This window comes from Pedobacter kyungheensis (assembly GCF_000812965.1).
In the GTDB taxonomy this organism is placed as follows: domain Bacteria; phylum Bacteroidota; class Bacteroidia; order Sphingobacteriales; family Sphingobacteriaceae; genus Pedobacter; species Pedobacter kyungheensis.
The window spans coordinates 230,686-288,356 of the sequence record NZ_JSYN01000005.1; the positions used below are offsets into that span (position 1 = coordinate 230,686).

The following is a 57,671-nucleotide window of genomic DNA, read 5'->3' on the forward strand; positions in this document are numbered from 1 at the left end:
ATACCTCACCAATTACATCGATTTGCAGCTGCTGCGGTACGGCAATGAAGTAAACCTGAATATGTACATCAATGGCGATTTCGGTGCATACCAGATAGAACCCATGCTCTTGCTCCCTTTTGTCGAAAATGCTTTTAAACACGGCATAAGTATGATCGATCAACCGCTGATCGATATTTTCCTTACGATAAACGAGCGCGATGCAACCCTGCAGTTTGTGGTACTAAACAGCGTAAGCCCGGTAAGGGATATGGAAAAAAGTGATACCGGAATTGGGATTCAAAATATTAAAAGAAGGCTGGAGTTACTTTATCCCAACCGGCATGAGCTTAATTTAAACAATCAGAACGGACTCTTTAAAGCCGAAATTATAATCAAACTTGTCTGAAAAAATGAACTGTTTAATTGTCGACGATGAAAAACTGGCTATTGAGCTGATTGAAGATAATCTATCGCAAATTCCGTTTTTAAAACATTTGGCCTCTTGCCGGAATGCAGGTGAAGCCATTAAGGTAATTAAACAGCAGCAGGTAGATTTACTTTTTCTGGATATAAAAATGCCGGGAATTAACGGCCTGGATTTTATTTTAAGTATGGAAAATCCTCCGATTATTATTCTCATCACTGCGTTTGAACAATATGCAGTTGAAGCCTTTAAGTTAAATGTGATAGATTATTTACTTAAGCCTGTTGATTTTAACCGGTTTTTTGCTGCCGTAAGTAGAGCTTATGATCTTTTTAACCTGAAAAAAAGGCCGGCAGTGACTGAAAAAATAACTGAAAATTATTTTTTTGTGAATGCAGGTTATTCACTCATTAAAATCAGATTTTCCGAAATTGCCTACGTAGAAGGTTTAAAAGATTACGTTAAAATAAATCTACAGAATGGCAAAAATGTAATTACACGGATTAATCTGAAAGATTTAACTGGTAAGCTCCCATCCGAAGCATTTATGCGGATTCACCGTTCCTTTATCGTTTCGCTGGATAAAATAGAGGCTGTTCAGAAATATCAGGTGGTTGTTAACGAAACGGAAATCCCTATCGGCGAATCGTACCGCGATGGATTATTGGAGTATGTGAGTTTAAGGAATATTTAGCGCCAATAAATGCATTTGCACAACCCATAAAGAATGCCGATTTTTGTAATCAATATGGCATTCCTGTTTTTAAAACAATTTTCGTCTGCCTGATGTAATACCATCATGAAAATATTTTATACGATAATCTTCAGTTTATTCCTATTCAAAACATCCTTTGCACAAAAGGGAGAGGTTACCGTGATAAAAGATCCCTTAATTGATAGTTTAATTGCGAAACGACTTGAAGTATATAAAACGCCGGGCGAAGTAAAAACAGGCAAACCCATCGTTTCTGCCTACGGCTACCGGGTACAGATTTTTTACGGATCAGACCGGCGCGAGGTTTTTAACGAGCAGGCCAGGTTTAAAGGGCTTTACCCCAAGTTAAATACCTACCTCATTTATAAAGAACCTAATTATTATGTAAGGGTAGGCGATTTCAGAACCCGGCTCGAAGCCCAAAGGCTAATCAACGAACTGAGACCAAATTTCCCTACACTGTTTATTTTCAGGGAAAAAATCAATGCCCCAAATTTAGATACCAATACTACTGATGATCAAAAATAAAGTACAGGAACTGGCCGCAAACATCTTTAACGATGTGGTAGGCTATCGTCAACATATACACGCCAACCCCGAACTATCTTTTAAAGAATTTGAAACTTCTTTGTTTGTTAAGGATAAATTAAAAAAATGGGGAATCGAATATACCGATTGCGCCAATACCGGCGTAGTAGGTTTAATTAAAGGTAACCTGCCATCTGATAAAGTAATTGCTTTACGTGCAGATATGGATGCCTTACCCATTCACGAAGCTAATGATAAGCCCTACGCGTCGAAAAACCCGGGTGTAATGCATGCCTGTGGACACGATGTGCATACATCTTCACTTTTAGGAACGGCTTATATTTTAAACCAGCTGAAAGATGAGTTCGGCGGAACAATTAAATTGATTTTCCAACCGGCAGAAGAATTGCTGCCAGGTGGTGCCAGCATCATGATTAAAGAAGGTGTACTCGAAAATCCGAAACCGAATCATATCGTTGGTCAGCATGTGATGCCGCTAATCGATGCCGGTAAAGTAGGTTTCCGTTCGGGTATTTACATGGCTTCGACTGATGAATTGTATGTTACCGTAACCGGAAAGGGTGGCCATGGCGCACAGCCACACCAGAATATCGATCCGGTGGTAATTGCTTCGCACATTATTATTGCATTGCAGCAGATTGTGAGTCGTAATGCCGATCCACGTATTCCTTCGGTTTTATCGTTTGGTAAAGTAACCGCAAGCGGAGCAACCAATATTATCCCAAATGAGGTTAAAATTGAGGGCACATTCAGAACGCTTGATGAAGAATGGAGAGCAGAAGCACACAAACGCATGAAAAAAATGGCCGAAGGCATTGCCGAAAGCATGGGCGGAAGCTGCGATTTCGATATTAATAAAGGCTATCCTTTTTTAATTAACGAAGAAAAATTAACGGCCAATGCAAGGGCCTTTGCCGAAGATTTCTTAGGTAAAGAAAATGTGCTGGATTTGGATATCTGGATGGCTGCTGAAGATTTTTCTTTCTACTCGCAGGTAACAGATGCTTGTTTTTATCGTTTAGGAACAGGGAATGCTGCTAAAGATACCCAGTACTCGGTACATACGCCGCGATTCGATATTGACGAAGATGCGCTAAAAATCTCAACCGGTTTAATGGCCTACATTGCTTTAAAGCAACTGGGCAACTAGAAGAGATGTAAGATGGAAAATGTAAATGGGTAATGTAGGCTATTCCATCTTACCTTTAACATTTTCCATTTTAAACAGGCATCGTTTTTGCCACTACCATAAAATATGAAGAGAATATTTCTAGTTCTGATACTCAGCTCGCTTTTTTATACCGGTTTTACCCAGGAAATTCAACGGTTTAATCCCGATACCATTAAAACCATTACACTCGATTCGACTGTAAACATCAAGGCAGAAAAGCTGAATATCGAAACTTTCATCAATAAAGTAATAAACGATACTTCCTTTTATCAATCGTTCAGGGATATGAAACGTTACAGTTTTATTGCCGAGAACCGGATTTACAGTTACGATAAAAAGAATAAGGTTGATGGCAAAATTTATCGTAAAATAAAGCATAACAACAGCGGTCCGTACAAAATGGAATACCTGGTAAAACAGGATACCGGAAAAATTTATAAGAAAAACGGCAAATACCAGTTGTATACCGTAGAAATGTTCGATTACATTTTTATGAATGCCTATAGTACCGATTTTGTACCCAATGCACCAAAACCTGATGGAAAGGGTGGAACCAACGAAAGTTATAAGGATAAACTGAAAACGCTGATTTTTAATCCAGGCAGACCAGTTAAAGTGCCTTTTATCGGCAGCAAAACCGAAATTTTTACGGCCAACATGCGCCAGTATTACGATTATACTTTTACAAGTGGTACTTATTTAGATTCTATTCCCGTTTACCGCTTTAAGGTAGCAGTTAAGCCTGATTTAAGCAGCTGGACAAAGGATGGCGTGATGATAAAAGAACTGGTTACCATTTTCGATAAACGAAATTTCAATATTTTAGGCCGTTATGTGGATATGAAATACAGCAATATGCTTTTTGATTTCGATGTGCAGATGAATATTGAAATGGGTTATTTCGGCGATGATAAATTACCGACTAAAATTACCTATCAGGGCAATTGGGATTATCCTTTCAAAAAAGAAGAACGGGCAAGTTTTTTAATTGTACATAAAGACTACAAACTCGAAAAGGGCAAGTAAGGATAGATAATCGCCTGAAAGATTTATTATCTTTAAGCGATTAATTTAAATCCCTATCCATGCAATTATTCTCGCGTACCAAACTGGTACTGTTTTTATTTTTGTTTGTGGTTAGCCAGCTCAATGCACAGGTTTTAACTTCCAAACAGATCGACAGCATTTCTGAAAAAACATTAACTGCTTTTAATGTTCCGGGTTTAGCCGTTGCTGTAGTTAAAGATGGTAAGGTAATTCATGCTAAAGGTTATGGTGTGGCCTCTTTAAAAACCAGGCAGAAGGTAGATGAAAATACCTTATTTGCCATTGCTTCCAACTCAAAAGCATTTACATCTGCTGCTTTAGCCATATTAATTGATGAAGGCAAAATCTCCTGGGATACGAAGGTAACGGATGTTATTCCGGAGTTTAAAATGTACGATGCTTATGTTACTGCCGAATTTACCATCCGCGATTTACTTTCGCACAGGAGTGGTTTAGGCTTAGGCGCCGGCGATTTAATGATCTGGCCCGATTCTTCAACCGTAAGCAAGAAACAGATTATCCATAATTTAAGATACTTAAAACCGGTTTCCAGTTTCAGGACTAAATGGGATTACGATAACCTGCTGTACATTGTTGCCGGAGAGGTAATTGCACGGGTTTCGGGCAAAACCTACGAAGAATTTGTAGAAAGCCGGATTATGCAACCCCTGGGGATGAGCAGAAGTGCTACTTCATTCAATCGCTTAAAAGATAAAACGAACAGTATTGATGCCCATGCGCCTGTAAATGGCATAATTACGGCTATTCCGAAAGATTTTTCGGAAAACAGTAATGCCGCCGGAGGCATTAATACCAGTATAAACGATTTAAGCAAATGGATAATTACCCAGCTTAATGGTGGCAAGTATGGCGAAAAGCTCGAAAAAACCTTGTTTAGCAGGCAGGCTCAAAACCAAATGTGGACCATGCACAGCATTATTCCGGCTGGTAAAGGTGCTTACAACAGGCATTTCTTTGGTTATGGCCTGGGTTGGTTTTTAAGCGATGAAAAAGGATCGCTGGTAGCCGAGCATACGGGCGGTTTGGCCGGCATGGTGAGCGAGGTAACTTTAATCCCGGATCTCAAATTAGGCATTATCGTATTAACCAATCAGCAATCGGGAGGGGCTTTTTACGCCATTACCCAATCCATTAAAGATGGTTATTTCGGCATTACCGGAAAAGACTGGATTAAAGACAATGCTGCTGATGAGCAAAATGAAAGAGACGAAGCTAAAAAGGTAACCGATAAAATAAGCGCTGATATTGCGGCAGCCCAAAAAAGTGCGGTAAATAAACCCGACGAAAAAAAATATCTGGGTACTTATAGCGATATTTGGTTTGGCGATATAATCATTAGCAGCCTCAATGGTAAAATGCATTTTCAAGCCAAAAACTCACCCAAACTAAAAGGCGATATGGTATTTTATAAAGGCAATACTTTTATTGTGAAATGGTACGACAGAAGTCTGGATGCCGATGCTTTTGTAAACTTTAGCCTCGATAATGAAGGAAATGCGGTTGCTATTAAAATGGAACCCATTTCGCCACTAACTGATTTTAGTTATGATTTTCAAGACCTCGACTTAAAAAAGAAACCATAATTTAACGAATTAAAATATATGAAAACCTTGTTCAGAACCACTGTTTTACTTAGTATTTGCTTAATTGCTTTAACTTCAATGACATTTAAACCTAAACGCATTATCTTTTTTGGCGATTCTATTACCCAGCAAGGCGTATCTAAAAATGGCTATGTAACCTTAATTAAAAAATCGCTCGATTCTACTAAATATGATATTATTGGTGCCGGAATTGGCGGAAATAAAGTGTATGATTTGTACCTGCGTTTAGAAGACGATGTATTGAATAAAAAGCCCGATCTGGTCGTTATTTATGTGGGTATTAACGATGTATGGCACAAACAATCGTCTCATACCGGAACCGATTACGATAAATATTTAAAATTTTATCAGGCTTTAATCAATAAAATTCAGGGCGTAGGCAGTAAAGTGGTATTGGTTACCCCTTCAGTTGTAGGCGAGAAAAAAGACGGCACCAACGAATTAGATGCCGACTTAAACAAATACGCTGCAGGAATCAGGGCCCTGGCAGCTAAAAACAATTTACCTGTATGCGATTTAAGAAAGGTTTTTGCCGATTACGAAGCACAAAATAATCCGGAAGATAAGGAAAAAGGTATTTTAACCGTTGATAGGGTGCACCTGAACGAAACCGGTAATAAGCTGGTTGCCGATCAGTTATTGCCTTTGGTTAAATAAGTTTTTTTAACCGCAAAGTTCGCAAAGTATTTCGCAAAGCACACAAAGAAATTTTCTCTGTGTGCTTTGTGTTTTTTCTCTGTTATCTTTGTGGTTAAAGAAGAGGAAAGAGCAGAGCGTATATGATCAACCGCGAAACGATAGATAAGATAATGGATACCGCCCGTATTGAGGAGGTAGTTGGGGATTTTGTGCACTTAAAAAAACGCGGAACCAGTTTAATTGGTAATTGCCCTTTCCATGGCGAAAAAACACCTTCCTTTCACGTTTCTGTAACCAAAGGGATTTACAAATGCTTTGGCTGCGGTAAAGGGGGCGATTCTGTGCGCTTCATTATGGATCATGAAAAATATTCATATCCCGAAGCACTTAAGTTTTTAGCCAATAAATACAACATTGAAGTAGCCGAAACCGAACTTTCGCCCGAAGCTGCCGAAGCCCAGAGCGCTAAAGAAAGCCTTTACATCGTATCTCAATATGCCAGTGCTTTTTTTGTAAAGCAGCTTTGGGATACCGAAGAAGGTCGGGGCATTGGCTTAAGCTATTTTAAAGAACGTGGCTTTCGGGAAGATATCCTTAAAAAGTTCGAAGTGGGTTACTCGCCCGATGTTTGGGATGCATTGACACAAAGTGCTACCAATGCAGGGCATAAGCTCGAGTTTTTAGAGTCGACAGGCTTATCCATTAAAAACGATAGCGGCAAAATTTACGACCGTTTCCGTGGCCGGGTAATGTTCCCGATCCACAATTTTACCGGTCGGATTATTGGCTTTGGTGGCCGTACTTTAAAAACCGACAAAAATGTTCCGAAATATGTAAACTCGCCCGAAAGCGAAATTTACCATAAATCGAATGTGCTTTATGGTTTGTTCCACGCCAAAAAAGCTATTCGCGATTTAGATAACTGCTACCTGGCCGAGGGTTACGCCGATGTACTGTCTGTGCACCAGGCAGGCATTGAAAACGTAGTAGCTTCATCCGGAACTTCGCTTACTGTAGAGCAGATTAAGCTCATCGGTCGTTTTACGCAAAACATTACCATTTTATTTGATGGCGATGCGGCGGGGATTAAAGCATCACTGCGCGGTTTGGATATGATTCTGGAAGAAGGTTTAAACGTAAAAATCGTTTCCTTCCCTGATGGGCATGATCCCGATTCGTACATGCACCATGTTGGAGCAGGTGCTTTTAAAACCTATTTAGAGCAAAACCGTAAAGATTTTATTCTTTACAAGGCCAATGTATTGCTTAAAGATGCAGGCAACGACCCGATAAAACGGGCGGGGATTATTCGCGATATTGTAGAAAGTATTGCTAAAATACCTGATCAGATTAAAGCTTCGGTTTTTATTCGTGAGTGTAGCAGCCTGCTCGAGATAAGTGAGCAGGTATTATCTGGCGAGCTGACTAAAATGCGTTCAGCGAAGCTTAAAAAGAGTTTTGACGGTAACCAAAGAAGCAATCAGTCAGCAGCTCCAAAACAATCGTTCTCTTCTTTTTCTTCTGGTCCGCCAGAACCGCTGGGCCCACCCGATGATTTGTGGGACGATAGTGTTGGCCCTATGGGCTACGAACCACAGGAGCCGGCTAAAGAAGAAGAATATCAGGAAAAGGAAATTGTACGTTTATTACTGGCATACGGACACGAATTTGTAAACTGGGATAAGATAGACGACATGTATATTGGCCCCTTTATTATGCAGAACCTGGCCGATGTGGAGTTCGATGATCCGCTTTGTAAAAAAATTATTGACTATTATAAATCGGAGATCGATAACGGCCGATTGCCTACAGCCAATCATTTTATTACACATAAAGAACGCGAAATTGCCGATTTAGCCATTACTTTATCGAGTTCAGAACACGCTTTAAGTGAAAATTGGCTGAATAAACATCTGATTTATGTTAAGGATGAATCGATGAACTTAAAAGCGACAATTTTGGGTGGAATTTTTCACCTCAAAAAGCGTAAAGTAGAAAATATATTGATGAGCCTGTTAAAAGAAATTAAAGAGGAGAAAGATGCCGATAACCAGATGATTTTGATGCAACGTTATGGGGTGATTAAAGGAGTAGAACGCGAAATTTCAAAATTTTTAGGTTCGGTTATTGTTAAGTAAAAATTGAATGCATTACGATTGAATGTATTTGTTAGCAATATGCTTAAATTCACTCGTTCAAAACGCACACATTCAATGACTAAAGTATGGCGCTCCATAATGATTTAGGCCGTTTAGGCGAAAGCATTGCCAGGCAATACCTGGAAAGCAAAGGTTATGAGCTGTTGGATGAAAACTGGACTTATGGCAAAGCAGAAGTCGACCTGATTGTTTATAAAGACGGTGTCATGATCTTTGTCGAAGTAAAATCGCGCAGTTCGGTTGCTTTTGGCGAACCCGAAGATTTTGTGGGTAAGGCCAAGCAGATACAAATGGAACTTGCGGCCAATGCCTATATTGAAATCATGAACCATCAAAATGATATCCGTTTTGATATTATTGCAATTACATTTACTAAAAATAAAGATTATACATTAAACCATATTGAAGATGCATTTTGGCCTGAAGATTAACCACATTAAAAAAATGATATTCGTCAGTTTAGCTTGCGCTGTTGTTAGCGCTTGTAAAAACGATGCAAGTACAACCTACCGTAGTTTTCTGTCGCCAATGATTGGTGTTAATGTGCCCTTAGGTAAAGAGGTAGAGGTAAAAGTGCAGTTTGGCAGCGGAACGCCTGTAGATTCTGTGATTTATTTGATCGATACCCTTAAAGTAGTCGCTAAAACAGATACCGGTGCCATTAAGCTTAAAACTGAAGGACTTAAACTGGGTAATCACCTGCTTACTGCCAAAATTTTCGGTGCTGGCAAATCAGAAGATATTACTTCTAATATTAATGTACTGGCTGCTAAGGCCCCTGTTGCATACAGTTACAAAGTTATTAAAACCTTACCGCACGATACGGCTTCGTATGTAGAAGGCCTGGAATATCACGATGGCTTTTTTTACGAAAGTGCCGGCGATTACGGCCATTCGAGTTTGCGTAAAGTAGAGCCTTCAACAGGTAAAATTCTACAGAAAACCGATTTGGATAAGCAATACTTTGGCGAAGGGATTACTGTTGTGGGCGATAAGATTATTCAGCTTACTTACCGCGAAAAGGTTGGTTTTGTGTACGATAAAAATACCTTTAAAAAATTATCGGAATTTGCCTATACCACAGGTAGAGAGGGTTGGGGGCTTGCTTTTGGCGGCGAAAAAATCCTGAATACCGATGGTTCAAACACCATCTTTTTCCTGAATAAGGATACCTATCAAAAAGTTGGCTCTATTGATGTGTTTGACGATAAGGGCGCAATTCAAAACCTGAATGAACTTGAGTATATTGATGGCAAAATATACGCTAATGTTTACACCACCAATAATATCCTCATTATTGATCCCCAAACAGGTGTTGTAGAAAGCAGCATAGATTTATCGGGGCTATTACCGGCCGATTATTTTAAGGGAGAAGATGAAAAAGCCAATAATGTATTGAATGGGATTGCTTACGACAAGGCCGGAAAAAGACTTTTTGTAACGGGCAAAAAATGGCCACACATTTTTCAGATAGAACTGATTAAGAAATAATCAAAAAGGCCTGATTTTAATTAATCAGGCCTTTTGCTTTTAATCTTTTTTCTTCGGCTCATCCAGGTAGCCGTTAAAAAGAATGGGTTGCTTGTTTACGCTGGTGGCTGTTAAAGAAGCATAACCATTGGTCGAAATATTAATGGTAAACCGATAATTTTCCCTGCTTACATCCTTAGTGTTAATCTGTATGGTGTAGGCACCTCTTTTGTTTTTAGTTTCTGTGTAGCTAAAATCTTTCGAAGTAAATTTTATTCCACCCTGTGTTGGGTCCATCGGGGCTGAAAATGCTCTGCCATAATACGGCAGGTAAGCCACAACACTGTCTTTGGTTACCTTAACATCGTATTGCGAACCCGAAAGGTTAATGCTCGAACCGCCTTGCCCGCCCGGCATCATCATTAATACTTTATTAATGTCGTTATTGGCCATTGGGATAGCTGTATTGGCCACAAATATATAGTTCTTATCGCCAACAATCCGGCTAGTGGTTTCTTTGTTTGTTTGGGCAAACAACTGAGTGGCGAAGGAAATAAAGGCCAGGCTCAATATTAAATTTAAACGTTTCATAATGTGTGTTTTTAAATGTTTAACAATTTAAAGATGCACCAGTACGGATTATTCCATAACAGTGCCAAGAATGAAATGCTTAGTAAATTTAACGATTTTAGTTCTTATATAATGGATTTACACTTGCAGAATGACTTGATTTATACAATGGATTATTTTTTTCTGCTGCTGTTGCAGCAAGCGCTGTAAATTTATAGGCGCCGGGTGCCAGATTGTTTAACTCTATGGTACCGCTTTCATCAGTAATCACGGTAATCAGGTTGCCACCAGGGTTTTTGCCTCCCTTTACTACAATGCCACCAATCGGCGAGCCTGCAACCCTCGATTTTGGGTTGCTTGCCGGTACAGAAATAACCAGTTTATAGTTACCGGTTGCCGGATTGTTAAATTCTATTTCTCCTTTTTCGTTAGTAGTAAGGTTAATGCTGTTATCGCCCGGGTTTTTGCCTCCTTTCACCACAATGCCGCCAATAGGCTGACCCTCAATAAAACTAATTTCACCTGTGGTGACATTGAGTTTTCCCTTTATCGATTTCATGATACAAGGAAAATGCGATTCCGGGTAATTGAGTTTGCAATAATCGCAATAGTGCCCTTCCGGAGCAGCAGTTTTTAATTGCTGCGGAGCGGTCTCTTTTATGGTGGATGTAGTGGTGGCAGTTCTTTGTACTTGTGCAAAAACAGCAAATGAAATAGATAGCAGAAATACCGCTATTGCAGCACATTTTTTCATAATATTTGATTAGAAGGCTAAAATTAATCAAAAAATATGGCTCCTGCTACTTTTTGCGCTGTGGGTAACTGAAATGAAACACTATGATCGTTTAGTTTTTTTCGATGCTTTAGCAAATGGATTAAATGCCAGTGCCAGGTTAATCCAGTAATCGAGTTCATCATTCCGGTTTAATACATCTGCCGATACGAGTAGATAACCCTTCATTGGACGGCCACCCATTACCATTTGCTCCCAGCCATCTTTATCAGTCAGGCTATCTAGAGTATTTGGATCGAGGCGTACCATCATGTCATTTCTGGAAATACCCAGACACATTTTACCGTTAACCATAAAAACCAAACCGCTAAACATCACTTTTTCTTCTACATCGGGCAGGTGTTGCAAACGTTCTGCTATGCGCAGGACGAGGGCTTCGTTGTATGTTCTCATTGTTCATTTTTATATTCTTCCGACACAAATTTAATTCCATTTGAGGTAAAGAAATCTTTAAGCTTGCCAAATTTTTCTGTGCAATTTTCACCAAAATGAATGTTTTTTGAACTAACTCTTGTACCTTGACAATCGAAACAAATTTCGATAAAAGCTATTACCTTTCTTTTTTTATTAAAGAACAAAATGGCATTATGTGGATCATAGCATCTCATTCTGGTCACTATAACTCCATATTTTTTAGACGTATAACCTGTGTTGTAAAATAAATCGGTTAGTTTATCAATGTCTTTTAACGAAAGTTTTACTTCTTCTTTTACCATGCCTGTATCTAAAACCCCACCTTTAACCGGTAAACGACTTGAAAACTCGGAAATGGTATCTTGAAAAGAAATTAACGAAACAAATTCTGTTTGGTTAAAAGGATAAAACTGTTTCCTTTGTGCAGCATTATATTTATTGGTATGTAAGCAACGAGAGTTTTGCTCCATCAATAAATCCTGTTCTTCTATCGATAGTTCTTTTGATTTTTTTACTTGTGCAAATAAGGCACTACTGATGCATATCAAACAAATAATATTTAAGATTCTTAACATATTAGAAACTTGTAGTGTTCAAAACTAAATTACATCTTTATTAACCATTTTTCAATAAACTACCGTTATTCTTTAAATTTGCAACATGTTATTAAACTGCTATCAGGAAGAGTTATTAGAAGCTGGATGCGATGAAGCCGGAAGGGGCTGTTTGGCTGGGCCTGTATTTGCTGCCGCCGTAATTTTACCCAAAGGTTTTGTGTTGGAAGGCTTGAACGATTCGAAGCAGTTATCGCACGAGCAACGCGATTTGTTAAGGCCCGTTATCGAAAAAGAAGCTTTGGCCTGGGCTGTAGCCTCTTGCGATCATGAAGAGATAGACCGCATCAACATCCTCAATGCTTCTTTTCTGGCCATGCACCGTGCCATCGAAAAGCTTAAGTCACAGCCAGGTTATCTGGTTATTGATGGTAACCGCTTTAAGGCATATCCGAATATTCCACACAGTTGCATAGTAAAAGGCGATGGTAAATATTTAAACATTGCTGCGGCTTCTATTCTGGCCAAAACGCACCGCGATGAATACATGACCAACCTGCATGTAGATTACCCGCATTATAACTGGCAAAAAAACAAAGGCTACCCCACCATTGCACACCGTAAAGCGGTGCTCGAAATTGGTTTATCGCCCTTTCACCGCAAAACTTTTAATGTAAGCGATCCTCAGCTTGAGCTGTTTTCAAAAAACGCTTAAAATTTCGTATTTTCACGGCACGTGAAGATTCTGTTAATTACTAAGCGGGTTCCCTTTCCGCCAAATAGTGGTTATCCGATTGTGGTTTACAATACCATAAAAGGCCTGCTGCAACTTGGTGCAGATATTACTTTGTTTAGTCTTAACCCCAGCAAGGGTAGGGTTGATATTGATGATATTTACGACCCGATTTTTGAGCAGATTAAATACCATACCTGCGATCTGGATACTGACGTCAATATCTGGTCGGCCTTTTTTAATATTTTTACCAACGAATCTTACAACGTTTCCAGGTATTACAGCGAGGATGCTGCCAAACAGCTCGAAAGCCTGCTGCGCGAAAATGCATTCGACATTATCCAGTTTGAAGGACTTTTTGTGGTACCTTATTTGGATGTAGTTAAGGCCAACAGTAATGCCAAACTGATTTACCGGGCACATAATATCGAATTTACCATGTGGGAGCGCCTTTCCCACTCCGAAAAGTTCCTCATTCGCCGTAAATACCTCGCTTTTCTGGCACAGCGTTTAAAAGCTTACGAAACTGATCAGATTAACCGTTTCCACAAGATTTTTGCCATTAGTGAGCCCGACAGGCAAAGTATATTGCGGTTTGGCTGCGAAGTGCCGATGTCGGTTTTTCCCGTAGCCATAGATCTGGAAAAATATAAGGTAGATAAAAGTAAAACCAGTTTCCCTACATTGTTCCATTTGGGAGCTATGGATTGGAGGCCAAACCAGGAAGGTTTAGAATGGTTTTTAGATGATATTTGGCCGGATATAGAAAAACTGAATAAAGACCTGCGCTTTTACATTGCCGGTAAAAACATGCAGAAGCATTTTTTTGAATACGATTCTGAAAACCTGATTGTAGAAGGAGAAGTTTTTGATGCGATAGAGTTTATGAATTCGAAGGCGATTATGATTGTTCCTTTAATTTCGGGTACAGGCATGCGGGTAAAAATTATTGAGGGGATGGCCATGAAAAAATGTATTATTGCCACCGCCACTGCTGCCGAAGGAATAAACTGCAGGCATGGTCACGATATCTTAATCGCTGATTCGGCCGATGAGTTTTACCGCTCTATATTACAATGTATTATTAACCCCAAACGTTGGATGGAAATTGGCGAAAATGCCCGTAAAACAGTAGAGAATGATCACGGTGTGCATTTAATATCTTCTAAAATGCTCAAAATTTACGAAGAACTAATTGGGCTATAGCAGGAAACAAGCCTGGGATAGGTTTACAGACCTTGGTTTTTAAACCCGATCCGATAGCTATCGGATAAAGCGGGCATGAAATAAAGCGTAAAGCGGGGCTGCGGCTGCGATGAAATGCTTGCTTTCATTTTCAAAAAAGCAGCTTAAATCTCCTGAATTTTTAGCCTTAAACATTGTCATTTTCTTAGTACTTTTGCCGCAACTAAAAAATTAGCATGAAAAATACCGCATTAACAGAAAAACACATCGCTTTAGGCGCTAAAATGGTTCCATTTGCTGGCTATAATATGCCGGTTACTTACGAAGGTATAAACGCAGAACATGCAACTGTTCGTAATGGGGTTGGTGTTTTTGATGTTAGCCACATGGGCGAGTTTATTTTAAAAGGTGAAAATGCATTGGATCTTATTCAGCGTGTAACCAGCAACGATGCCTCGAAGTTACACGATGGTAAAGTACAATACTCTTGCCTGCCTAATAAAGACGGTGGTATTGTTGATGATTTATTGGTTTACCGCATCGACGAGAAAACTTATATGCTCGTTGTAAATGCATCGAACATTGAAAAAGACTGGAACTGGATTGAGCAGTTTAACACCAATGGCGTTGAAATGCATAATATTTCTGATCAGACTTCACTTTTAGCTATTCAGGGGCCGAAAGCTGCCGATGCTTTACAAAGCTTAACAGATGTAAATCTGGCCGCGATGGAGTATTATACCTTTGTTAAAGGTACTTTTGCTGGCATTGAAAATGTAGTAATCTCGGCAACAGGTTATACCGGAGCAGGTGGTTTTGAGATTTATTTCGAAAACCAGTATGCTAACCAGATTTGGGATGCCATTTTTGAAGCCGGACAAGCACAAAACATTAAACCAATTGGTTTGGGTGCCCGTGATACACTACGCTTAGAAATGGGTTTCTGTTTATATGGAAATGATATTGACGATACTACTTCGCCAATTGAAGCAGGTTTAGGCTGGATTACTAAATTTTCGAAGCCATTTACTAATTCTGAAGCCTTGCAAGCTCAAAAAGAAGCTGGAATTCAGAAAAAACTGGTTGGTTTCGAAATGATTGATCGTGGTATTCCGCGTCATGACTATGAAATTGTTGATGCAGAAGGAAATGTAATTGGCAGGGTAACTTCGGGTACACAGGCTCCTTCATTGCAAAAAGCGATCGGTATGGGCTATGTAGCTAAAGATTTTGCTAAAGAAGGAACTGAAGTTTTCATCAGCATCCGAAATACACCGATTAAAGCAAAAGTGGTTAAATTCCCTTTTTATAAATAAGGATATTTAAAGCAGCAATATTTTTGAACTGATGAAACCAGAAGAAAATAAATACAATGAGCTGCTTTATCAAATAGGATCTACTTTACAAACAGCCAAACAAAATGCCATCAAGGCAATTAATGTTGAGCTGATTATTGCCAATTGGAAAATTGGAAGATATATTGTTGATTTTGAACAGCATGGTAAGCTCAGGGCTGCATATGGGAAAGAGCTGTTGGTAACCCTTTCAGCAGATCTGAAGTTAAAGTACGGCAAAGGATTTAGCCGTTCGAGCTTGCAGTTGATGCGTTCGTTTTATATCAATTATCCAAAATTTCAGCCTTTTGCTGATGAAGATTTAATTCGCCAGACGGTGTCTGGCGAATTCTCAAAACGCCAGACACCGTCTGGCATTTTTCTAAGTTGGAGTCATTATGCCGAGCTTTTGACTATTTCTGATGAGCTTGCAAGAAGCTTTTATGAAGTACAAGCCATAAAAGAAAATTGGAGTTTTAGAGAAATGAAGCGTCAGATTGATTCTGCTCTATTTCAAAGACTAGCGCTCAGCAAAGACAAAAGTGGTGTTTTGGCTTTAGCTGAAAAGGGGCAGGTAATTGATAGGTCTGAAGACTTAGTTAAAGATCCTTATGTTTTTGAATTTTTAAACCTACCTGCCGGAAGTATCATTAAAGAGTCTGGCTTAGAAAAAAGACTCATTGATAATTTACAGAAATTTCTTTTAGAGCTTGGTAAAGGTTTTTCTTTTGTAGCCAGGCAGTTTAAAATTACGGTTGATAATGAGCACATGTTTGTTGATATCGTATTTTATCATCGAATATTAAGATGTTTCGTGCTAATTGACTTAAAAACAAAAAAGGTTAAACATCAGGATATTGGTCAGATGAATTTTTATCTCAACTATTTTAAAGATGAAGAAAATGTTGAGGGGGATAATGATCCAATCGGGATTATTATTGCGGCTGATAAAAATGAATTTTTGGTTAAATATGCAACCGGAGGGCTTTCAAATAAAATATTTGTGTCTAAATATCAACTTTATTTACCAGATCAAAAGCTTTTGGAAGAAAAGGTAAAAGAAATTATAAATGAATAGAATATCCGATATGTCAAAAAAAATAGAAGTTTGCTTAACACCCGCTTTGATCGATTTATATGATATAGAGCAAAGCATTGTGGTGGTTATTGATATTTTAAGGGCTACATCATCCATAACTTATGGAATCGATAATGGCGCTGAAGCTATTATTCCGGTTGCTCATGTAGAGGATTGTCTGAAATACAGTGATAGTGGATTTTTATTGGCCGCCGAAAGGAATGGTGAAGTAGTGGCTGGTTACGATTTCGGAAATTCGCCTTTTTCTTATACCCCAGAAAAAGTTGGCGGAAAAACAGTGGTACTAACTACTACCAACGGTACAAAGGCATTACATCTGGCGCAAAAAAGAGCACATCAGGTGGTTATAGGCTCCTTTCTCAATTTAGATACGCTTTGCGATTATTTAAAAAGCCAGGATAAGCATGTGTTGTTATTGTGTGCTGGTTGGAAAGATCAGTTCAATTTAGAAGATACCTTGTTTGCCGGAGCTGTAGTGAATCAACTGCGTCAAAGCTTTGAGCATTTCGACGATTCTAGTGTTGCTGCTGAAGATTTATATTTGTTGGCGAAAGATGATTTAAGAGCCTACCTGCGCAAATCATCACACAGTCACCGTTTGGCTCAGCTGAATATCGAAGAAGATGTTGTATTTTGTTTGCAGTTAAATATTTGTAAGGCTATTCCCGTTTTAAACGGCGAAAGTTTAGTGGCTTTAAAACACTAGAAAGTAAAGTTCAGGCCTAAGGCAATTGTATTTGCCCTGAATTTAGCACCGTTAAATTGTGTTTCTTCTGTTTTGCGGTTATTGTAGTAGGCACGGTCTACACCTGTATAGGTATTAATGTTATTGATTTTATAATCGAGTTCCAGTTGAAGCATTTTGTTTAACGGAACAGTCAGGTTGACATTTCCATTAAGTGCAAAAGAATTTGCAGCATGGGTAAAACTCACCGGTTTTTGAAAATCGGGGATTAAATTCCAGTTGGCCTTTGCCGAATATTTATAAAAGCCGCCTAAAATACCTGCACTTATGCGGAATAATTTGGCTTTAAAAGTTCCCTCAAGCCCAAAATCAAAACCTTTATACCTGCTTTGGTAGGTAGAATTTAAACCCGCACTATTGGGGTTGCTGGCGCTTTCTAATAAATAAAATTTTTGCTCGTTGTAAGATAAACCAATAAGCGGGCTGAATGCAAATTGTTCTGAATTGAATACCTGATAACTGAGCTGCAGGCTGGTGTTAAAAAGATAACCTTTATTGGCGTTAAGCAAATCGTAGTAAAAAGCACTTTGGCGGTTATCATCTGCGTAATCGGTATCTTCTGCCTCGCCTTTGGTAGTCTTACTGTATTGATTACTGGTTTTTACCGTTAACCGATCTGTAATGTGGTATTTCACATCCAATCCGAATGCAGGTCCTTTTAAATTTTTCCAGATGAGTTCTGATAAGATGTTGGGGGTTGTACCCGAAGCATTGCCGGCAATAGACCAATCGAATTTTGATTGTTGGATGCCTATGGAAGGCTTAATTTCCCATTTTTTTGATGGGCTTTGTGCAAATGCAGCTGTATAAAAGAGGACTAAGGTTAAACAAATTAGTAATCGGTTAAGCGTACGCAAAAAAATAAGCTGCATATTTTATTTCTGTTTTAAACTACAAAATACACATAGTGGCCAAGTATATGCCACTATGTGTAAATTAATTTTTAGAATGGATACACTGAAGCAATAAATGATTTATCGGTAGGAGATAAAACGGTATTCCATCCCACTTCAAAATCGCCGATTGTTAGTTCATTAGGAACCGCATAATGCATAATCGAAAATTTATCGTATGCGCTGTAATTGGTCTGCGTAGTGCTGTATTTAGCAAAGATGTTATTATCTGTTGTTGCTTCATCCCAATAATTTGGAGCCGCTGCATAATAAGCATAAACAGCTGGCTTGTCCCACGGAATAGATACCAAAGGATGTTGGTGTTCGTGAATCATTCCCAATGCATGGCCAAATTCGTGTATTACCACGCGGCTATATTCCGAATCTGCAGTATTATCGGTCAGCCAGCCATAATTCATGGTTGCACCAGTGCTTGGTGTCGATTTTCCAATGTACGACCATGATCCTCCGCTGGCAAAAGTTACCCTGATTTTAGCGGTATTATCGTTGGTTACAAAATTGAATTTAATGTTGGCATATTGTTCCCATTGTTTGGCAAACTGGATTACTTTAGCCCTAACGGTTGAAGTACCTCCATTTAGACTTACTTTAATGGTAGAGCCATTTGGCCATTTGGTTGAAGTGATTACTGCGCCTCTGGGCGTAGTGCCGTCAAGTGTTCTTTCCGTACAGATTTTGATATCGCTCATTTGGTTGACACTTAAACTTTCAGGGCGATCTAAGGTTTCGGTTTCAGTTGGTTTTTCTTTTTTACAAGAATATAAAGACAAAGTTAGGGCTAAGGCAATAAGTGCTGCCTTGTTTAATTTTAAAAAATTCATGTTTTAGGTTGTTTAGGTAAAAATTAATGATCTGTGTTATTTGACTGAAAAATCGAGTTAGAAAATAGTAAACACAGGGATTCTCCGCTTCTGCTGAAGCATGGTCTGGTTAAAAAACATAGGTAAGACGTTTAGGTTAAATACCATGCATTTTGCAAAGTATAATCCTAAAGTAAAATATTATTATATAACAAGCAAGAGAAATGTAATATTTTTATTTCAATTGTGTAATTATTACACTATATTTTTATTGCATATAAATATTCTTTACTGTAGTTTTAATTCTACTTTAATAGATTGTAAACTATTATTTCGTGATGAGTTCAGAAATTGTGGGACTATTTTTGATGGTAATCAAGGCTTCTTCGTGCGCCAGCCAGTAAATATCTTCTGCACGTTTCATATCAAAGGTACTAATGGCGCCAAGGCCTTTAGGTTCAATTAATACATTACAGAATTTTGCTTTTCTTTCCATGTCATGATTGATCGACATGATTCCGGCGCGCCCCATTAAATTGGTAATCCCTGTTATTTTATCAACTGGCTTGAGGTGATTGCAGGAAGAGCCAATAATAAAATCGCAGTCTTCCATCAGGGGTTCAACCGGAAAATTATTTAGAATTCCTCCGTCAACATACATCTGCCCGTCAATCATAATTGGTTTAAAAATGCCTGGTATGCAGCTCGAAGCGTGTATGGCTCTGATTAATGGTCCTTTAGTAAAATACACCAGCCGGCCCTCACTAAAATTTACAGCAGCTATGGTTAGCGGGATTTTTAGCTTCTCAATGGTATCTTCCGGGAAGTATTCTTTTAAAATCAGTGAAGTATTTTCAATATTAATTAAGCCGAGCGAACCCACTGCCGGGCGTACAAAACGCCACAATTTAGTTTTCAGGAAAATATTCAATCCTTCTTCCGGATCGATACCCGCCGCAAAAAAAGCTCCGGCTATGGCTCCGGCACTTGTTCCGCTAATGTGACTAAATGTAATACCTAAATTGCTAAAGGCTTTTAAAACGCCTAAGTGTGCTATTCCTCTAATGCCTCCGCCCGATAATACAATGCCAACTTTCATAGATTTATTTTAGGGTAATTACTTTATTGCTTAATAATTTTTTAGCAGACAACTATAAATTGCTAATTGAAAACTGCAACCTAATTCTGTTGTTTCGGTTTGTATTTCGATTTATTCAAAATTTTCTGTGCATCTCCTTCTGCCATTAATTGTTGCAGAGTTACATCCGGATTTTCTTTCATATACTTCTTTACCATCTGCCACCCAATCCATACTCCCAATTTTGGTGCCGAATCTCTATTTTCACCCAAACCAGGGGTAAACGGACCTTCTGAGAGAAAAACCTGTATTTTTTGGTAATCAGTTTCGAACAGAAAATTATGCTCTAAAAAATAGGCCCAAATATCACCTTCAAAGTGCTGTGCCCATTCCAGTTGTTGCGTAGTGTAGCCAATTTTAACCGAATCTGGCAACTGCTCTGGCAATACCTGATCAAGAAAATAAAGGATTTTTCCCTGAAAAACCATTTTGGATAACAGCGACTTGTTTTCATCAGGCTCTGCAAAAAGCTCTTCGTGCGCGTAGGTTTCGGCTACGCGTGGAACAATATATTCTGGTGCAAACCTTCTGGAGAGGTACAATGGTACACTCTGAACAATGGCTTTATAAAATTTACTGTCTTTGCCCAAAAACATGTCGAGGCCAATCCCCAGATAATTATCGCCAACCGGCATCTGGTAAGCAAAGCCCGAAGCAAAAGCGATGAATTTTGGAATTTTAGCTTTGGGGTAATAGTATTTAATGTACTTAAAAGTTTCGTTTAAACCAGCTTCCTGTGCTTTCAAATCGGGGAAAACACTGTCTACTTCTTTAGTTAAATCGGTATAGGCCTGATCATGGTACAGGGTTGCCAGCGATTCGGTATTTTCGTATTTGGTATCGAGGATTTTATGCAGAAAATCGTCATAAAATACACCATATTTTGTGCTTAGCGTTTGGTTTACCTCGGCCGGATTTTTACTTTTGCCTGCAAACAGTTCTTTATCAAAGCGTTCTATTTTGATATCTACGGCAATATTGCTTACATCGGGCCTGTGGTTTTGCTTACAGGAAATAAATGCAATGGCAAAAAGAAAAATTAGATAAATTTGCCTGTGTTTTACGTTATACATCATGTAGAACAAATATATATAAACACCTATAGCATGAAAAGAATATCGACCATTTTAATTTTATTACTTTTAAGTTTCGGCGCCTGGGCGCAAAATTCAACCTTAACCAGTTATGGCTTCCGCTTAGGCTTAACTGCTACACCAACTGTTGGCTGGATTAAACCCGATCAGGGTAAAACCAATGGAGTAGCTTTAGGCTTCTCTTATGGTTTAATAGGAGATTTTAATTTTGCGCCGAATTATAGTTTTTCTACGGCTTTAACCATCACAACTATCAATGGTAAAAGTACCGAGGTAAGCCCTTCGAACATTATCGAACCAACACCTAATAATGCAGCAATACCAGTAGCTTACGATCTGAAATATAAACTTCAATATTTAGATTTGCCATTAACTGTCAAACTCAAAACAATAAAAGAAGACGGGAGACGCTGGTATGGTCAGTTTGGTTTATCTAATTCAGTTCTTTTAGGGGCAAAACAGGATGCTGTGGGCGGTAGTACCAACCAGAGCAATATCAAGGTAAATGATTATACCAAATTTTACCGTGCCGGATTAATTATCGGTGGCGGCGGAGAGTTTGATATATCCGGAAACACCAGTATTGTGGCCGGTTTAACTTTTAACAACGGCTTTACCAATATTGTAACCGATAAAAACAGGAATGTTAAAAATCACTATCTGGCACTTAATTTCGGTGTATTCTTTTAAACCAATAGCTAAATAGTTACAACAACGCTTGCTACTTAATACTTGCTACTTTAATCTTGCTACCTAATACTCGCTACTTCATTACGCTTTAACTAACCCAAACATGAAAATCGCTTTAGCCCAACTCAATTACCACATCGGAAACTTTGAGGCCAATACCCAAAAAATAACCGAACACATCCAATTGGCAAAAGATAAAGGCGCAGATCTGGTTGTTTTTGCCGAGCTGGCGATTTGTGGTTACCCGCCAAGGGATTTTTTGGAGTTTGATGAGTTTATCTTGCTTTGCGAAAATGCAGTGCAGGAAATAGCAAAACATTGCAATGGTATTGCCTGCATTGTGGGCTTGCCCATAAAAAATGAGGTGCTTCAGGGTAAGGATTTGTTTAATGCTGCTTACTTTATTGAAGATGGTGCAGTAAAAGGTGTAGTTAGGAAAGCGCTTTTGCCTACTTACGATGTCTTTGATGAGTATCGTTATTTTGAACCTGCAACACAATTTAGATGCATTGATTATAAGGGTAAAAAAATTGCACTCACCATTTGCGAAGACCTCTGGAACATTAACGATAACCCGCTTTATGTTTCTAACCCAATGGATGAACTGATTAAGGAAAAGCCCGATTTAATGATCAACATTGCAGCTTCTCCTTTTTCTTACACCCACGATGATGAGCGGATTAAAGTACTGTCTGATAATGCTAAAAAATATCATCTGCCCGTTTTTTACGTCAACCAGGTAGGTGCACAAACTGAAATTATTTTCGACGGTGGTTCGCTGGTTTTTGACGCAGATGGAGCCATGAAAGCAGAGATGAAATACTTTGAAGAAGATTTACAGGTATTCGATCTGGAAGAGGTTGAGCATGTGCGCAATAAATACCCGCAAGCCGAGAGGTTAACCGACATTGAACAGATTCATGATGCGCTGATTTTAGGGATTAAGGATTATTTCAGGAAATCAGGTTTTAGTAAAGCGGTGCTGGGCCTTTCAGGCGGTATCGATTCGGCGGTGGTTTGCGCACTGGCCTGCCGTGCTTTAGGCCCAGAAAATGTAATGGCTGTTTTAATGCCGTCTAAATTCTCGTCCGATCATTCGGTACAGGATGCCTTAGATTTAGTAAATAACATTGGTTGTATGCACGAAATTATCCCGATTAAGGATGTTGCAGAAGCTTTTGATCAGATATTGGCACCTGCGTTTAAAGGCTTGCCATTTAACCTGGCCGAAGAAAATATTCAGGCGCGTATCCGTGGTATTATCAATATGGCTATGAGTAATAAGTTTGGTTATATACTGCTCAATACATCCAATAAAAGTGAATGTGCGGTGGGCTACGGCACGCTCTACGGTGATATGTGCGGTGCCATAGGCGTAATTGGCGATGTATATAAAATGCAGGTTTTTGAGCTGGCCAGATACATCAATAAAGAACGTGAAATTATTCCGCTTAATACCATTGTTAAACCACCATCAGCAGAGTTAAGACCTGATCAGAAAGATTCTGATTCGTTACCCGATTATGAAATCCTGGATCAGATCCTGTATCAGCATATTGAAAAGAAGCAGGGATCAAAAGCCATTATTGCACAAGGATTTGATGCTGCACTAGTGCAACGGATATTGAAAATGGTTAACATCGCTGAATTTAAACGCTACCAAACACCACCTATTTTAAGGGTTTCGCCTAAAGCATTCGGTATGGGCAGGAGAATGCCTATTGTAGGGAAATATATGGCTTAGTGGGTTGAAAGGTTTGAAAGTTTAAATTGTTGGAAGGTTAAAATGCCTATTTGATCTTCCAGGCTTCCATTAAAAAACAACTAGGGAATATAGGTGTTCCTGGGGTAAACAATTTGAGAAATCAGCAAGCAGGTCGTCATCTCGACTGAAGCGTAGCGAATGGAGAGATCTATTAGCTAGATTTCTCGACTGCGTTGCACTCCGCTCGAAATGACGATCTATTAAAGACTGTATTACAATCTTATGCTAAAGTAGCATCAACCGTAATGGTGGTATTTAATAATTTAGAAATCGGGCAGTTTTTTTCTGCATCAGCCACTAATTCATCAAATTTATCTTGCGATAAACCCGGTACAGAAGCGGTTAAGGTTAAATGTGATTCAACAATTTCACCTTTCGATGGATCAAGGTTAATGTCACATTTGGTTTCCAATCTATCGGCAGTAAAACCAGCTTCAGTTAAGTTTGCTGATAATTTCATGGTAAAGCATCCTGCATGTGCCGCAGCAATTAGCTCTTCGGGGTTAGTGCCAACACCTTCTGCAAAGCGCGAGTTGAAAGAATATTGTGTATTGTTTAAAGTAGTACTTTGAGTAGTAATATTACCTGTACCTTCTTTAATAGAACCTTGCCAAACGGCTGTTGCATTTCTTTTCATGGTCAAAATTTATTTTTTGGTTGATTGTTTAACAGCTAAAGATAAATATATGTTTGTATTCGGAATGAAAATCTTTGTTAAGAAATTAACTTATTTCAGCAGCTTATTCTACCTCAGTAATGCTGTCTTCCTCAGGCTTAGTAATTTTATTCCTGAAAGATTGGATCAGTAAAATGCCCACACCAATCATGATCGAAATATCCGCGAAATTAAATACTCCCGTTTGGAAAATATAAAAATCCATGTGCATAAAATCGGTAACCGAGCCATGCACAATCCTGTCATATAAATTACCAATGCCGCCTCCAATTAAAAAGCAAAGTGCAATTTGCATGCTGATGGGCAGGTTGCGTTTAGCGAAAAGAAAATACAGACCATAGCCTAAAAATAACAAAGGCAGTCCTGTCAAAATGATTAGCCTGAAAATATAAGGCATCTCGTCACCTAAGCTTAAAAACGCACCCGTATTTTCTACCTTGGTTAACGTAAAACGGTCTTTAATGATACTGATATGCTCATAATCGCTAATGTTAACGCGAACAATTTTTTTGGATATCTGGTCGCACCCAAAATTTAAGGTTAACAACAGAAGTAATACCGACCAGCGTAGGTTTTTTATTTTTTGCATATTTTTTTATCTGATAATATCGGCATCAACCGGTGTATAGCCTAAATGCCTGCTTAACGACATGATTTGTCCTTTGTGATGAAATTCGTGCGTAATAACATGGGTAAATAGTTTTAAAGGATTTACAATTAAAGATTCCCCATTTCTTTCCAGTTCAATTTGCTGCTGCTCATTTCCTTTAAATTTTTCGGTAAATAACTCCAAATATTCATCTACTTGCGCAAAATAGCTTTGGCAATCGCTTAAGGTCTGGTAGCTTTCGAAAGGTAAAAAATCCTGCTTAATTCCCAATGCCCTTTCGCCGATCCAGGCACAATAGGTTTGGCAGATATGCACCAGTAAATTTCTGATAGATCCGCGGCCAAAAGAACTGTTATCGGCTAAGAAATCCTGTTGGGAAATGGTGTCTATATAAGTTAATAGCGTATTCCTCGAAGATAAAACGTATTCGTATTGTTGTTTAAGCATGGCCTGATTTTCTGATCCATTTTCTATAAGGAATAATCAAAGCTAAAAGAATGGCTGCAATGCTCAATAACTGCGCAATAATATCTCCGCTTTTTACATAAAAGGTTATCTCATCATTTAGGTTAATGTTTGCCTTGATAGCTGTTCTTGTCCACCATTTGGTGCTTTGAGTAACATCGCCACGCTGGTTAATGAAGCACGAAATACCGGTATTGGCCGAGCGTGCCACATCACGGTGTGTTTCTATAGCCCTGAGTTTGGCATACATTTCATGCTGATCTTTACCTGAAGTATTTCCCCACCAACCATCATTGGTAATAATTGCAATAAACTGGGCACCATCTTTTACTTGTTCACCGATCCAATCGCCCCAAAGGCTTTCGTAGCAAACAACAGGAGCAGCACCAATTCCACTTTGCGCGTACAAAACACTTGGTTTTTCCTGCCAGCCCCAGCCACTAACACTGCCACCCAGCTGCGCAAATACACCATCCATAAAAGAAAATACTTTTGGGAAAGGCATTTTTTCTGCACCGGGAACGAGTTTTGATTTATGGTAGAATTGTACGTTGGCAGAGTTCTCTACCTGCATAGCAGAGTTGTAGTTGTCATAAAACATGCCGTTAGGATGCCTTTTTGCAGATATCGTTTTTTTATCTTCATACCACCTTACGCTCTCTATCCCGGTAATCAATGTGCCGTTTTTGTATTTATTCAAAAAGCTTTGCAAGCTGATAAAATCCGGATTGGTACGAATCTTTTCCTCATCAGCATAATTTGGAATGGCTGTTTCTGGCCAGATAAAATATTCTGTATTGGTTTGCCCGATTGAATCAGAAAGATGGGTTAAAATTTTTATTTGCTCGGCGGCAGGAATGATTTCCAGCTTTTGATAGGGATCAATATTCGGTTGAACAACTACGACATTACTTGGCGTGCCTTTCTGTTCGGCATTAAAGTATTTTGTTAAAGATATAGCCACCGGGATAATAACCACCAGTGCCCAGATACCCAAAGGTCTGTACTTTAAATAGCCGGTTTGTGTTTTTAGTTTTTTGTAAGCTTCGAAAGCCAGGATGTTGCTGGTTAAAATCCAGAGCGATCCGCCGTAAACCCCCGTGTAATCATACCATTGTGCCAGCTGGTGCATACCTGCCAATCCGTTGCCTAAAGTCATCCATGGGAAGGCGAGATCCCAGGTTTGCTGCAAATATTCGAGCGCAATGTAAAAGGAAATTAAGCCAATATAAGCCACAGTTTTATTCACATATCTGCCCAAACGGTAATATAGCCAAACTGAAAAAGTCATTAAAAGTGCACCTAAACCGTAAGGGATTAACGATACCGGAATAGCCACAATGGGGTTGTTGTATGCGCTTATGGCATTGTAAACCCAGTAAATAGCCGCTGTATTCCAGGTTAAGAAAGTTAAACCTGCAGTTAGGAAAATCCTTTTGCCAGCTTTTTTAATGCCACTATTGGCAATACTGTCTATCGCAATGAATAATGGTACCAAACCGATTAATAATAATGGTGTGGTAAATGGCATAGGCGGCCAGGCCAGCCACAGTAAAAATGCACTTAAGCCGGCGAGGAGGTAGGTTTGTTTCTTGTTCATTTTTAAATGCTGGCGCGGTGTTGTCAGGCTGAGCTTGTTGAAAGCGTAATTAAAAACTTGCGTTTCGACAGGCTCAACGTACAATGGAGGGATTAGTGCTATAGACTATCTAAAATATTAGCTTTTTTGGCTTCGTACTCTTCCTGCGTAATCAGGTGTTTATCGTACAAAGTTTTAAGCTTGCGTAGCTTCAATGTTGTTTCGTCTTCTGCTTCTTCTACCACTTCGGCAATCTGAATAACCGGTTGCTCAGGTTCTGGTGTCGGTACAGTTGCCGGAATTTCGGCGAAAGGTTGTGCGTTTAAGCTAATTGGAGAGGCTGTTGCACGGTTTTCTTCCAGTTTTTGCTGACGCAACATTTCTTTATATTCTTCCAGTTGCTGGTTTGCAGCCTGGTGTAATTTACGCGCCTGTACCTTTGGAATAAATTCGGTTACGATATTTTCGCCATGTTGTGGTACACAGATAAATTTAGAACCGAAAAACTCTTCTTTAAACGAAACTTCTTTAATGCTTTTCCACGAAATATCTTTAAAGTTCATGGTTAAGCCCAGGTTGCCAGGCTCGCAGTAAAAAATCCTTTTGTTAGAAATGGCAATGCTATCCGGAAGCAAGTTTACTGCTGGTTTTTTCTGCACAGCCAGGTACAAAAGCTCTTCGCCGCTGGTTAAAAGATCGTTTAATTTTCCAATCACCTTTTCAACCGCTTTAGGGTCTTGTTCGTCGCTTAGAAATCTATCTATACTAATCATAATATTTTTTAAAATTGATGTGTTGTTTATATCCAGATGCTAATCTTCGGCATCATCATATTTGTTTTTTTGCTTTGTTGCCGGTTTACCCGCAATGCAAATTACAAATTCTCCTTTTAAAGTATTGTTTTCAAAATGTGATTTTATTTCGGTCAAAGTTCCCCTTACGGTTTCCTCAAACATTTTGGTCAGCTCTCTGCTTACCGATGCTTGTCGCTCTGCACCTAAATATTGGGCAAACTCTTCTAAAGTTTTTAATAAACGGTGCGGACTTTCATAAAGTATAATGGTACGCTCTTCTTCGGCCAGTTTTTTAAATTTAGTTTGCCGGCCTTTTTTAACGGGTAAAAAACCTTCAAAGCAAAAAGAATCGGCAGGCAGGCCCGAGTTTACCAATGCGGGTACAAAAGCCGTTGCACCAGGGAGGCATTCTACAGCAATATCGTTTTTAATGGCTTCGCGTACCAGAAAGAAACCCGGATCGGAAATAGCCGGTGTACCCGCATCCGAAATCAGGGCAATTTGCTGTCCTTCGTTTAAAAACCTGATAATCTCTGCAGTGGCTTTATGTTCGTTATGCTGGTGATGGGCAAAAACCCTTTTATCAATGCCGAAATGTTTGAGCATGGGCGCACTGGTACGGGTATCTTCAGCCAAAATCAAATCGCATTCTTTTAATATCCGGATTGCCCTAAAGGTCATATCCTCCAGATTGCCTATCGGCGTGGGTACGAGAAATAGTTTGCCATCCATGGTATCAAGTTCAGGTATTGAGTATAAGTATCAAGTATTAAGTATCGAGTATCAAGTATCAAGTAACGAGTATCAGGTATTTAAGCTGCGGATGGTTGAAAACTGCAAACTGAAAACTGAAAACTCTTTCTATCTTTGTGAAAAAAAATAAAATAATGCTGCAAGTTAACTATATCCGCGAAAATAGAGAGAAAGTTTTAGAACGTTTAAGTGTACGTAATTTTAAACAACCAGAACTGGTAGACGAAATCATTAAAATTGATGAAGAACGTCGTTCCACTCAAACTTCGTTGGATAGTATTTCGGCAGAAGCTAATGCAGCCGCCAAACAAATTGGTGATTTAATGCGTGCAGGTAAAAAAGAGGAGGCTGAAGCAATTAAAGCACAAACGGCTTCTCATAAAGAAAACATCAAAAACCTGGGCGATAAATTAAATGAACTGGAAACTGCTCAGCACAATTTAATTGTTCAGTTGCCGAACTTGCCTTACCATTTGGTGAAACAGGGCTCAACTGCCGAGGATAACGAAATTGTACTTACACATGGCGAACCGGCAAAATTGCCGAGCAAAGCGTTGCCACATTGGGAACTGGCGGCTAAATACGATATCATTGATTTTGAACTTGGGGTTAAAATAACAGGCGCTGGTTTCCCTGTTTATAAAGGAAAAGGTGCCAGGTTGCAACGCGCCCTGATTAATTTCTTTTTAGATCACGCTACTGCTGCGGGTTATAAAGAAATGCAGGTGCCTCATTTGGTAAATGCGGCTTCGGGTTTTGGAACCGGACAGTTGCCGGATAAAGAAGGACAGATGTACCACTCAACAGTTGATGATTTATATTTAATCCCAACAGCCGAAGTACCGGTAACCAATTTATACCGCGATGTAATTATTAAGGAAGAAGATTTACCCATTAAAAATACCGCGTATACACCTTGTTTCCGCAGAGAAGCCGGTTCTTATGGCGCGCATGTACGTGGCTTAAACCGTTTACACCAGTTTGATAAGGTAGAAGTGGTACAAATTACACACCCGGATCAATCTTACGAAACATTAGAAGACATGAGCCAGTATGTGCAGTCGCTTTTACAAGAACTGGGTTTACATTACCGAGTATTGCGTTTATGTGGTGGCGATATGGGCTTTACCTCGGCCATGACTTATGATATGGAAGTATGGAGTGCGGCTCAGGAGCGTTGGTTAGAGGTTTCTTCTGTTTCTAATTTCGAAACTTACCAGACTAACCGTTTAAAACTGCGTTTTAAAGGAAAAGAAGGAAAAGCTCAACTGGCGCACTCGTTAAACGGAAGTGCATTGGCTTTACCTCGTATTGTAGCTTCTATTTTGGAGAATTACCAGACTGAGAATGGTATTAGAATTCCTGAAGCTTTGGTAAAATACACCGGGTTTGATATGATTGATTAAGATGAGCAACTTCAATGGTTTAGCAGGACTGAGACTTACGAAGTTATCATCATCCTGTAACCCATCGCAAACTTCGTAAGAAGACCATAAAAAAAGCTTTGCAATATTGCAAAGCTTTTTGTTTTTTATGTAGATAGATGTGATTTCGATTATAGGATCAGGATCAACAATAAGATGATGATAATGATGGCACCTACTGAAAGGTAAACACCTCCAGAGATTGCACGTGCCTGTCCTTTTAACTCTCTTAATTCGCTGCGTAATGCCTTGCGCTCAGCTTTAGTCAGGTTCGATTTGTCCATGTCTCTGATTTCTTCAACACGGCTTTTAATCGTTTCTAATTTTACAGCCTGCTCTGCAGTTAATTCAGTTGGGTTCTTAGCAGGTTTATCAGCTGCCTGGGCCGAATTAAAACTAATGCCTAAAGCAAAAACCAAGGCCAGCGTGTAGATGAATTTTTTCATAATATTAATTTTTTTAGTGTTCGACCTCTAGCTAACAAAAAACCTACCAAAATGTTCTGGTAGGTTTTAAAAAAATGTAATTAAATGTTAAATATGTTATTTGATTTCGAAAACCACATTAACACTGAAGTTTAACTTAATTTTTTTGAAATCGATTTCTGGTGCTGCATCTGCAGATTCGGCCATTGCCGATTTCATCATGTAGTTTCTGTAAACAGGTTGTACAACATTGTCGCCACCATCCTGTATTTCAATTACGCTGCCTAATTTATCGCCCAAAGCTTCTACCATGTAAGCTGCTTTTTCTTTTGCAGCCATAAGCGCTTTAATTTTTAACTCTTTTTTAAGGCTCTCAATTTTACTGTAATCGTAGCTTTCGATATTGGTATTGGCAATACCTTTGGCATCAATGGCTTCAATAATTGCGTTGAATTTGTTTAAATCGCTAACTTTTAAGCGGTATTGTTTGCTGGCTAAAAAATCAGGGTTTTTCTTTTTCTCTGTAGCGTAGTTCCAGCTGCTTAGGTTGCTAATGGTTAAATTTTCTTTTGCAATACCCGCTTTTTGAACTGCTGCATACAGTTGTTTCTCTAATTCAGTAATCTCTACTTTTTTCTTACCGTTTAAATACTCTTTAAGGGAAATACCGATGTAAATGATATCGGGTGTAACTTCTGTTTCGGAGGTGCCGCTAACATTAATTTTTCTGCGTAAATCTACTTGTTGAGCCATCGCTGTCGATAATCCTAAAAATGCAACTAATGCAAGTGCTATTAACTTTTTCATAATTCAAATTTTTCTTTGTGTGTACTGTAAAGATGTAAGCAACTCACAAATTCCACACCGGGATTAAAATATTTTTTATTTTACCTGATAACGGTTGCATCTGACAAATAGCTACAGTGAGGCTATTATTTATTGGTTTTTCGGTTGTATCTGGCTTATTTTCAGTAGAATGTGTTTGGGCTGATGGTGGTTGGGTTTCAGCCTTAAATGCCAAAAAACAGACACGAAATATTTTTTATAATGGGAACATTAATCAGGCATATTGTACTGAAGTTGTAGCTAATTATGGCTCATTGCTGTACCCGAAAAGAAATTTTGGGAAAGAAGAATGTAAAAATTTGTAGGTATTTTCTCAATCAGGAAAAATTATGCGCAAGGTTTTATGCTTAAATAGACGGAATTATAAAGGGGTATAAAACCGTGCGCAGCAGAACGTTTTCTGCGATTTATCTTATTGCAACCTGGATAAGGTTACAACCGGAGCGTATTTAGCTGTTAAACTTTTGAAACTTTAACGGCGGTAGGTCCTTTCTGGCCCATTTCTACTTCGAAAGTAACTTTATCACCTTCTTTAATCTGGCTGATTAAGCCATTTGCGTGTACAAAGATGCTTTCCTGGGTTTCGGTGTTTTTAATAAAGCCATAACCTTTGCTATCGTTAAAGAAAGTAACTGTTCCTTTTTTAAGGGGGCTTTCATCAACAACATCTTGTTGTCTGGCAACGCCAATCTGGATATCTTCGGTATTGATTACCACTTTTTTGTTTGGATCGGGTGGCGTAGAAGAAATGTTGCCATTTTCGTCAACATAAGCCATCATATCCTCGAGTGCTAAACCTTTTTTGGCATTAGCCTGGCGTTCTTCTTTTTTCTCTTGTTTGTCTTTTTGTTTCTTTAACCGTTTTTTTTCGTTTTCTTTTTTACTGTATGATGCCTGGGATTTAGCCATATTTTACTTAAGTTTTGTTTTAGAATGGTGAGTGGAAATGGAGAATTAAGCAAAGATAACAATCGTAAAGCAGAAACACGATTTTATTAGCCAATGGCTGGCAATAAATGATATTGTTTCTGGTGGTTAAGCGCACATTAGTTTACCTGGCTGCCCATCTTGCTTTATCTACCTGATAAACAAAATTCCATTTAACCGGTTCACCATAATAGGCTACCTCTATTTCGCCAACTTTAGTGGCCCCTAATTTCTCTGTAGCTTTTTGCGATCTAAAGTTAGTGGCACCAATATGCAGGATTATCTTATCTACAAAACGGAATGCATAATCGAACATTAGTGTTTTTAAGGCGTGGTTGTGGCCTTTTCCCCAAAACTCACGAGCAATAAAAGTGTAGCCAACTGCAACCGCACTGTCTGTCTCGTCCAGATCGTAATATCTCGAGCTGCCTACAATTTTGCCGGTTTCTTTTTCGTAAACGATAAAAGCACCTTTGGAATCCATTGCGCCTTTGAAAAAATTCTCAAAAACTTCACGTTGATAGCGGTCTTTATTGGGATGTTGTTCCCAGATCAGCGGATCGGAAGCTACTGCAAACAAGGCTTCGAAATCTGTTTCTTTTAAGGGAACAATTTGAATTAAATCGTTTGCTAATGTGGGTTGTAAATCGAAATACATATCGTTTGGTTATCAAAACGGCCGGCTAAAAAGCCAGCCGTTTGTTAAGTGTTTTATTGCAGAGGCCCTGAAACGAATCCGATAGCTATCGGATCAGGGTGACGGATTAGTGATTTAGTCTACCAAACCTTCAATGGCCACCACTTCGTTTGCTTCTTTCTGGTAATCTACTTTATCAATTTCGAAACCAAACAGGCTTAAGAAATCAGATCTGTAACCTGCTAAATCGCCGATGGCTGGCAAAGTTTCGGTAGTAGCCTGTTCCCAAAGTTCGGCTACTTTTGCCTGTACATCTTCGCGCATTTCCCAATCGTCGATCCTGATTCTGCCTTTTTCATCAACAGGAACCGGGTTGCCGGTAAATAACCTGTCGGCATATAATCTTTGGATTTGCTCGATTGTACCTTCGTGAATGCCTTCAGCTTTCATTACTTTGTACAACAATGAGATATACAACGGAATAACGGGAATAGCCGAGCTGGCTTGTGTAACCAATGCTTTGTTTACCGATACGTAGGCTTTACCATTAATATCTTTCAATTTATCGCCAATGGTAAAGGCTGTAGCCTCTAAATCGTCTTTTGCGCGGCCAATGGTTCCTTTGCGGTAAACGGGCTCCGTTAAAGCCGGGCCAATGTAAGAGTAAGCGACTGTGGTAGCGCCCTCAGCCAAAAGGTTCTCTGCTTTTAAAGCATCAATCCACATGGCCCAATCTTCGCCTCCCATTACGGCAACGGTGTTGGCAATATCTTCTTCGGTAGCGGGTTCGATAGAAACTTCGCTCACGTTACCGGTATGGAAATCGACAGTTTTATTGGTATAAGTTTCGCCGATTGGTTTTAGGGTAGAACGGTGTAAGACTTCTGTATCCGGGTGTTTTCTAACCGGTGAGGCTAAACTATAAATTACTAAATCTACCTGACCTAAATCTGCTTTAATCAGTTCGATTGTTTTTGCTTTGATTTCTTTCGAGAAGGCATCGCCATTAATACTTTTGGCATATAAGCCTGCTGCATGTGCTTCTTTTTCGAAAGCGGCACTGTTGTACCAGCCTGGTGAAGCAGTTTTGCCTTCTGAAGGAGCTTTTTCGAAAAATACACCAATAGTAGCGGCGTCTGAACCATAAGCAGCGGCAATTCTGGATGCTAAACCGAAACCGGTTGATGCACCAATTACCAATACTTTTTTAGGACCATTGATAGCTCCTTTTGATTTTACATATTCAATTTGATTCTTTACGTTTTGAGCGCAACCATCAGGGTGTGCTGTTAAACAGATAAAGCCCCTCATTCTAGGTTCGATAATCATTTTTGTTCTTTTTTACGTTTTGTAATGTTAAATAAGGGCGCTTTAAAGGTCTTTTGAAAAAGTCGTAGTGCCCAAATCTTTAACGAAGATAAATTTTTAATTGTTTAACATTAAATGAATTTTAAATATTGGAGATTTTTAAGTGTGGGAGGCTATCTATTTTTAACCGCAAAGCGCGCAGAGGTTTTCGCAAAGCACGCAAAGCTGGAGGCATGGTTTTGGTAACTAGACTCCGGGCCTCCGACCCCGGACTTCGGACTTTTTTTCACCACCGAGAACACGAAGTTTTCACTGAGGACACAGAGCTCTTTATTATTTTAAGTACGCAAAGCTGGATGAGGGTTTTGGCGATTAGACTTCTGACCTCAGACTCCGGACCTCTGACTTTTTTTTACCGCAAAGCACGCAGAGGTTTCGCAAAGCACGCAAAGCTGGAGGTATGGTTTTGGGGGTAGACTTCCGACTTTATTTACCACAGAGAACAAGAAGTTTTCACTGAGGACACAAAGCCCTCTATTATTTTAAGTACGCAAAGCTGGAGGAAGGTTTTGGCGATTAGACTTCTGACCTCAGACTCCGGACCTCTGACTTTTTTTTACCGCAAAGCACGCAGAGGTTTCGCAAAGCACGCAAGCTGGAGGTATGGTTTTGGGGGTAGACTTCCGACTTTATTTACCACAGAGAATACGAAGTTTTCACTGAGGACACAAAGCCCTTTATTATTTTAAGTACGCAAAGCTGGAGGAAGGTTTTGGCGATTAGACTTCTGACCTCAGACTCCGGACCTCTGACTTTTTTTTACCGCAAAGCGCGCAGAGGTTTTCGCAAAGCACGCAAAGCTGGGAGAAGGGGGGATGATCAGACTTCCAACTCCGGACTTCCGACTTTATTTACCACAGAGGACACGAAGTTTTCACTGAGGACACAGAGCTCTTTATTATTTTAAGTACGCAAAGCTGGAGGAGGGTTTTGGCGATTAGACTATGGACTTCCGACTCCAGACTTCGGACTCTCGCATATTTCTTTTATTTTAGCGGCACACAGATAAAACCGGTAACCATTTATGAAAAAGCTATTACTGCCCATCTTATTTATTTTGATGGCATTAGGGAAACTATCAGCGCAGACACAATATCAGAACTCTGGCTGGTTTATGTTTTTAAACAACACTAAATTTAACGATAAATGGGGCTTGCAATTTGATCTTCAGGTTCGCTCGGCTGATGATTGGGGATATGTACGTAACACCCTCGTGCGCCCTGCAGTCCAATATTTCATCAACAATAAAAGTAATGTAGCCCTGGGTTATTTATGGCAGAATACAGAATTGAGGTTAATTGGTTCGGCCAATAACTCTTTAACCGAACACCGCATTTTTGAGCAGTACATTTACAACCATAAAATCAATTCGGTATTTACCAGTCATAGGTTTAGGTTAGAGCAACGTTTTATTGAGCGTTTAAATAACGATGATTTGTTTTCGCAGCGTTTCCGTTATTTTGTGCGCTTTATTAAACCTTTACAAAAAGCACAGCCAACTTTTACCAAAGGTGCTTTTGTGGCTTTACAAAACGAGATTTTCTTAAACCTGCAAAACAAAAGCCAGATTAATAACAGCGTTTTTGATCAAAACAGGGCATATTTAGCTTTAGGCTATCGTTTTTCGAAGCAGTTTGATATCGAAGCCGGCTATATGAACCAGGCACAGCATGGTGCAAGTGCCAATACGATCAATAATATTATTCAGTTGGCCTTATACACAAGGTTTTAATGTTTTAAAGTCATTTTTTGTACTACAACTCTTACAAAATGTTAAAGCTATTGTAATTTAGCTTGCTTTTTGCTCAATTTGCCGCGTGAAAAAATTTACCATTCTATTTTTAGCACTTTTATTCGGCAAACGGATGCATGCCCAGGAAGTTAAAAGTCCTTCAAGCAGCTCAGTACCAGCCTCAAAAAGTTTATTTAATCCCGAGCATAAGCGGAATTTTTCGCGCAAGGGCGATTTTTATTTTCACTGGGGATACAATAGTTCCTGGTATGGCAAAAGCGATATCCGTTTCCAAGGGCCGAACTATGATTTTACGTTAAAAGATGTTGTAGCACACGACAGGCAGTCTAAATTAAGCTGGGATTATCTGAACCCGGGATTGATTACGGTACCGCAGTACAATATCCGTGTGGGGTATTTTATAAAAGATAATTACAGTATCTCTATTGGCTGGGATCACATGAAATATGTAATGGATATTCCGCAAACGGTAGCTATTAGCGGGCATATCGGCGCCAATATTTCGCACGAGAATGCACCTACAGGAGCTTTGGCAGGCGATTATAACGGTCAAAGCATTAATGTGAAGGAAAGCATGCTTACTTACGAACATACGGATGGTTTTAACTATGCCAATATTGAATTAGAGCGTTATGATGATATCTGGGTAGCACCAGGAGGCAAAACCTCTTTAACTTTAGAAACCGGTTTAGGTGGCGGGTTAATGGTACCCCGTTCTGATGTCCGTTTATTTGGGCAAGGCCGCAATAACCACTTTAGCATTTCTGGTTATGGGGTTTCGGCAAAAGTTGGTTTGAAGTTTTACATCTGGAAAAATTTCTACTTACAAAACACCACCAAATTTGGCGCTACCAATTTAACCAATGTACACACCACCGGTTGGGATGAATTTGATAAGGCCAGCCAGAAAATCAACTACATCGAAAATATCTGGTTATTCGGGGTTCAGTTTTAAAAAGAAATTAGAGGAGGCTTAAGCCTCCTTTTTTGTTTAAACCCATTTCATTCGCAAAGTCCGTTCCCTAAAAACTGAACCAGTTCCATTTCTGCAGATTATTTGATCGGCTTTCAAACCTTTTTAATTCTGTATGGTGAACTTTTGGGGCTAATACCATTAAGAGCCAGACCACTGATCCTATGGCAAAAGAAATAAATATCCAGGCTAACTGATTACCGAGGCGATCTTCAAAAGCCCCTTTTTGTGGAATAAGGACCGGAGCATGACTACTACTGTATTTACGGCTAAAAAGAATGACATCTTTAAATCTATCGCCATCATAATTATTATGCGTTTTCTCCAGATAAGTAAAATCATCAAATGAATTATGGGCTATTTCATACTGACAAACAGCTAATAGTGAGTTGTAGTTTTCTTCTTTTTCTCTGGCTGATAGCCGGTTGGGTATACTTTTGAAATATTTTATCCCTAAAAAGGCTTTACATTTAGTATCATCTTTCTGGTTTCTTGTTAAAGGGAATACTACATAAATATAGATATTATAGTCACTGCTGTTTTTCCCCCCAATTTGATAAAAGTGATTTATCCCAACGTTATTCTTGTCGATGCCAAATTTATCCAGACTGTAGTACTTTGAGGGGATGTGCTTGTCAATATCGCTAATATTATGCAGTCTGGTTAATTTCCCAACAGCTTTAGGGAGATAACTTTGAGCGATGATATTTGGAATGGATAAGGAAAACCAAACTACGATCCAGTAAAGACCTGGTAGTTTAACGTTTTCACGCTTTAAATTTAGTACCTTAATTCTCCGCATAAAAAAGAGCAGGGATACCAGGAGCGCTAAGCATAAAGGCCCCAGAAACTCAATAATACCATCCTTAACAGAAAAAAGTTCCAACCTGATAATGAGCAACCAATGGAGAAAAGTATAGCCTATGCATAACCCTATAGAAATTAATAAGTAAGGTATAAACAGGATATTTAATTTCTTTACGGTTAGATCTGATTTAGTTTTACGGGCGTACATTATTTCAGCGGTAAGGAGGATTTATAACAGGCTTTTTAGAAGTTGTTTTTGAGATAAGATTGCTTCACCCTGGCCCACAATCTTTGCTTCTGTTCGCAATGACGGCTAAGGGATAATTACATCCAGTAACCTTCTGTGGTAATTAATTTGCCCCAGGTGATAAGCCAAATGCGTAGTGAGATGAACCAGAAAATATTCGGTTGAGGTTTTTTCTTCAAAAACCAGCATGGGGTATTCTGCGTCGATTTCTGCTGCCGTTATTTTATCCAGGGTTTGGTTAACAATTTCAATGGTTTGGTCTATTTTTTCAATCAATCAGCTCTCCACGTGGAACATTTTTTAATGTAAACTCAAGCTCACGGTTTCTGATGTAGCCGCTGCCACCAAGTGTAGCACCGATATAGGTATTTAAATTTCCGATTAAATGCAGGCATAGGTTCCCGGCAGAATTGGCTATATCCTGGTCGATGATCCACAGATTAGCCTCGTTTTGATACAATTCAATTTCGGCTTTTAGTTTGTGCAGGTCGCGGTTAAATAGTTTTTTTAAGGTTTGGTTGAGCATGGTTATGGGAGTTTAGGCAAGCTTATTCAGCTAACTTTATGCTTTTCCAGGTTTCAATGGCCCAGTCCATATCATTTTTATCGTCAAAATATAAGGCCAGCATTAAATACTGATCATCTATTATTGAGGTGCCATAAATTACCTGATAGGTTTTGTGTTTATCCCTTTCGTTAATCATATAGCCCACTTTTAAAACCTTGTCATCCGAAAAATCGAATGTATCTAATGTTTTGGCTACCGATTGATCACGGTCTTTTATATACTGTATTCTTTCCTGGTATATTTCGGCCCTGGTTTTATCTGGTTCGTTGCCGATAAAAAGTCTGACTGATTTATCACCTGTGGTGTACAATACATTGCCATCGGTTTCTGCTATCCGCTCAAAGAGATTGTTAATGTCTATAGTCCACTTTTCGCTCAACTGGTGGGTTACGAGGTAATCGTCTTCCAGTTCAAAATCTGTAATTTTTTGCCAGCTGGCGTGTTCATCCACTCTTTCATAAGCAGAACCCACACCTTTAAGCAGGATCTTTTCTATGGAGGAATCGATTTTAAGAATGGTAGTGGGGTTGTAGATTTTAATGTTTTGCGGATCGTCTACATATCCTTCAGGTTCGTAACCGCTAAAAATTCTCCAGCCACTGTCTTCGGCGCATATTCCTTTTTCGCGGTACATGAAACGTGGTTTCCTGTTTTCCTCGACAATCATTTTAGAAACCATCAGCCCGCCAATCGGAGGGAAATTTTCAAAGTTTTTTTCGTTTTGTTTTTTTTTCTTTTTAGATAGATGCATTTGTTTTAACTGTAAGATGTTGGAGGAAACGCTGATATTGGTAATTTAAATGTGCTTATCTTGGAATAATGTTTATTACCATCCTTTCAGGGGCAACCAGTGAAAGTTGTTTTACACATTTCCATTTCGAGCCTTTTATTAATCCTTCAATCGTTTCTCCATCTTCAATAATGTCGCCGTATTCGTAAACGTGATAAGCATAAGTCCACAGTAAATTGGCCATTTCGTTTTCATTTAAGCCTGCAAACCTAATCTGGAAATCGGGCAGGCCTAAAGCATGCATGCCAATGGTATCCATCAGTAACTCGCGGTTTTGAGGATCGCTGCTTACATTGAAAAGCCTAACGTTGCAAAGGGCGTAAAGTGCCTGTACTTTATCGGTTTCCCAGAGGTTGGTGATGGCAACCGGGTTTAATAGCTTATCGCCATGAAAGGTATATACCGCATCGGGTTGAGTAACCCTGATTACGGCTGTAAGGAAATCCATGAAGAGGTTTACACGTGTTTTATAGGGTAAGCTTCTCGACATTAAATCGGTAATGAGTATTTCGTACTGGCAGTTTTGCGCTACCTCATTGGCTTCGGGCCAGTGCCAGTTTTGGGTAAATGCGGTATCTGGGAGACCGACTCCGGCTTCATTTCTATCAGGTATCAGGATGTTGAGCTGTGCAGGAATAGTAGCATTGGCCAATTGAACAGGATAATCCAGAAAGGAAAAAATAAGGCTGCTTACAGCAAATGAGTGATCTATATTGGGGATGTGCTTTTTGAGTTCGGCTAAAATCTGATCGGCATTGAGACTGGGTTTGCCAGAAAATAAAAGCTTGGTCATGAGCATTTCCGGCAAATTCTGAGGCTGGTTATCTTCAGCTATCGGTTCAATCTTTTCTACTGTTGTGTTTTTCTTTTTAAAAGGGTTGAATAAATTCATGCCTAAATGTAGCATGTTTTGGATATAGTGGGAGATTCTTTTTTATTTTTACGAATATAACAGACTATAATTGAGGATCATTATTTCGAGGATTAAAGACAGCCAAACCCGTTTTTTCCCACTTCAGTATGCATATATAGAAGATTCTTTTTCCGCTCTATGCCGCGGGGCATGGTACTTTGGAGCGCCAAAGTACCCAAAGCGCTTTGTCAATCCAGCAATGGGCCTTTTCACCATCCTGTACACATCAAAAAAACAGCGGCACTTCGTTTTGTTCGTTCTTGCCCAACGAAATTTCCTGCAAACATGAACACAAAACCACTGCGTTTAAGGTTTGGTAGTGCCATTCGTGCTATTCTACACCTGTTTTTTTGATTTCCCCGGCCCTTGGGATTGACGGCGTTCTTCGCCTGGGGCTGTGGTTTTTCAAAGCAAGCTTAGCATCACGCCCAACTATTCCCAAAAAGAAACGTTCAGAGTATAGGTTTCTTTAGTGAAGCAATTATGATTCGTTATGGCATATTTATCCAAAATGGTATCTAAAATTTAAGGAGCTGGTTCATTAAAAGGATTGGTAAATGTAAATCAAAAAAAAACGTCCCGAATTGCTCCGGGACGTGCTTTAAAAAAGGTTTTATCAGGCTTATACTTTTCTTACTTTTCCTGATCCGATTACCGTTTTATCAACGGTTGGGTTGCCTGAATAGTTTACGCTTCCTGAGCCACTGATTACGGCTCTGATGCTTTCATCAACAGCGATATTAACCGTTCCTGATCCGCTAATGGTAGTAGTTAATGTTTTTACAGCAAAAGATTTACCTGCAAAGGCACCAGAGCTGCTGATTACCACTTTGGCATGATCGGCACCGCCGGTAATGTTAATTGAGCCTGAACCGCTGATAACACCGCTATAGTTATCTACATCGGCAGCAGCTTTGATGCTACCCGAACCGCTAACTGTAGTAGTTAAGCTTCCGGTGCTGATTTTTCCGTTAACGGTTATGCCGCCATCGCCGCTAACGGTTAAGCTGGCCAGTTCTTTTGCAGTTACATAAGCGGTAATTTTTTTACCATCATATTTGTTAGACCAGCTTCTGATGCTGGTTTGCGGACGGATTACCAAAACACCACTTTTTACTTCGGTAACAATTGTAGCAAGTGCATCGGCATCGCCTTCTAAACGGCAGTTCTCGGTGTTACCCAAAGTTACAATTACATTAATAGGGCCTGCAGAGGCCACACCATTAAAATTTTTCACATCTCTATCGTCTTTCTGATAGCTTGCCGTATTGGGTTGGGTATGTGCTGAAGCAGTACTGCTGATACCTGAAGTTAATGTTAATGAGGCTAATAAAAGGGCAAATAATTTTTTCATGTTTATAGATTTTATAGGTCTTTAATGATAATGAATAATGTGTTCAGCTTATAAGACGGTAGTTTGGGCAAAAAGTTGCATAAAGTGAAAAATATGTAACTTTTTTTGTCTTACAGCACAGTCTTGCCTCGGCTCGCCGCCGTCGAAGGGCTCCTTCTTTTTGGCGTCAAAAAGAACCAAAAAACGTCGGCTGAAATTTTTTCTTTCAAAGGCAGTGGTTTGGCTGGGTTGCTGCAACCCGAAAAATTTATTAGGCCGAATTTAAGTAGAACGGAGGTACGATGCGAAGGCCTGGTTGGGTGGAAATGCACAAACAAATAATATCGACAGCCTGCCGAATAATCTAATTAAATACTTTGTGAAGCGTTTCTTTAATTCGTCAAGCACATCCACGCTAGTGGGTGTCAGATATTGCTATCTGACACTCTTAACTAAAGATTTAAGGTCAGATGGTGACATCTGACCTCACCTCAAGTTATATGGTTATCCCTTTTTTATTCCCACATAAAACAGGGGATCGTGTTTGAAATTTTCTGCCGTTACGCTTGCATCTACCGGAATGGTTTTCCACTCGTTAGTCGGCTTAATTAAAGTGTAAGCACCGGCTTTTAAGGTTACACGTACGGGCATATCAAAACCTTTAACATCAGTTACCCAACGGTAAGATAAAATGTTGTTGCTGATCTTGTATTCGAGCACCGGGATTTGTGTATGGCGTAAATACTGATCAAAGATCTTATCTAATTTTAAACCACTTTGTTTGGCCATGTATTGCTCAATCTGTGCGGTAGTTACGGTCTGGTGATAAAAAGTTTTGCCTAAACCGCGTAAAAGCTGTCTGAACTTTTCGTCGTTATTGATGAGCTGGCGGATGGTGCTGATGAGGTTAGCGCCTTTAGGGTACATATCGCCGGAACCTTCTTTGTTTACACCGTAGGGGCCAATAACCGGAATATCATTGCGGATAATTTTCTGTAATCCGATTACATATTCATCGGCAGCAGCTTTATTTTCGGTACACTCGGTAAACAATACTTCCGAGTAATTGGTAAAACCTTCGTGAATCCACATATCGGCAATATCTTTCGAGGTAATGTTATTGCCAAACCACTCGTGCCCGCTTTCGTGGATGGTGATGAAATCCCATTTTAAACCATGTCCGGTGCCGCTTAAATCCCTGCCCAGATAGCCTTTTTTAAACTGGTTACCGTAAGCTACAGCACTTTGGTGTTCCATGCCCAGGTGTGGTGCCTGAACGAGCTTGTAGCCATCTTTATACCAGGGGTAAGGACCAAACCAGTATTCGAAACATTTTAGCATGGGTTTAACATCGGCATCCCAATGCGGGCGTGCTTTGGCACTGTCGGTTTGTAACGCCCAGTAATCGATGGTCAGTTTTCCGTTTTCGCCGTTATAGCTATCTTCCCAGTGGGCGTATTTGCCAATGTAAAAGCTTACATCGTAATTGTTAATGGGGTTGCCCACAAACCAGTTGTATTGTTTGTAGCCATCAGGTTTATCAACCGTGTTCCTTAACCGGCCGTTAGATATTTCCTGTAAAGTATTGGGAACGGTAATGCTAATCAGCATACTGTCTACCTCATCGCTCTGGTGATCTTTATTTGGCCACCAGCAGCTGGCGCCCAGTCCCTGGCAGGCTACCGAAACGAAAGGATTGCCCGCGCTGTCTTTTTTGAAAATGAAACCGCCATCCCAGGGTGGTGTTTTAGCTACCACGGGGTTGCCCGAATAAAAAACAGTGAATTTATCTTTACTCCCTTTTTTTACAGCCTTAGGAAAGGTTACAAAAACGGCATTGTATTCTCTGTTAAAAGGGAGCTCGGCACCTTTGTACACTACCTTTTCTACTTTAAGGTTATCGAAAAGATCGAACTGCAGTTTGGTAAAATCCTGTGTGGCCGTGAAAGCAAATTCGTTGCTGCCGCTAACCGATTTCTGGTCGATATCAATTTTCACATCTAAATGGTAGTAGTTGATGTCGTAACAGGTGCGCAAGGGCGTGAGGGTTCCACGCAGGCTGTCGGCACGCGAGTTGACCTGGTTTTTGCCCAGCATTTGTGCCTGCAAGCCTGAAACGCTGCAAGCCAGGGCTAAAATGGTGAATAGTTTTTTCATTTGTTTTTTATTTGGCAGTTGGATTGAGGTTCGTGTTGACACGAACTGGTACCTTGTCTTTTTTTTTATTGTAGTCGTTTAAAACGACTGGTTATTTACGCACGCGTTAAAAACGCGCGCGAGCTTAATGAGTTGCTTACGCACCCGGTTCGTGATGACACGAACCGGGGCGCGGCTGCGCGTATTTATTTAATTATATCAACTTCGATAAAGCTATCGTTAAAAACGGTTTGTGTAGCTTTAATATAATCGGCTTCGGTTGCTTTATAAGGGTTATCTACAAATTTTTGTGGGTTGCGGGCAAACAATGGGAAGGCTGTACTTTGCACCTGAATCATGATGCGGTGTCCTTTTTTAAAGGTGTGCAATACATCCTGCAGCCTGAAATTTACATCGGTTTTTTGGTTCGCTACCAAAGCTTCGGGCTTTTCGAAACTGTTACGGAAACGTGCCGGCATTACTTCCGAACGTACCATTTGCCAGTAGTTGCTTAAAATGATGTTTTTGTTGGGCATGTAAGGGTTGTTAGGCTCATCGGCAGGGTACACATCAATTAACTTTACAATGAAGTCGGCATCGGTACCTGTGGTTGCAATTTTAAGGTGCGACATGATTTCGCCACCTAAAGTGATATCGTTATCCAATACATCGGTCTGGAAAACCAAAACATCAGGACGGCGGCCGGCAAAACGCTGATCTTCGCTCATGTAATTGTGTGGGGTGAAACCAAGCGTGGTGGTTAAATCTTCGGTATATGGAACGGGTTTTAGCGGATCGCTGATGTAATTAACCGAGCCTGCTGCAGCCGGAGCAGTCATGCTCAGCTTACCATCGGCACCTAAATACAGTTTTTGCTTGCTGGCTTTTTCGGTAGGCCATTTGCTAAAAGTTTCCCACTCTTTTTTACCGGTATCGAACATGTAAGCCTCAGGTAAGCCAGAGTTTTGATCGCCATTTCCTTTTAAAAAGTGGTTAAAGAATTTGGCTTCGATATTTTTTTGGTAGAAGGTAGCAATGCTATCGCCAAAATACACATTGCTGTGCATGGTGTGGCCGGTTTCGCGGCTCCATCTGCCGTGGCCAAATGGTCCCATTACGATGGTGTTGTAAGCATTTGGGTTTTTCTTTTCGATGGTTTTGTAAATGTTTAACGGACCGGATAAATCTTCGGCATCGTACCAGCCACCTACTACCATTACAGCAGGCTTAACGGTACTGTAGTGCTTTAGCAGACCCCGTTTTTGCCAAAACTCGTCGTAATTGGGATGATTTACCGTTTCCTGCCAGTAGAAATTATCTTTATAATATTTATCTGCATTGGTTAGCGGGCCTAAGTCTAAGGCAAATTGGTAGCCATCTTTAGTTTTAGGGTTAATCATTTGTTGGTTGTACCAGGGCTTCGAGGTTGTATCGGTTTTCTGTACGCCAAATACTGGGAAGGTAAAAAAGTAACTCTGTAAAAATGAGCCGTTGTGGTGGAAATCATCGAAAAAGAAATCGGAAATGGGTGCCTGTGGCGACGATGCTTTTAAAGCAGGGTGATTACTTAAAATACCAGCTGCAGTATAAAATCCAGGGTAAGAAATACCCCACTGACCAACTTTACCATTGTTGTTGGCTACATTTTTAACCAGCCAATCGATGGTATCGTAAGTATCTGAGCCTTCATCTACATCTTTTTTGGTTTTCTTATTGTCGATTACCGGCGTCATGTTGGTCCAGGTGCCTTCACTTTTCCAGCGGCCACGTACATCCTGATAAACAACAATGTAGCCCTCTTTCATCATCAGTTCTGATGGGCCTAAGCGTGCAGGAAATTTATCTTCGCCATAAGGTGCTACGCTGTAACAGGTACGCTGCATAATCATGGGATATTTTTTGTTCTTAGCCGCGTCTTTAGGGGTGTAAATGGCGGTAAAAAGTTTAACGCCATCGCGCATGGGAATGTAAACTTCCTTTTTGGTGTAATTGGCTTTGGGATAATTGGCATCGCTTTGGGCATAGGCAGAAGATGCCGAAAGCAGGATGATCAGGAGTTTAAGGTATTTCATTTTAATCGTTTTGTTGATAATAAGTTAAGCGAAGTTATTCAATTTGATTGATGTTTTTATGTTCTGGTTTTACCTGGATGCAAGAAATATGATTAGATAAAACAACTACGATGAAATTTCTGATTTTATTTGTCCTGGCCGGACAGGCTTTCTTTTTGATGTCAAAAAGAAACAAAAAACACCGGTTGAAAATTTTTCTTTCAACGCTGGTTGGTGGGCCTGTTTTGTGCAGCCCGAAAAATTTGTTAGGCCGGGTTTAAGTAAAACGGTGAGACAGTGCTTTAGCCTGACAACCGGAAGGTCATAGCTTCAATGAAATGATATCCTGCCTGAATGGAAGAACAGGCGGGAATCTTAAAGCTAATGCATTATGATTCCTATCCGATAGCTATCGGATCAAGTTGGGAATGATTGATAGCGCAATGATGGCATTCCGGTTCGTGTCCGCTTCACCGGTTCGTGCAGACACGAACCGGGGGACAAAATTTATTTCAGCACTGAAACCGTAATAAACGAGCTATTGTGCACGTCGTGGTAAATTTTATGGGTTGCTTTCTGGAAATCGCCGGGCTCTGCCTGGTAAATATCCATAAATTTTTGCGGGTTGCGATCGGCCAGCGGAAACCAGGAGTTCTGGATCTGGATCATGATTTTATGTCCTTTTTTAAAGGTGTGGGCCACATCAGGCAAAGGATAGTTTACTTTGGTGATTGCTCCGGGTACGAAAGGCTCGGGTTTTTCGAAACTGTTGCGGTATTTGCCGCGCATAATTTCACCACGTACCAGCATTTCGTAACCACCCATAATCAGATTTTTGGGGTTAGGTACAGGGTTTGGCGCATCTTCGGGGTACACATCAATCAGTTTTACTACATAATCGGCATCTGTTCCGGTAGTAGAAACCACTAAGTTGGCCAAAACAGGGCCAGTTAACGTAATATCTTCGGTTAAAGCGTCGGTTTGGTAAGTTTTTACATCGGGCCTGCGGGCGGCAAAGCGCTGATCATCGATCATATACTCGCGGGTACGTTTGGCCTGAACGCCATCCTGATAAGGTACGGGATTATTCGGATCACTTACATATTCATCCCAGCTATCGGTACGGCCTACTTTTTCGAATGCCAGTTTCCCGTTAGGCTGTAAATACAGGTTTTTAGTTTCTACTTCCTGAGGTGGCCAGGTGCTGAATTTCTTCCACGCATTGCTTCCGGTTACAAAGATATTGGCTTCAGCAGGGTTAAAATCGCCTTCGCCTTTTAAGTAATGTTTAAAGAAAGGCAACTCGTACTGCTGTTGGTAATCGATACTGGTGGTTTTGCCAAAATTAATATCGCCCAGGTAAGAGCCATCGCTGCGTACCCAACCGCCATGAAACCACGGGCCTGCAACCAGAATATTATTGGCATTGGGGTTTTGTTTCTCAATGGCTTTGTAAGTGGCAAAAGTTCCGTAAGCATCTTCGGCATCGAAGAAACCACCAACTACCATAACGGCAGGTTTAATATTGGTTAAATGCGGGAGGATTAATCGCGATTTCCAAAACGTATCCAGGTTGCTGTGTTTGAACAAATCGTTCCAGAATTTAATGCTGTCGGCAAAATAACGGTCTTTTAGGTTTTTAACCGATCCGGCTTCGAGGTAAAAACGGTAGTTATCCTGAATGGGAAACTGAAACCCTTTCGGGCCTTTATCAGGCGTAATCGGTTTCGGACGCGGAACTCCAAAGCTGCTCATAAAGCTGAAAGCATCCATTAAAAACAAGGTGCCGCGGTGGTGAAAATCATCGCCTACAAACCAATCGGTAACGGGTGCCTGAGGCGAAACGGCTTTCAATGCAGGGTGGGCATTGGGTAATGAAGTAGTAGAATAAAAGCCTGGGTAAGAAATGCCGTAAATGCCGGCGTTACCATTGTTGCCTTTTATATTTTTAACGAGCCAGTCAATGGTATCGTAGGTGTCGGTGCTTTCATCAATCGCGGTTTTGGTTTTTTTACCTGTAACCTGCGGGCGGATATCGGCAAAGGTACCTTCACTCATCCAGCGGCCACGTACATCCTGGTAAACAAAGATGAAACCTTCGCGCATCATGGCCGGAAAATTACCCAAACTCAACTTGTACTGGTCTGCGCCATAAGGTGCAACGGTGTAAGGTGTGCGGTTAATTAAAAACGGATATTTTTTGGATTGATTTTTGGGTATATAAATGGAGGTGAATAGTTTAACCCCGTCGCGCATGGGAATCTGGCGTTCTATTTTGGTGTAATTTTCTCTAACATACGCCGAATCGCTCTGCTGGGCCAACAATTCATTTGAAATAAACAAACAGACAAGGAGACTGAAAATTCTGGAAAAGCTCATTTAAGTTTAGTTTTTAGGAATAAAATTTAAAGATAGCAGATTCGTGTACGATTCTGAAAAAACATCCGGTAAAAGGTTTGTAGCAAAGAAAAGTGCATTCGTCATCCCGATATCAAAATTTAGTTAAATATTGTTAAGGGATAATCTTTTAAGAATTTTCATCGTCATATACATAATCGAATTAAACACAAAGTAATGAACAGGTTATTAAATAAAGGATTGGTTGTTTTCGCTGCAGCAGCGATGATTGCAACTTTAAGTGTAGGAAGTGTTTCTGCCCAAAGGCCAAGCAGGAGTGGTGGTTCTGGTGGTGGCCATTCGGGTTCAATCGGACCTTCAAGAGGAGGAGGTTCCATTTCCCGTCAGCCATCTATGCAGGCACCAAGCCGTGGTAGTTTTTCACCGGGCAGGGTAGGGGTTAGGCCAGAACGTCCGGGATATAGCTACAACAGACCGGGGTATCGCCCTAGTCCAGGCTATCGTCCGGGTTACAGACCCGGTTATGGTTACCGCCCGGGTTTTGGCAGACCTTATTACAGACCATATTATAGCTATTATAATTTTTACAGGCCGTTTTTAGGCTTCAGAATTGGTGTATTGCCTTATGGTTATTATCCGTTTTGGTTTGGAGCCAATCAGTTTTATTATTCTGGCGGATTGTTTTACCAACAAAATAACAGTCAATACGAAGTGGTAACCCCACCAGTTGGTGCCGAGGTGCCAAATTTACCATCGGATGCCAATCAGGTGACCATTAATGGTGTTGATTACTACGAATATAAAGGTGTGTACTATACCCAGAAAGAAAATGCCGATGGTAAAACCGTATATGTGGTAGCAGGAAAAGATGGTATTTTAAACACAACTGATGGCCCGGTTGATACGCACCAGATAGGGGATATCATTAATCAATTGCCTGAAGGATGTCGTGAAGTGACCATCAAAAACGAAAAGTATTTTGTTTCGCCGGATGATGTGTATTACGAAGAGGTTGTAGATGGTAATAATATCAGTTACCGTGTAATTGGTAAGTTGTTTTAGGAACACCCCCAATTGTGATCAAGAGTTGTCAACTTCCTGGCAAATTGGTTAGTAAAGTTGACAACTCTTTTTATTGTGCAGCCAGATGTTACCATCTGGCTGTTTTTGTTTGTTGAATATATTAGTATATGGATCAGTGTCGGATGGAAACATCCGACACCACCGAAAATCTTTCCGTGCTAGTCTGTGTTTCCGTGGCAAAAAATCTGTTACTATTTATGGTAAAAAGATTGTTAATGTGGAGCACATCGTATGTGTTATGGAGCAGTATCAGATGGAAACATCCTGCACCACTGAAAATAAATTCTGGGCGACGCATATTACTGGCGCTCAAAAATCGATACTTTTACAGCCTAAATATTCCGATTTGAAACCTGTATCTCAACTGCTTATCGTTTATGCTTTTTTTGCTGTTGTGCTCTCCTCTTGCTCGGCGACAAAATATGCCACAAAGCAAAAGGAAACCAGCATCTCATCAATTAAGTTTTTAGATGAATATGTAATGCCTTTAAATCAGAGCTTTCAGCAAACAGTTGTTGGCGGTTTATCGGGGATTGATTATGATGCGGCCAGCAATCAATATTATCTCATTAGCGATGATCCCTCGCAATTAAGCTCAGCGAGAATTTATACCGCTCAGATCGGCATTAAAGACAATAAGATTGATAAGGTGCAGGTAACTGGTGTTACTTTCATGCTTCAGCAAAATGGAAAGCAATACCCGCAATACCGATCAGATAAAACATTAAAGGCAGATGGGGAGTCGGTTCGCTACAATCCCAGATTGAAAAATTTTATCTGGAGCAATGAAGGCGAGCGTTTATTGAAAAATGGCGATACCATTATTGTACAGCCAGCTTTAACTTTTATTTCTACAACCGGAAAGTTTTTAGATACGATACCGCTACCCGCCGGCTTTCATTTTACAAAAACTGAAAGCGGGCCACGTAAAAATGCTTTGTTTGAAGGCTTAACCTATGCCGATAATTACCAAACCATTTATGCAAGTTTAGAAGAACCACTTTACCAGGACGGCCCGCAGGCAGCTTTCCAATTTGATAAAGCACTTACCCGCATTTTAAAATTTGATGCGGTAACGAAGCAAAACACGGCGCAGTATGCTTACAATCTCGGCGCTATGCCGGTTAAACCAACGGTAGAAAACGACTGGAATGTAAATGGTATTTCGGAAATATTAGCGGTAAACAACCATACCTTGCTGGTAATGGAACGGGCCTGGGCTAAAGGGCACGACGATCATACGTTTATTAAACTATTTCTGGTTGATTTGAATGGTGCGGAAAATGAAATCAATAACCAGAGTTTTGTCCAAAATCCACCTAAGCCTTTAAAAAAGAAATTGCTTTTTGATTTTGATACGCTCAACAGGCACATCGATAATTTTGAAGGCATCACCTTCGGCCCGAAATTACCAAACGGCCACCAGACGCTTATTTTCTGTGTCGATAATAATTTCGGTAAAACACAAACCCAGCAGTTTTTCCTGTTCGAGGTTATTCCTTAGTTACAATTTATAATGAGTAAAATAAAAGCATTGCTGTTTGATTTAGACGGTACGTTGATTGATTCGGAGAAATTTCATTTCGATTGCTGGAATACATTTTTATGCCCCTACAATGTTCAAATTGATTTTAAAGATTGGTTAAGCAATTATGCGGGAATCCCGCTGCCAAAAAATGCAAAAACGATAATAGACCGCTATAAAATTGATGAAGATTTAGATGGCTTTATTGATAGAAGGGAGAAAGTAACCTTTGAGGGTTTTAGAACAACCGATATTCTGTTAATGCCACATGCCTTAGAATTTGTACAGTTTGCTTACGAAAAAGGGCTTACGCTTGCAGTGGTTACAGCCAGTCCGAAATTGGATGTCGAAGCTGTTTTTGAACGCAATGGTCTGGCCAGGTATTTCAGTTTGTTTATTACGCGCAGCGATGTAAGTAAATCAAAACCTGATCCGGAAAGTTATAACCTGTGTGTAGAGCGCCTGGGTTTGCAAAAGGACGAATGCCTGGTTTTTGAAGATACCATCAACGGCGTAAAATCGGCTATGGCTGCGGGTATCACCTGTTTTGCAGTACAGGCCAATGTGCGGGCGCACCAAAAATTAAAGGTAGCTGATCAATTGTTTCTGAATATGGCTTATGCCCGGGAATTTATAGTGCAACAAGAATTAATTTAAGATACTAAAGCAATCCCTGTGAAGTTGCATTGGTGATTAATTCGGCAACATTTTTAGCGTGTAATTTTTGTAGCAGATTTTTTTTGTGATTATCGACCGTGAATTTACTCAGGAACAGCTTTTCTGCAATTTTTGATGCAGTTAAGCCTTGTGCAACCAGTTTCAGGATTTCGCTTTCTCTTGATGTGAGTTTTGCAAAGCCCCACCTTGTTTTTATGGGCGATTTTGATATCACCTCAGCAACTCCTTTACTAAATGTTATTTTGCCCGCAAGAGCTTCGTTAATGCAATTACCAATCTCATCTATCGATGCATTTTTAAGGATATAACCATTTGCCCCATTTTCTAAAATTTTGGCAATGGCACTCCGTTCCTGATGGTTACTTAGGGCGATTACAATGGTATCTGGAGCTATTCTTTTAATTTCCTTACACAATATCAGGCCGTTAATATCGGGCAGGATAATATCGATGAGTGCAATGTTAACGGGATTTTTTTTAATATATGTAAGCAGATCCTGTCCGTTTGTAAAGCTTGCTATAATTTCAAATCCATTGTTTTTGCCTAATAGCCTGGTTAATCCTTCTATAATAACGGGATGATCATCCGCAATAACGAGTGTTGGTTTATGCTTTAACATTGAGTTCTATATTTATGGATGTACCCGATCCGTTAATCCGTGGAGTAATATCTATTTTCCCATTTAAATAAGCTACCCTGCTTTTAATGTTGTTAAGCCCGATACCCGTTTTCCCTCCCTGCAGGTGGGGATCAAATCCTTTGCCATCATCTTCAAGACTAATAAAGAATATACCCTTGTGCTGTGTACATTGTAAAAATACATTTGTCGCCTGGGCATGTTTTACCACATTGGTAAGCAGCTCCTGTACAATGCGGTAAATGGCCAGTTGTGTTTGTTGCGGTATGGCATTTTCAATTTTAATGAAATGATAATCAACGGTTAATTTATGTGAGGTAAGCGATTCGCATAAATCTTTAAGAGCTGCTTCAAGGCCTATACTTATCAGCATTTCGGGCATCATGTCGTGTGCAATGCGCCTAAGCTCATTAATAGAGAGGTCTAATTGCTGTGTAACATCCTGCAGTTCCTCGGTCTGATTTTCGATAACCAAACCGCCAAGGTTAAATTTTACAACAGCGAGGATATTGCCTAAGCCATCGTGTAGTTCCCTGGCTATCCGGTAACGCTCGGTTTCCTGTCCGGTAATCATGGCCTGACTAAGTCTGATTGCCTCTGTTTGTGCTGCCTGTTTTTTCTGGTTACGATAATAATAGATGCCAAAGAACAGAATGGATAAGATAAACAATATCGTGGTTCCCAATAGCCAGTTCAACAGGCGGCTATTTTTGGCCGATAGGTTGGCCTTTTGGTTGGCGGTGTTCAGCTCTGCAATTTTTTTCTGGTTTTCGACAGTTTTGAATTTTATTTCGAGTTGATTTATTTTACGGAGTACATCTTGCTTATTTAAACTGTCGTTTAATACAGTATATTTTTTGAGCCAATCGTAAGCTATTTTCTGATTTCCTAACTTATCATATAAAAAAGATAAATCTTGATAATAGCTCAGCATATTTACTGAAAAATTTATGGCCGGTTTTTTTAAGATATTTTCGATAATATGGATGGCTTTTTTGTAATCTCCCTTTTCCATTAATATTTTATATTTCTGAAAATTAAGCTTCTCTTGGGGATATGGATCCATTAATTGCATAGCAATCTTAAGCCCGTGATTAATGCTTTTGAGTGCGTTATTGTATTCTTTTACATTTTGATAATAACAACCCTCCACTAAATAATATTCTGCTTCATGTTCAGGATTAGCGTCTGTTCTTAGTAGCCGCTGAGCTTTACTCAGAATTTTTTTAGCTTTTATTAACTTATTAATCCTGAGATATGTTTTACCCAGGCTTAAATAAGTTTTTATCAGTAGGGTTGTTTCTCGTATTTTGGCTTGTTCAAAAATTGAAATCGCAAACAAAAAATATTTTTCTGCCTTATCATACTGCAGTTTGTTGAAAAATATCAAACCCAAATCGTAATGATATTTACCCAAATAATCATTATTTGCTGCTTGTTTAGCCAACGGAATACTCTTGTTCACTAAAATGTCGATCATTAAAAGTTCATTATCTTTTTTCTGCTGCAGATTGGCATAATTCGACCAGCTTTTCGCCCTAAATAAGAATGCTTCTTTGCTGTTAAATTTTGAGAATTCTTTTTCGGCCTTCATATAATTCGCTTCACTCTTTTTTGTGTTTCTCAGGTAATAATATCCTGCTAAATTGAAATAATATACAGCTTTTAGATAGGGGTATTTGGACTCATATTTAGCACCTTCGATAAGATATTTTTTAGCTTTTGCGGTGTCTATATCCGACCAATAGCCGGATAACCTAAAAAATGCTCTTGCCCTAATACTATCCGATGGGGTGTTTTTTGTAAGCTGTAACAAGCTATCTGGATATCTTTTATCACTAACCTGTAGCTGGCCGAACACCGGTACACATCTAAATAGGAAAAGCAAACCAAATAATAATAACTTTCTCATCTGCTAACATTATAATATCAATTATGTGGTTAAGGGGATGAGCACGAATGCCGTAACCGTAATTTAATTTATTGTACAGTCTAATTTATGTGAAAAGAAGCACAAAATATAGCTATAAATCACTATACAGAAAAATGGCTATTTGTGGTTATTAATGGCGCTAATCTGAAATTTAACTTTGATACAGATAATCAGGGATGCCGAAAACTGTTGATAAGAGTAGGCCTGTTGAAAAAACAAATATCTATGAAAAAGTTAAGTTTAATCATATGCTTATTAGCATTTAGTGCCGTGGTTTTTAGTGGTTGTAAGAAAAAAGATGGTACAGGTTCAGGAACAGATCTTAATAAACCCTATAAGGTAAAATTTGTCGGTACAGTAAGTGCCGGATCAAAAATTAGCTCTGCCGTTGTTGTATGGGGCGTAAATAATACTGCTTTTAGCTCATTATCTGGCACTAGCTGGACTAAAGAATATGATTTAATTGAAAAGGATTTAAGAGCATTTACCGATAACCCAACAAAAAACATTGGTTTTGGTATTCAGGCTGATGGTAAAGATGCCAACGCTACAGCAAAAGTCGAAATCTTCGTAAACGGCACTTCAGTTAAAGTGGCCAATGGTTCAGGTGCCACCCTTTCTCCAGATGCTACTTACATTTTTGACTAATTAACAAAAGATATTTATTCGCTTCAAAGGTTGTAGCGCTGGCCAGGCGCTTCAACCTGGTTTTTTTTCTTAATTCATTATCATAACTCATGAAAAAACAATTACTTTTTATTGCACTTTTCCTTTTTACAGCCATAGCAAGTATGGCCCAGTCTAAATCTGCTTTCAACAAAGGCGATAACCTATTTAATGTTGGCGTAGGTATCGGTAGTCCGTATTTTGGAACGGGTTATAGCTCATCTTTACCGGTTAATCCATCAGTGAGTTACGAAATTGGGGTGTCTGATGCCATTAGCGTTGGCGGACAGGTATCTTATGCAAGTTCTAAATACGATGGCTATAACTATACTTTTAAAGAAAGTGCCATTTTCTTCGGGGCAAGGGGTTCGTATCACTTTAATGAGCTGCTTAAGCTTAACCCAAAATTCGACTTGTATGGTGGTGCCAGTTTGGGTTATGTTACAGTAAGTATAAGCGATAATCAAAGTACTGTTACCGGTACAGCAAGTGGTTTTGGTTTCGGATTGTACGCCGGCGGAAAATATTACCTGGGAAAAGGCACGGCCATTTATTCAGAACTGGGTTATCAGAGTCTTTCCTTTTTAAATGTGGGCATTGCTTTTAAATTTTAAGGCAAACAACTGCCTTTACAAATAGGCCAATGGAAAAATAAAAGTTACGGTCACTTTTGTTAAAGTGGGTACGGTTTTTTTAAACCTGAAAAAAGTTGCCGGAGAAGTAAAAGCTGAATTAGAGAAATAGTGCTTCAGTGATTTCAATAAAGGGTTATTGATCAAACAAGCAGATGAGTAATACCTTACTAAACTATTTTTATTGTCAAAACGATGAATAGGTTAATATTTTTAAGTTCCATGTTATTCTTCTCTGTTTTAATATCCCATGCCCAGGAAAAAATAAAGTTACAGGGCTTAGTTAAAGACAGTGTAACCCAGGAAATAATTGCCTATGCAACAGTGAGCCTGTTTAAAAAGGACGATCCTAAATTGCTGGTTGTAAATACATTTTCAGATAACAAAGGACAATTTGTGCTGAACAGCGATACCGGAAACTATGTTCTCGCTATAGATGTGATGGGCTATAATAGGTTGACCAGAAATATTAAGGTTTACAGGGGCATGTTGGCCGAACTTGGCGCTTTTTTGATAAAACCATCTGCCAATCAATTACAGCAGGTAACCATTACAGGTCAAAAACCTTTGATAGAGCAAGACAAGGATAAACTGGTTTATAATGTGGAGCAGGATCCGGCAGCCAAGGGAGAAAGCCTGACTGAAGTTTTTAGGAAAATACCTATGCTTAGCGTGGATGGGGAAGGTAATGTGCGGTTAAACGGGCAGGGTAATTTTAAGGTATTATTGAACGGACGCGAAACGGCAATGTTTGCCCAAAGTGTAAAAGACGCGCTTAATGGATTTCCGGGGGCTGTAGTATCAAAAATCGAGGTCATTACCTCACCCTCTGCCAAATATGATGCCGAAGGTATTGGCGGGCTGATCAATATTATTACCAAAAAAGCAATATTCGGGTATAATGGTTACCTGGGGCTGCATTACTCTAGTATAAATTATTCTGCCAATACCAATTTAAGTTTCAGGAAAGGGAAATTCGCCGTTACTGCTACCTATTTTCTTAGCGGAAACCATAACAATAAGGCGCAGGTAACCAGCGAAACTTTACCCTTACAAGCCGCTGCTTATAAAAGAAGATTTCTTGAAGGCGAGCGTATTACGAACCGTTTCTCGAACAGCGGGATTTTCGAAATGAGCTACAACATCGATACATTGCAAACCATTGTGCTTTATGCCAATGTAGATGGAGGTAACAACAAGAACAGGTTTACACAAAATATTACCACCAGTTTTGTAGATAAGCTGGAACAGATGGATTTTTTTACACAAAATGTAAAGAATAATTTTCCTTCATACGGGCTTGGAAGCGATTTTATCAGAAAATTTAAAGGAAATCCGGATAAAGAACTAAGCTTTAGGTTTAATGGTCAGTTTAATAGGAATGATGGATTAAATACGAGTAAACTCGATATGGCCAGCGCCGATTTATTCAGGCAGAACGATAGTTATTCTAAAAACAGGGAGTATACACTGCAAACAGATTTTATACAACCTTTTACTAAATCACTTAAATTGGAAACCGGTGCGAAATTTATTTTCAGGGATGCCGATGCCGACTATTTAAGTTTGAGCAGAACAGATGAAAGTTTGCCTTTCGAACCTGATTACTCAAATTCGGATAGTTTTGCTTATAAACAGCAGGTATACAGTGGCTATAGTTCTTTATCATTTGCCCTGCATAAAGTTAATTTCCGTACAGGTTTGCGTTTGGAGTATACTAAAGTTGAGGGTGATTTTTTTAGTTCGAAAACTACGGTAAAAAAGGATTACACCATACTCATTCCCGATTTTTCGATGAATACCAAAATATCCAAAAATTACACAATCATTTTTGGATACAATAAGCGTTTACAAAGGCCATATATTAATGCACTCAATCCATTTATCAACAATAACGATCCGCTGAATATTTCTTTTGGTAACCCCGATCTGGATGCACAGACCATCCATAATTTATCTTTCCAGAACAGGTTGGCTAGCGGGAATAATTTTATTGCATTGGCTTTAAATGCCTCTTATTCAGGAAATATGATTGTACAATACACCACTTTTAATGAAAACAACGGTGTAAGTACTACTCAATATGGAAATACGGGAAGAAACAGGGAGCTAAGCGCAATGTTTACATCTGCTATTTCGTTAAAAAAGCTTAATTGTGGCGTATACACCACTGTGCGTTATAATAAAATTGAGAACACAGTAGTTCTAACACAGCATGAAGAAGGCTTTAGTGGCCAGGTGGGAGGATTCTTTTTTTATAAACCGGTTAAATCTTTTTCATTGAGTGGAAGCGGAGGCATCTCCAGATTGCCATATAGTTTAATGAATACTTTAAAAGCAAATCCCTATTATCAGGTAAACCTGGGCTATAAATTCTTTAATGATAAATTAAGTACAACAGTTAATTTTAATAATTTTTTCAGTAAGTCGCTTACCAACAGATCGTACACCGAAGATGTTAACTTCACAACCAAT

At 39.5% G+C, this 57,671-nt stretch carries 56 protein-coding genes (2 of these 56 only partly in view); 26 read left to right on the top strand and 30 right to left on the bottom strand.

All coding sequences use genetic code 11. From position 1 onward, the window contains the following. From OC25_RS26765 to OC25_RS06610, 10 genes are all read left to right on the top strand, one after another. Positions 1-388, top strand: the final stretch of a protein-coding gene (locus OC25_RS26765) for a sensor histidine kinase (RefSeq protein ID WP_052266002.1). The gene continues 710 nt to the left of window position 1, outside the view; only the last 388 of its 1,098 coding nucleotides appear in the window; the start codon falls outside the window, past its left edge; it ends in the stop codon at positions 386-388. Positions 389-392: 4 nt separating this feature from the next. Continuing rightward, positions 393-1,100: a LytR/AlgR family response regulator transcription factor gene (locus tag OC25_RS06570; RefSeq protein ID WP_039473153.1), complete on the top strand. Its 708-nt coding sequence runs from the start codon at positions 393-395 to the stop codon at positions 1,098-1,100. A 105-nt stretch (positions 1,101-1,205) separates the two neighbouring features. Further along, the gene (locus tag OC25_RS06575) at positions 1,206-1,649 is read left to right on the top strand and encodes an SPOR domain-containing protein (protein ID WP_052266003.1); all 444 of its coding nucleotides are present in this window, start codon (positions 1,206-1,208) and stop codon (positions 1,647-1,649) included. Continuing rightward, entirely contained in the window at positions 1,636-2,820 is a 1,185-nt protein-coding gene (locus tag OC25_RS06580) for a M20 metallopeptidase family protein (protein ID WP_039473159.1), read from the top strand. The genes OC25_RS06575 and OC25_RS06580 overlap by 14 nt, the downstream gene beginning before the upstream one ends. A 105-nt stretch (positions 2,821-2,925) precedes the next feature. Continuing rightward, positions 2,926-3,867, top strand: a complete 942-nt coding sequence (locus tag OC25_RS06585) for a hypothetical protein (RefSeq protein WP_039473162.1) — start codon at positions 2,926-2,928, stop codon at positions 3,865-3,867. A gap of 59 nt (positions 3,868-3,926) precedes the next feature. Continuing rightward, positions 3,927-5,492: a serine hydrolase gene (locus OC25_RS06590; RefSeq protein ID WP_039473165.1), complete on the top strand. Its 1,566-nt coding sequence runs from the start codon at positions 3,927-3,929 to the stop codon at positions 5,490-5,492. Positions 5,493-5,510: 18 nt separating this feature from the next. Next, entirely contained in the window at positions 5,511-6,170 is a 660-nt protein-coding gene (locus tag OC25_RS06595) for an SGNH/GDSL hydrolase family protein (protein WP_039473168.1), read from the top strand. Between the two features lie 122 nt (positions 6,171-6,292). Beyond that, positions 6,293-8,290 (top strand): DNA primase, encoded by a 1,998-nt coding sequence (gene dnaG, locus OC25_RS06600; RefSeq protein WP_039473171.1) that lies wholly within the window; start codon positions 6,293-6,295, stop codon positions 8,288-8,290. Between the two features lie 86 nt (positions 8,291-8,376). Further along, the gene (locus tag OC25_RS06605) at positions 8,377-8,742 is read left to right on the top strand and encodes a YraN family protein (protein WP_039473174.1); all 366 of its coding nucleotides are present in this window, start codon (positions 8,377-8,379) and stop codon (positions 8,740-8,742) included. Further along, positions 8,720-9,802, top strand: coding sequence for a glutaminyl-peptide cyclotransferase (locus OC25_RS06610; RefSeq protein WP_052266004.1), 1,083 nt, complete (start codon positions 8,720-8,722; stop codon positions 9,800-9,802). Before OC25_RS06605 ends, OC25_RS06610 begins: the two co-directional genes overlap by 23 nt. Positions 9,803-9,841: 39 nt before the next feature. Here OC25_RS06610 and OC25_RS06615 read toward each other — a convergent pair whose 3' ends face one another. The 4 genes from OC25_RS06615 to OC25_RS06630 all read right to left on the bottom strand — a co-directional run bounded on the left by OC25_RS06615 (position 9,842) and on the right by OC25_RS06630 (position 12,133). Further along, positions 9,842-10,372, bottom strand: a complete 531-nt coding sequence (locus OC25_RS06615) for a DUF4251 domain-containing protein (protein ID WP_039473177.1) — start codon at positions 10,370-10,372, stop codon at positions 9,842-9,844. A 97-nt stretch (positions 10,373-10,469) separates the two neighbouring features. Then, positions 10,470-11,105 carry a carboxypeptidase-like regulatory domain-containing protein gene (locus tag OC25_RS06620; protein ID WP_039473180.1) on the bottom strand — a complete coding sequence of 212 codons (636 nt, stop codon included), beginning with the start codon at positions 11,103-11,105 and terminating at the stop codon, positions 10,470-10,472. An 81-nt stretch (positions 11,106-11,186) separates the two neighbouring features. Then, complete coding sequence (locus tag OC25_RS06625) at positions 11,187-11,537, bottom strand: TfoX/Sxy family protein (RefSeq protein WP_039473182.1); 351 nt, start codon at positions 11,535-11,537, stop codon at positions 11,187-11,189. Beyond that, a complete protein-coding gene (locus OC25_RS06630) occupies positions 11,534-12,133 on the bottom strand; it encodes a hypothetical protein (protein WP_039473186.1) in 600 nt (199 codons plus the stop codon). The genes OC25_RS06625 and OC25_RS06630 overlap by 4 nt, the downstream gene beginning before the upstream one ends. 85 nt (positions 12,134-12,218) lie before the next feature. Between OC25_RS06630 and OC25_RS06635 the strand changes: the two genes are divergently transcribed. From OC25_RS06635 to OC25_RS06655, 5 genes are all read left to right on the top strand, one after another. Next, entirely contained in the window at positions 12,219-12,827 is a 609-nt protein-coding gene (locus OC25_RS06635) for a ribonuclease HII (protein WP_039473189.1), read from the top strand. Positions 12,828-12,848: 21 nt separating this feature from the next. Then, positions 12,849-14,051, top strand: a complete 1,203-nt coding sequence (locus OC25_RS06640) for a glycosyltransferase family 4 protein (RefSeq protein ID WP_039473192.1) — start codon at positions 12,849-12,851, stop codon at positions 14,049-14,051. 215 nt (positions 14,052-14,266) lie between these two features. After that, positions 14,267-15,346, top strand: coding sequence for a glycine cleavage system aminomethyltransferase GcvT (gcvT, locus tag OC25_RS06645; protein ID WP_039473195.1), 1,080 nt, complete (start codon positions 14,267-14,269; stop codon positions 15,344-15,346). Between the two features lie 31 nt (positions 15,347-15,377). After that, positions 15,378-16,442, top strand: a complete 1,065-nt coding sequence (locus OC25_RS06650) for a PDDEXK nuclease domain-containing protein (RefSeq protein WP_039473199.1) — start codon at positions 15,378-15,380, stop codon at positions 16,440-16,442. Positions 16,443-16,452: 10 nt separating this feature from the next. Continuing rightward, entirely contained in the window at positions 16,453-17,169 is a 717-nt protein-coding gene (locus tag OC25_RS06655) for a 2-phosphosulfolactate phosphatase (RefSeq protein WP_039473356.1), read from the top strand. On the opposite strand, the gene OC25_RS06660 is transcribed toward OC25_RS06655, so the two are convergent. From OC25_RS06660 to gldB, 4 genes are all read right to left on the bottom strand, one after another. Beyond that, positions 17,166-18,080, bottom strand: a complete 915-nt coding sequence (locus OC25_RS06660) for an outer membrane beta-barrel protein (protein ID WP_039473202.1) — start codon at positions 18,078-18,080, stop codon at positions 17,166-17,168. The genes OC25_RS06655 and OC25_RS06660 overlap by 4 nt on opposite strands. 71 nt (positions 18,081-18,151) lie before the next feature. After that, positions 18,152-18,943 (bottom strand): M12 family metallopeptidase, encoded by a 792-nt coding sequence (locus OC25_RS06665; RefSeq protein ID WP_039473205.1) that lies wholly within the window; start codon positions 18,941-18,943, stop codon positions 18,152-18,154. A gap of 307 nt (positions 18,944-19,250) precedes the next feature. Next, positions 19,251-20,021, bottom strand: a complete 771-nt coding sequence (locus tag OC25_RS06670) for a patatin-like phospholipase family protein (RefSeq protein WP_039473207.1) — start codon at positions 20,019-20,021, stop codon at positions 19,251-19,253. Between the two features lie 80 nt (positions 20,022-20,101). Beyond that, the gene (gene gldB / locus OC25_RS06675; protein ID WP_039473210.1) at positions 20,102-21,136 is read right to left on the bottom strand and encodes a gliding motility lipoprotein GldB; all 1,035 of its coding nucleotides are present in this window, start codon (positions 21,134-21,136) and stop codon (positions 20,102-20,104) included. A 30-nt stretch (positions 21,137-21,166) separates the two neighbouring features. On the opposite strand from gldB, the gene OC25_RS06680 reads away from it, so the two are divergent. Together OC25_RS06680 and OC25_RS06685 are read left to right on the top strand one after the other, a co-directional pair. Further along, positions 21,167-21,844 (top strand): porin family protein, encoded by a 678-nt coding sequence (locus tag OC25_RS06680; RefSeq protein WP_039473214.1) that lies wholly within the window; start codon positions 21,167-21,169, stop codon positions 21,842-21,844. Positions 21,845-21,947: 103 nt separating this feature from the next. Then, a complete protein-coding gene (locus OC25_RS06685) occupies positions 21,948-23,588 on the top strand; it encodes an NAD+ synthase (RefSeq protein WP_039473216.1) in 1,641 nt (546 codons plus the stop codon). A gap of 241 nt (positions 23,589-23,829) precedes the next feature. On the opposite strand, the gene OC25_RS06690 is transcribed toward OC25_RS06685, so the two are convergent. From OC25_RS06690 to rsmI, 6 genes are all read right to left on the bottom strand, one after another. Continuing rightward, on the bottom strand, positions 23,830-24,246 hold the full coding sequence (locus OC25_RS06690; RefSeq protein ID WP_208599651.1) for an OsmC family protein: 417 nt from the start codon (positions 24,244-24,246) through the stop codon (positions 23,830-23,832). 103 nt (positions 24,247-24,349) lie between these two features. Beyond that, a complete protein-coding gene (lspA, locus tag OC25_RS06695) occupies positions 24,350-24,874 on the bottom strand; it encodes a signal peptidase II (RefSeq protein WP_039473222.1) in 525 nt (174 codons plus the stop codon). 6 nt (positions 24,875-24,880) lie between these two features. Next, entirely contained in the window at positions 24,881-25,342 is a 462-nt protein-coding gene (locus OC25_RS06700; RefSeq protein WP_039473225.1) for a DinB family protein, read from the bottom strand. After that, positions 25,335-26,960, bottom strand: coding sequence for an apolipoprotein N-acyltransferase (gene lnt, locus OC25_RS06705; protein ID WP_039473358.1), 1,626 nt, complete (start codon positions 26,958-26,960; stop codon positions 25,335-25,337). Before lnt ends, OC25_RS06700 begins: the two co-directional genes overlap by 8 nt. A 98-nt stretch (positions 26,961-27,058) precedes the next feature. Continuing rightward, positions 27,059-27,712, bottom strand: a complete 654-nt coding sequence (locus OC25_RS06710; RefSeq protein ID WP_039473227.1) for a PH domain-containing protein — start codon at positions 27,710-27,712, stop codon at positions 27,059-27,061. A 39-nt stretch (positions 27,713-27,751) separates the two neighbouring features. Then, on the bottom strand, positions 27,752-28,465 hold the full coding sequence (gene rsmI, locus OC25_RS06715) for a 16S rRNA (cytidine(1402)-2'-O)-methyltransferase (protein WP_039473230.1): 714 nt from the start codon (positions 28,463-28,465) through the stop codon (positions 27,752-27,754). A gap of 155 nt (positions 28,466-28,620) precedes the next feature. Here rsmI and serS point away from each other — a divergent pair, with 155 nt between their 5' ends. After that, positions 28,621-29,892, top strand: coding sequence for a serine--tRNA ligase (gene serS / locus OC25_RS06720; RefSeq protein WP_039473233.1), 1,272 nt, complete (start codon positions 28,621-28,623; stop codon positions 29,890-29,892). Between the two features lie 149 nt (positions 29,893-30,041). Here the strand turns inward: serS and OC25_RS06725 are convergent, their stop codons facing one another. From OC25_RS06725 to fabV, 5 genes are all read right to left on the bottom strand, one after another. Beyond that, positions 30,042-30,356 (bottom strand): hypothetical protein, encoded by a 315-nt coding sequence (locus tag OC25_RS06725; protein ID WP_039473236.1) that lies wholly within the window; start codon positions 30,354-30,356, stop codon positions 30,042-30,044. Between the two features lie 96 nt (positions 30,357-30,452). Then, the gene (locus tag OC25_RS06730) at positions 30,453-31,142 is read right to left on the bottom strand and encodes an SIMPL domain-containing protein (RefSeq protein WP_039473239.1); all 690 of its coding nucleotides are present in this window, start codon (positions 31,140-31,142) and stop codon (positions 30,453-30,455) included. Positions 31,143-31,637: 495 nt separating this feature from the next. Further along, positions 31,638-32,090, bottom strand: a complete 453-nt coding sequence (locus OC25_RS06740) for a cold-shock protein (protein WP_039473246.1) — start codon at positions 32,088-32,090, stop codon at positions 31,638-31,640. A 142-nt stretch (positions 32,091-32,232) separates the two neighbouring features. Then, complete coding sequence (locus tag OC25_RS06745; protein WP_039473249.1) at positions 32,233-32,766, bottom strand: GNAT family N-acetyltransferase; 534 nt, start codon at positions 32,764-32,766, stop codon at positions 32,233-32,235. A 114-nt stretch (positions 32,767-32,880) separates the two neighbouring features. Continuing rightward, on the bottom strand, positions 32,881-34,074 hold the full coding sequence (fabV, locus tag OC25_RS06750; protein WP_039473253.1) for an enoyl-ACP reductase FabV: 1,194 nt from the start codon (positions 34,072-34,074) through the stop codon (positions 32,881-32,883). Positions 34,075-35,137: 1,063 nt separating this feature from the next. On the opposite strand from fabV, the gene OC25_RS06760 reads away from it, so the two are divergent. Both OC25_RS06760 and OC25_RS06765 read left to right on the top strand, forming a co-directional pair. After that, positions 35,138-35,845 (top strand): DUF2490 domain-containing protein, encoded by a 708-nt coding sequence (locus OC25_RS06760; protein WP_039473261.1) that lies wholly within the window; start codon positions 35,138-35,140, stop codon positions 35,843-35,845. 85 nt (positions 35,846-35,930) lie between these two features. Continuing rightward, a complete protein-coding gene (locus tag OC25_RS06765; protein WP_039473264.1) occupies positions 35,931-36,821 on the top strand; it encodes a hypothetical protein in 891 nt (296 codons plus the stop codon). Between the two features lie 67 nt (positions 36,822-36,888). On the opposite strand, the gene OC25_RS06770 is transcribed toward OC25_RS06765, so the two are convergent. From OC25_RS06770 to OC25_RS06810, 9 genes are all read right to left on the bottom strand, one after another. Beyond that, a complete protein-coding gene (locus OC25_RS06770) occupies positions 36,889-37,854 on the bottom strand; it encodes a hypothetical protein (protein ID WP_039473267.1) in 966 nt (321 codons plus the stop codon). Between the two features lie 105 nt (positions 37,855-37,959). Then, positions 37,960-38,169, bottom strand: coding sequence for a DinB family protein (locus tag OC25_RS28330; protein WP_245221913.1), 210 nt, complete (start codon positions 38,167-38,169; stop codon positions 37,960-37,962). Next, positions 38,162-38,419 carry a hypothetical protein gene (locus tag OC25_RS28335; protein WP_245221914.1) on the bottom strand — a complete coding sequence of 86 codons (258 nt, stop codon included), beginning with the start codon at positions 38,417-38,419 and terminating at the stop codon, positions 38,162-38,164. The genes OC25_RS28330 and OC25_RS28335 overlap by 8 nt, the downstream gene beginning before the upstream one ends. A 22-nt stretch (positions 38,420-38,441) precedes the next feature. Next, positions 38,442-39,212, bottom strand: a complete 771-nt coding sequence (locus tag OC25_RS26770; RefSeq protein ID WP_052266005.1) for a DUF2185 domain-containing protein — start codon at positions 39,210-39,212, stop codon at positions 38,442-38,444. Between the two features lie 55 nt (positions 39,213-39,267). Beyond that, positions 39,268-40,143: a DUF4261 domain-containing protein gene (locus tag OC25_RS06785; RefSeq protein WP_052266006.1), complete on the bottom strand. Its 876-nt coding sequence runs from the start codon at positions 40,141-40,143 to the stop codon at positions 39,268-39,270. Positions 40,144-40,786: 643 nt separating this feature from the next. Beyond that, on the bottom strand, positions 40,787-41,518 hold the full coding sequence (locus OC25_RS06790; RefSeq protein WP_039473270.1) for a head GIN domain-containing protein: 732 nt from the start codon (positions 41,516-41,518) through the stop codon (positions 40,787-40,789). Positions 41,519-42,001: 483 nt separating this feature from the next. Next, positions 42,002-43,654 (bottom strand): M1 family metallopeptidase, encoded by a 1,653-nt coding sequence (locus OC25_RS06800; RefSeq protein ID WP_039473277.1) that lies wholly within the window; start codon positions 43,652-43,654, stop codon positions 42,002-42,004. A 185-nt stretch (positions 43,655-43,839) separates the two neighbouring features. Then, complete coding sequence (locus OC25_RS06805) at positions 43,840-45,705, bottom strand: CocE/NonD family hydrolase (RefSeq protein WP_039473280.1); 1,866 nt, start codon at positions 45,703-45,705, stop codon at positions 43,840-43,842. 486 nt (positions 45,706-46,191) lie between these two features. Continuing rightward, complete coding sequence (locus OC25_RS06810; RefSeq protein WP_039473283.1) at positions 46,192-48,063, bottom strand: CocE/NonD family hydrolase; 1,872 nt, start codon at positions 48,061-48,063, stop codon at positions 46,192-46,194. 195 nt (positions 48,064-48,258) lie between these two features. Here OC25_RS06810 and OC25_RS06815 point away from each other — a divergent pair, with 195 nt between their 5' ends. The 3 genes from OC25_RS06815 (at position 48,259) to OC25_RS06825 (ending at position 51,307) form a co-directional block, all read left to right on the top strand. Further along, complete coding sequence (locus OC25_RS06815; RefSeq protein WP_039473286.1) at positions 48,259-49,104, top strand: DUF6515 family protein; 846 nt, start codon at positions 48,259-48,261, stop codon at positions 49,102-49,104. Between the two features lie 367 nt (positions 49,105-49,471). Next, positions 49,472-50,629 carry an esterase-like activity of phytase family protein gene (locus OC25_RS06820; protein WP_167335368.1) on the top strand — a complete coding sequence of 386 codons (1,158 nt, stop codon included), beginning with the start codon at positions 49,472-49,474 and terminating at the stop codon, positions 50,627-50,629. Positions 50,630-50,641: 12 nt separating this feature from the next. Continuing rightward, positions 50,642-51,307: an HAD family hydrolase gene (locus OC25_RS06825; protein ID WP_039473290.1), complete on the top strand. Its 666-nt coding sequence runs from the start codon at positions 50,642-50,644 to the stop codon at positions 51,305-51,307. A 4-nt stretch (positions 51,308-51,311) separates the two neighbouring features. On the opposite strand, the gene OC25_RS06830 is transcribed toward OC25_RS06825, so the two are convergent. Then, positions 51,312-51,947, bottom strand: coding sequence for a response regulator transcription factor (locus OC25_RS06830; RefSeq protein ID WP_039473292.1), 636 nt, complete (start codon positions 51,945-51,947; stop codon positions 51,312-51,314). Next, positions 51,934-53,877, bottom strand: a complete 1,944-nt coding sequence (locus tag OC25_RS06835; RefSeq protein WP_082018530.1) for a tetratricopeptide repeat-containing sensor histidine kinase — start codon at positions 53,875-53,877, stop codon at positions 51,934-51,936. The genes OC25_RS06830 and OC25_RS06835 overlap by 14 nt, the downstream gene beginning before the upstream one ends. Before the next feature lie 246 nt (positions 53,878-54,123). On the opposite strand from OC25_RS06835, the gene OC25_RS06840 reads away from it, so the two are divergent. The 3 genes from OC25_RS06840 to OC25_RS06850 form a co-directional block, all read left to right on the top strand. Beyond that, positions 54,124-54,546, top strand: coding sequence for a hypothetical protein (locus tag OC25_RS06840; RefSeq protein WP_039473298.1), 423 nt, complete (start codon positions 54,124-54,126; stop codon positions 54,544-54,546). 89 nt (positions 54,547-54,635) lie between these two features. Next, positions 54,636-55,178, top strand: coding sequence for an outer membrane beta-barrel protein (locus OC25_RS26775; protein WP_052266008.1), 543 nt, complete (start codon positions 54,636-54,638; stop codon positions 55,176-55,178). A 213-nt stretch (positions 55,179-55,391) separates the two neighbouring features. Beyond that, positions 55,392-57,671: the 5' portion of an outer membrane beta-barrel protein gene (locus tag OC25_RS06850; RefSeq protein WP_082018531.1), read on the top strand. It continues 120 nt past the right edge of the window; 2,280 of the gene's 2,400 nt are visible here — the first part of the coding sequence; its start codon is at positions 55,392-55,394; its stop codon lies beyond the right edge, outside the window.

What these genes read in the sequence shown, in the direction of transcription:
- OC25_RS06625 (WP_039473182.1), bottom strand. Translation starts at nt 11,537, where the DNA reads ATGAGAACATACAACGAAGCCCTCGTCCTGCGCATAGCAGAACGTTTG.
- OC25_RS06665 (WP_039473205.1), bottom strand. Translation starts at nt 18,943, where the DNA reads ATGAATTTTTTAAAATTAAACAAGGCAGCACTTATTGCCTTAGCCCTA.
- fabV (WP_039473253.1), bottom strand. Translation starts at nt 34,074, where the DNA reads ATGATTATCGAACCTAGAATGAGGGGCTTTATCTGTTTAACAGCACAC.
- OC25_RS28335 (WP_245221914.1), bottom strand. Translation starts at nt 38,419, where the DNA reads ATGCTCAACCAAACCTTAAAAAAACTATTTAACCGCGACCTGCACAAA.
- OC25_RS06670 (WP_039473207.1), bottom strand. Translation starts at nt 20,021, where the DNA reads ATGAAAGTTGGCATTGTATTATCGGGCGGAGGCATTAGAGGAATAGCA.
- OC25_RS06680 (WP_039473214.1), top strand. Translation starts at nt 21,167, where the DNA reads ATGAAAAGAATATCGACCATTTTAATTTTATTACTTTTAAGTTTCGGC.
- OC25_RS06570 (WP_039473153.1), top strand. Translation starts at nt 393, where the DNA reads ATGAACTGTTTAATTGTCGACGATGAAAAACTGGCTATTGAGCTGATT.
- OC25_RS06835 (WP_082018530.1), bottom strand. Translation starts at nt 53,877, where the DNA reads ATGAGAAAGTTATTATTATTTGGTTTGCTTTTCCTATTTAGATGTGTA.
- OC25_RS06760 (WP_039473261.1), top strand. Translation starts at nt 35,138, where the DNA reads ATGAAAAAGCTATTACTGCCCATCTTATTTATTTTGATGGCATTAGGG.
- OC25_RS06840 (WP_039473298.1), top strand. Translation starts at nt 54,124, where the DNA reads ATGAAAAAGTTAAGTTTAATCATATGCTTATTAGCATTTAGTGCCGTG.
- OC25_RS06685 (WP_039473216.1), top strand. Translation starts at nt 21,948, where the DNA reads ATGAAAATCGCTTTAGCCCAACTCAATTACCACATCGGAAACTTTGAG.
- OC25_RS06690 (WP_208599651.1), bottom strand. Translation starts at nt 24,246, where the DNA reads ATGAAAAGAAATGCAACAGCCGTTTGGCAAGGTTCTATTAAAGAAGGT.
- OC25_RS06610 (WP_052266004.1), top strand. Translation starts at nt 8,720, where the DNA reads ATGCATTTTGGCCTGAAGATTAACCACATTAAAAAAATGATATTCGTC.
- OC25_RS06635 (WP_039473189.1), top strand. Translation starts at nt 12,219, where the DNA reads ATGTTATTAAACTGCTATCAGGAAGAGTTATTAGAAGCTGGATGCGAT.
- rsmI (WP_039473230.1), bottom strand. Translation starts at nt 28,465, where the DNA reads ATGGATGGCAAACTATTTCTCGTACCCACGCCGATAGGCAATCTGGAG.
- lspA (WP_039473222.1), bottom strand. Translation starts at nt 24,874, where the DNA reads ATGCAAAAAATAAAAAACCTACGCTGGTCGGTATTACTTCTGTTGTTA.
- OC25_RS06585 (WP_039473162.1), top strand. Translation starts at nt 2,926, where the DNA reads ATGAAGAGAATATTTCTAGTTCTGATACTCAGCTCGCTTTTTTATACC.
- OC25_RS06605 (WP_039473174.1), top strand. Translation starts at nt 8,377, where the DNA reads ATGGCGCTCCATAATGATTTAGGCCGTTTAGGCGAAAGCATTGCCAGG.
- OC25_RS06630 (WP_039473186.1), bottom strand. Translation starts at nt 12,133, where the DNA reads ATGTTAAGAATCTTAAATATTATTTGTTTGATATGCATCAGTAGTGCC.
- serS (WP_039473233.1), top strand. Translation starts at nt 28,621, where the DNA reads ATGCTGCAAGTTAACTATATCCGCGAAAATAGAGAGAAAGTTTTAGAA.
- OC25_RS06660 (WP_039473202.1), bottom strand. Translation starts at nt 18,080, where the DNA reads ATGCAGCTTATTTTTTTGCGTACGCTTAACCGATTACTAATTTGTTTA.
- OC25_RS26775 (WP_052266008.1), top strand. Translation starts at nt 54,636, where the DNA reads ATGAAAAAACAATTACTTTTTATTGCACTTTTCCTTTTTACAGCCATA.
- OC25_RS06830 (WP_039473292.1), bottom strand. Translation starts at nt 51,947, where the DNA reads ATGTTAAAGCATAAACCAACACTCGTTATTGCGGATGATCATCCCGTT.
- OC25_RS06745 (WP_039473249.1), bottom strand. Translation starts at nt 32,766, where the DNA reads ATGTATTTCGATTTACAACCCACATTAGCAAACGATTTAATTCAAATT.
- OC25_RS06810 (WP_039473283.1), bottom strand. Translation starts at nt 48,063, where the DNA reads ATGAGCTTTTCCAGAATTTTCAGTCTCCTTGTCTGTTTGTTTATTTCA.
- gcvT (WP_039473195.1), top strand. Translation starts at nt 14,267, where the DNA reads ATGAAAAATACCGCATTAACAGAAAAACACATCGCTTTAGGCGCTAAA.
- OC25_RS06730 (WP_039473239.1), bottom strand. Translation starts at nt 31,142, where the DNA reads ATGAAAAAGTTAATAGCACTTGCATTAGTTGCATTTTTAGGATTATCG.
- OC25_RS06790 (WP_039473270.1), bottom strand. Translation starts at nt 41,518, where the DNA reads ATGAAAAAATTATTTGCCCTTTTATTAGCCTCATTAACATTAACTTCA.
- OC25_RS06725 (WP_039473236.1), bottom strand. Translation starts at nt 30,356, where the DNA reads ATGAAAAAATTCATCTACACGCTGGCCTTGGTTTTTGCTTTAGGCATT.
- OC25_RS06785 (WP_052266006.1), bottom strand. Translation starts at nt 40,143, where the DNA reads ATGAATTTATTCAACCCTTTTAAAAAGAAAAACACAACAGTAGAAAAG.
- dnaG (WP_039473171.1), top strand. Translation starts at nt 6,293, where the DNA reads ATGATCAACCGCGAAACGATAGATAAGATAATGGATACCGCCCGTATT.
- OC25_RS06700 (WP_039473225.1), bottom strand. Translation starts at nt 25,342, where the DNA reads ATGCTTAAACAACAATACGAATACGTTTTATCTTCGAGGAATACGCTA.
- OC25_RS06770 (WP_039473267.1), bottom strand. Translation starts at nt 37,854, where the DNA reads ATGTACGCCCGTAAAACTAAATCAGATCTAACCGTAAAGAAATTAAAT.
- OC25_RS06815 (WP_039473286.1), top strand. Translation starts at nt 48,259, where the DNA reads ATGAACAGGTTATTAAATAAAGGATTGGTTGTTTTCGCTGCAGCAGCG.
- OC25_RS06590 (WP_039473165.1), top strand. Translation starts at nt 3,927, where the DNA reads ATGCAATTATTCTCGCGTACCAAACTGGTACTGTTTTTATTTTTGTTT.
- OC25_RS06575 (WP_052266003.1), top strand. Translation starts at nt 1,206, where the DNA reads ATGAAAATATTTTATACGATAATCTTCAGTTTATTCCTATTCAAAACA.
- OC25_RS06620 (WP_039473180.1), bottom strand. Translation starts at nt 11,105, where the DNA reads ATGAAAAAATGTGCTGCAATAGCGGTATTTCTGCTATCTATTTCATTT.
- OC25_RS06655 (WP_039473356.1), top strand. Translation starts at nt 16,453, where the DNA reads ATGTCAAAAAAAATAGAAGTTTGCTTAACACCCGCTTTGATCGATTTA.
- gldB (WP_039473210.1), bottom strand. Translation starts at nt 21,136, where the DNA reads ATGATGTATAACGTAAAACACAGGCAAATTTATCTAATTTTTCTTTTT.
- OC25_RS06615 (WP_039473177.1), bottom strand. Translation starts at nt 10,372, where the DNA reads ATGAAACGTTTAAATTTAATATTGAGCCTGGCCTTTATTTCCTTCGCC.
- OC25_RS06595 (WP_039473168.1), top strand. Translation starts at nt 5,511, where the DNA reads ATGAAAACCTTGTTCAGAACCACTGTTTTACTTAGTATTTGCTTAATT.
- OC25_RS06580 (WP_039473159.1), top strand. Translation starts at nt 1,636, where the DNA reads ATGATCAAAAATAAAGTACAGGAACTGGCCGCAAACATCTTTAACGAT.
- OC25_RS26770 (WP_052266005.1), bottom strand. Translation starts at nt 39,212, where the DNA reads ATGCATCTATCTAAAAAGAAAAAAAAACAAAACGAAAAAAACTTTGAA.
- OC25_RS06800 (WP_039473277.1), bottom strand. Translation starts at nt 43,654, where the DNA reads ATGAAAAAACTATTCACCATTTTAGCCCTGGCTTGCAGCGTTTCAGGC.
- OC25_RS06805 (WP_039473280.1), bottom strand. Translation starts at nt 45,705, where the DNA reads ATGAAATACCTTAAACTCCTGATCATCCTGCTTTCGGCATCTTCTGCC.
- OC25_RS06650 (WP_039473199.1), top strand. Translation starts at nt 15,378, where the DNA reads ATGAAACCAGAAGAAAATAAATACAATGAGCTGCTTTATCAAATAGGA.
- OC25_RS06740 (WP_039473246.1), bottom strand. Translation starts at nt 32,090, where the DNA reads ATGGCTAAATCCCAGGCATCATACAGTAAAAAAGAAAACGAAAAAAAA.
- lnt (WP_039473358.1), bottom strand. Translation starts at nt 26,960, where the DNA reads ATGAACAAGAAACAAACCTACCTCCTCGCCGGCTTAAGTGCATTTTTA.
- OC25_RS06710 (WP_039473227.1), bottom strand. Translation starts at nt 27,712, where the DNA reads ATGATTAGTATAGATAGATTTCTAAGCGACGAACAAGACCCTAAAGCG.
- OC25_RS06825 (WP_039473290.1), top strand. Translation starts at nt 50,642, where the DNA reads ATGAGTAAAATAAAAGCATTGCTGTTTGATTTAGACGGTACGTTGATT.